This window comes from Faecalimonas hominis (assembly GCF_054660755.1).
The window spans coordinates 1-45289 of the sequence record NZ_BAAHSH010000050.1; the positions used below are offsets into that span (position 1 = coordinate 1).

31 protein-coding genes and 1 pseudogene are annotated in these 45289 nt (G+C 39.9%); 28 read left to right on the forward strand and 4 right to left on the reverse strand.

What is annotated here, in order from left to right; genetic code table 11:
* Positions 1-330: 330 nt before the first annotated feature.
* The 26 genes and pseudogenes from ACYQ35_RS09550 to ACYQ35_RS09675 all read left to right on the forward strand — a co-directional run.
* Positions 331-3676: pseudogene (locus ACYQ35_RS09550) on the forward strand (DEAD/DEAH box helicase family protein); the annotation flags it as partial.
* 81 nt (positions 3677-3757) lie between these two features.
* Complete coding sequence (locus tag ACYQ35_RS09555; RefSeq protein WP_118037241.1) at positions 3758-6517, forward strand: YodL domain-containing protein; 2760 nt, start codon at positions 3758-3760, stop codon at positions 6515-6517.
* Positions 6518-6544: 27 nt separating this feature from the next.
* Positions 6545-6751 carry a PIN domain-containing protein gene (locus ACYQ35_RS09560; RefSeq protein WP_024728263.1) on the forward strand — a complete coding sequence of 69 codons (207 nt, stop codon included), beginning with the start codon at positions 6545-6547 and terminating at the stop codon, positions 6749-6751.
* A 284-nt stretch (positions 6752-7035) separates the two neighbouring features.
* Positions 7036-7275 (forward strand): helix-turn-helix domain-containing protein, encoded by a 240-nt coding sequence (locus tag ACYQ35_RS09565; RefSeq protein WP_054337273.1) that lies wholly within the window; start codon positions 7036-7038, stop codon positions 7273-7275.
* An 87-nt stretch (positions 7276-7362) separates the two neighbouring features.
* A complete protein-coding gene (locus ACYQ35_RS09570; RefSeq protein WP_055059676.1) occupies positions 7363-8100 on the forward strand; it encodes a LytR/AlgR family response regulator transcription factor in 738 nt (245 codons plus the stop codon).
* Positions 8097-9392 carry a sensor histidine kinase gene (locus ACYQ35_RS09575; protein ID WP_118037242.1) on the forward strand — a complete coding sequence of 432 codons (1296 nt, stop codon included), beginning with the start codon at positions 8097-8099 and terminating at the stop codon, positions 9390-9392. Before ACYQ35_RS09570 ends, ACYQ35_RS09575 begins: the two co-directional genes overlap by 4 nt.
* 102 nt (positions 9393-9494) lie before the next feature.
* Positions 9495-9653 (forward strand): cyclic lactone autoinducer peptide, encoded by a 159-nt coding sequence (locus ACYQ35_RS09580; protein ID WP_459832830.1) that lies wholly within the window; start codon positions 9495-9497, stop codon positions 9651-9653.
* Positions 9653-10222: an accessory gene regulator B family protein gene (locus tag ACYQ35_RS09585; protein WP_199484343.1), complete on the forward strand. Its 570-nt coding sequence runs from the start codon at positions 9653-9655 to the stop codon at positions 10220-10222. The genes ACYQ35_RS09580 and ACYQ35_RS09585 overlap by 1 nt, the downstream gene beginning before the upstream one ends.
* A 114-nt stretch (positions 10223-10336) precedes the next feature.
* Positions 10337-11083: a thioesterase II family protein gene (locus tag ACYQ35_RS09590; protein WP_118037243.1), complete on the forward strand. Its 747-nt coding sequence runs from the start codon at positions 10337-10339 to the stop codon at positions 11081-11083.
* Complete coding sequence (locus tag ACYQ35_RS09595; protein ID WP_054335603.1) at positions 11073-11771, forward strand: 4'-phosphopantetheinyl transferase family protein; 699 nt, start codon at positions 11073-11075, stop codon at positions 11769-11771. Before ACYQ35_RS09590 ends, ACYQ35_RS09595 begins: the two co-directional genes overlap by 11 nt.
* Positions 11761-13350, forward strand: coding sequence for a (2,3-dihydroxybenzoyl)adenylate synthase (locus ACYQ35_RS09600; RefSeq protein WP_118037244.1), 1590 nt, complete (start codon positions 11761-11763; stop codon positions 13348-13350). The genes ACYQ35_RS09595 and ACYQ35_RS09600 overlap by 11 nt, the downstream gene beginning before the upstream one ends.
* Positions 13351-13364: 14 nt before the next feature.
* Entirely contained in the window at positions 13365-22196 is an 8832-nt protein-coding gene (locus tag ACYQ35_RS09605; RefSeq protein WP_459832837.1) for an amino acid adenylation domain-containing protein, read from the forward strand.
* Between the two features lie 20 nt (positions 22197-22216).
* On the forward strand, positions 22217-24358 hold the full coding sequence (locus tag ACYQ35_RS09610) for a bifunctional Gfo/Idh/MocA family oxidoreductase/class I SAM-dependent methyltransferase (RefSeq protein ID WP_118037246.1): 2142 nt from the start codon (positions 22217-22219) through the stop codon (positions 24356-24358).
* Entirely contained in the window at positions 24345-28568 is a 4224-nt protein-coding gene (locus ACYQ35_RS09615; protein ID WP_117579901.1) for a non-ribosomal peptide synthetase, read from the forward strand. The genes ACYQ35_RS09610 and ACYQ35_RS09615 overlap by 14 nt, the downstream gene beginning before the upstream one ends.
* Positions 28565-29662, forward strand: a complete 1098-nt coding sequence (locus ACYQ35_RS09620; protein WP_117484503.1) for a saccharopine dehydrogenase NADP-binding domain-containing protein — start codon at positions 28565-28567, stop codon at positions 29660-29662. Before ACYQ35_RS09615 ends, ACYQ35_RS09620 begins: the two co-directional genes overlap by 4 nt.
* 156 nt (positions 29663-29818) lie before the next feature.
* Positions 29819-30397, forward strand: a complete 579-nt coding sequence (locus ACYQ35_RS09625; protein ID WP_118037247.1) for an MptD family putative ECF transporter S component — start codon at positions 29819-29821, stop codon at positions 30395-30397.
* Positions 30397-31134 carry an energy-coupling factor transporter transmembrane component T gene (locus tag ACYQ35_RS09630; protein ID WP_118037248.1) on the forward strand — a complete coding sequence of 246 codons (738 nt, stop codon included), beginning with the start codon at positions 30397-30399 and terminating at the stop codon, positions 31132-31134. The genes ACYQ35_RS09625 and ACYQ35_RS09630 overlap by 1 nt, the downstream gene beginning before the upstream one ends.
* A 4-nt stretch (positions 31135-31138) precedes the next feature.
* The gene (locus ACYQ35_RS09635) at positions 31139-32674 is read left to right on the forward strand and encodes an ABC transporter ATP-binding protein (RefSeq protein WP_118037249.1); all 1536 of its coding nucleotides are present in this window, start codon (positions 31139-31141) and stop codon (positions 32672-32674) included.
* Positions 32675-32768: 94 nt separating this feature from the next.
* Positions 32769-33626 (forward strand): AraC family transcriptional regulator, encoded by an 858-nt coding sequence (locus ACYQ35_RS09640; RefSeq protein ID WP_015524564.1) that lies wholly within the window; start codon positions 32769-32771, stop codon positions 33624-33626.
* Positions 33627-33746: 120 nt separating this feature from the next.
* Positions 33747-35528: an ABC transporter ATP-binding protein gene (locus tag ACYQ35_RS09645; protein WP_118037250.1), complete on the forward strand. Its 1782-nt coding sequence runs from the start codon at positions 33747-33749 to the stop codon at positions 35526-35528.
* Positions 35521-37269, forward strand: coding sequence for an ABC transporter ATP-binding protein (locus ACYQ35_RS09650; protein ID WP_459832849.1), 1749 nt, complete (start codon positions 35521-35523; stop codon positions 37267-37269). The genes ACYQ35_RS09645 and ACYQ35_RS09650 overlap by 8 nt, the downstream gene beginning before the upstream one ends.
* A 340-nt stretch (positions 37270-37609) precedes the next feature.
* The gene (locus ACYQ35_RS09655) at positions 37610-38503 is read left to right on the forward strand and encodes an alpha/beta hydrolase family protein (protein ID WP_117484510.1); all 894 of its coding nucleotides are present in this window, start codon (positions 37610-37612) and stop codon (positions 38501-38503) included.
* A 305-nt stretch (positions 38504-38808) separates the two neighbouring features.
* A complete protein-coding gene (locus ACYQ35_RS09660; RefSeq protein ID WP_459832856.1) occupies positions 38809-39054 on the forward strand; it encodes a metal-dependent transcriptional regulator in 246 nt (81 codons plus the stop codon).
* Positions 39055-39688: 634 nt separating this feature from the next.
* Entirely contained in the window at positions 39689-39889 is a 201-nt protein-coding gene (locus tag ACYQ35_RS09665) for a hypothetical protein (RefSeq protein WP_118037253.1), read from the forward strand.
* 504 nt (positions 39890-40393) lie between these two features.
* Positions 40394-40699: a hypothetical protein gene (locus ACYQ35_RS09670; protein WP_147345279.1), complete on the forward strand. Its 306-nt coding sequence runs from the start codon at positions 40394-40396 to the stop codon at positions 40697-40699.
* A 236-nt stretch (positions 40700-40935) separates the two neighbouring features.
* On the forward strand, positions 40936-41328 hold the full coding sequence (locus tag ACYQ35_RS09675; protein WP_233511523.1) for a hypothetical protein: 393 nt from the start codon (positions 40936-40938) through the stop codon (positions 41326-41328).
* Positions 41329-41343: 15 nt separating this feature from the next.
* Here the strand turns inward: ACYQ35_RS09675 and ACYQ35_RS09680 are convergent, their stop codons facing one another.
* Together ACYQ35_RS09680 and ACYQ35_RS09685 are read right to left on the reverse strand one after the other, a co-directional pair.
* Entirely contained in the window at positions 41344-42723 is a 1380-nt protein-coding gene (locus ACYQ35_RS09680; RefSeq protein ID WP_118037256.1) for a relaxase/mobilization nuclease domain-containing protein, read from the reverse strand.
* Positions 42690-43013, reverse strand: a complete 324-nt coding sequence (locus ACYQ35_RS09685; RefSeq protein WP_118037257.1) for a MobC family plasmid mobilization relaxosome protein — start codon at positions 43011-43013, stop codon at positions 42690-42692. Before ACYQ35_RS09685 ends, ACYQ35_RS09680 begins: the two co-directional genes overlap by 34 nt.
* Before the next feature lie 249 nt (positions 43014-43262).
* Here ACYQ35_RS09685 and ACYQ35_RS09690 point away from each other — a divergent pair, with 249 nt between their 5' ends.
* The gene (locus ACYQ35_RS09690) at positions 43263-43649 is read left to right on the forward strand and encodes an MmcQ/YjbR family DNA-binding protein (protein ID WP_117484514.1); all 387 of its coding nucleotides are present in this window, start codon (positions 43263-43265) and stop codon (positions 43647-43649) included.
* On the forward strand, positions 43646-44068 hold the full coding sequence (locus ACYQ35_RS09695; protein ID WP_118037258.1) for a flavodoxin family protein: 423 nt from the start codon (positions 43646-43648) through the stop codon (positions 44066-44068). Before ACYQ35_RS09690 ends, ACYQ35_RS09695 begins: the two co-directional genes overlap by 4 nt.
* 58 nt (positions 44069-44126) lie before the next feature.
* Here ACYQ35_RS09695 and ACYQ35_RS09700 read toward each other — a convergent pair whose 3' ends face one another.
* Positions 44127-44327, reverse strand: coding sequence for a helix-turn-helix transcriptional regulator (locus ACYQ35_RS09700; RefSeq protein WP_005344265.1), 201 nt, complete (start codon positions 44325-44327; stop codon positions 44127-44129).
* 56 nt (positions 44328-44383) lie between these two features.
* The gene (locus ACYQ35_RS09705; RefSeq protein WP_118037259.1) at positions 44384-45115 is read right to left on the reverse strand and encodes a helix-turn-helix domain-containing protein; all 732 of its coding nucleotides are present in this window, start codon (positions 45113-45115) and stop codon (positions 44384-44386) included.
* Positions 45116-45289 lie beyond the last annotated feature (174 nt).

Sequence of the window (45289 nt, forward strand, 5' to 3'; positions counted from 1 at the left end):
GCCATAATTGAGTAAATAGAATTATCTGGAGAAGTTGAGGTATCGGAAGAAAAAGAATCTTTGGAAGAGATTAACGGAATATCAGAAACGATTCCAGCAACGAACTTCCGCATCACAGATGATGAGCTTGGACAGGGTACAGCAAAAGAAAAGTTCCGTGCCAATATCATGGCTATCCAGTTGTTAAAGAAATGTGAGGATGAGAATCGCAATGCAACACCGGAAGAACAGGAAATCTTATCCAGGTACGTTGGCTGGGGAGGTCTTGCAGTTGCATTTGATGAGACAAAATCTGCATGGGAGACAGAATATCTGGAATTAAAGACCGTCCTTACACCGGAAGAATATGCTGCAGCCAGAGCTTCCACATTAAATGCTCATTATACACAGCCGATTGTGATTGAAAGTATGTATCAGGTGTTGAAGAATCTGGGATTTACAAAGGGAAATATCCTGGAGCCATCTATGGGAGTCGGGAACTTCTTTGGAAAGCTTCCAGAGAATCTAAACCAGTCCAAACTCTATGGAGTGGAACTGGACAGCATCAGTGGCAGAATTGCTAAACTTCTCTATCCAGATGCCAATATCCAGATCAAAGGCTTTGAGAAGACGGATTATCCCAATGATTTCTTTGACGTGGCAATCGGAAATGTGCCATTCGGTGCATATAAGGTCAATGACCGTCAGTATGACCGCTACAATTTTATGATTCATGATTACTTTCTTGCCAAGACTATAGATCAGTTACGTCCAGGTGGTGTAGCTGCGTTGATCACAACAAAGGGAACTATGGACAAGGCATCACCGGAAGTCCGGAAATATTTGGCAGAGAGCAAATGCCTACCGGATTCTGGAAGATACCTTGAATCTAAAAGATGTTAGAATCTATGATAAAGTCGTAAATGACAATGGGGATGAAGTGCGAGTTTTGAATAAAAAAGAAACTATGTTGGCATCACAAAAGCAGGATGCTTTGAAGGCTGCATTCCAAGATTGGATTTTTAAGGATCAGCAGAGGAGAGAAAGACTGGTAAGCGTGTACAATGAACGTTTTAATAGTATCCGTCCCCGTGAATACGATGGAAGTCATCTGACTTTCCCAGGAATGAATCCGGAAATAGAACTTCGACCGCATCAGAAAAATGCAGTCGCACATCAGCTATACGGTGATAATGTGCTTCTGGCACATGTAGTAGGAGCTGGGAAGACTTACGAAATGGTAGCGGCGGCAATGGAGAGCAAACGTCTGGGATTATCTCAGAAAAACCTCTTTGTAGTTCCAAACCATTTGACGGAGCAGTGGGGAGCAGAATTCCTGCAGTTATATCCAGGGGCGAACATTCTGGTAGCAACGAAAAAGGATTTTGAACCGGCAAATCGAAAGAAGTTCTGTGCCAGAATCGCTATGGGAAATTACGATGCTGTTATTATTGGTCATTCCCAGTTTGAGCGTATTCCAATCTCTGATGAGAAACAGGAAGCCATGCTTCAGAGGCAGATTGATGATCTGGAAATGGCAATCCAGAGTGCAAGGTATGAACAGGATGGTGGACGTTATACCGTCAAACAGATTGAAAAGACAAGAAAAACATTGCAGACAAGGCTGGAGAAACTGAATCAGAAAGAGAAAAAAGATCAGGTAGTTACGTTTGAAGAACTGGGAGTGGATCATTTATATGTAGATGAAGCACACAGTTATAAAAACGCATTTCTTTATACAAAAATGAGAAATGTAGCCGGGATTGCACAGAATGAAGCACAGAAGTCGGCGGATATGTTTAATAAATGTCAGTATCTGGATGAGATTACCGGAGGAAAAGGCATTACCTTTGCTACGGGCACACCGATTAGCAACAGCATGACGGAATTATATGTTATGCAGAGGTATCTGCAGAACAGCAAATTACAAAATATGGGACTTGGACTGTTTGATTCCTGGGCCTCCACCTTTGGCGAGGTAGTCACGAGCATTGAGCTTGCACCAGAAGGAACAGGCTACCGTGCAAAGTCAAGATTTGCAAGATTTTATAATATTCCGGAACTGATGAATATGTTTAAGGAGATTGCAGATATCAAGACTTCCGATCAGTTAAAGCTTCCTGTGCCAGAGGCGGAATATGAAACAGTGGTGCTGAAACCAACGGAACAGCAGAAAGAAATCGTAGAAAGTCTGGGGGAACGTGCAGAAGTTGTCAGAAACGGAGGGGTAGATGCTTCGGTTGATAATATGCTGAAAATTACCAACGATGGAAGAAAATTGGCATTGGATCAGCGTTTGGTGAACGAATTATTGCCAGATAATCCAGAAAGCAAAATATCAGTCTGTGCAGAGAAAAGTTATGAGATCTGGAAAGGCACGGCAGCACAGAAATCTGCACAATTGATTTTCTGTGACTTGAGTACCCCGAAAGGCGATGGCAGCTTCAATGTTTATGATGACTTGAAGCAGAAATTGATGGAAAAAGGTGTACCGGAAAAAGAGATTGCTTTTATTCATGATGCAAATACAGAAGCAAAGAAGACGGAGCTGTTTGGAAAAGTGAAATCCGGGCAGGTTCGTTTTTTGATTGGCTCAACAGCAAAGATGGGTGCCGGGACCAATGTGCAGGATCGTCTGATTGCGTTGCATCATCTGGATATTGGTTGGAAACCATCTGACTTGGAACAGAGAGAAGGGCGTATTATCCGCCAGGGAAATCATAATAAAAATGTTCATATCTTCCGATATGTAACAGAATCCACATTTGACAGCTACATGTGGCAGTTGATTGAGAACAAGCAGAAATTCATTTCTCAGATTATGACCAGTAAAGCACCTGTGCGAAGCTGTGAAGATGTGGACGAAGCGGCACTTTCCTATGCAGAGGTCAAAGCTCTTGCAACCGGAAATCCAGCAGTAAAAGAGAAGATGGCATTGGATGTTGATGTGGCAAAATTAAAACTTTTAAAAGCCAACCACATGAATAACCAGTACCGCCTGGAAGATGATATTGCAAGGAATTTTCCACAACAGATTGCAAAACTGACAGAAATCATTGACAGCTACAAGGCAGACATCGCTCATTATTCTGAGCATAAAAGCACAGATCCAGAGCAGTTTACTATGGAGATTGGTGGCAAAGTGTTCACAGAAAAGAAAGAGGCAGGAGCGGCACTTCTGGCGGTATGTAAAGATATTAAAACTGTAGATGCTGCGATGGATATCGGAAACTATCAGGGATTCAATATGAGGATTCAGTTTGATGGATGGAGTAAAGAATTTATATTATCTGTCAAACATGAGGCTGTCTCGAAAGTTCATCTTGGAGCAGATGCACTTGGAAATATTACCCGTATCAACAATCTGTTGGACAGTTATCCAGAGAAGCTTTCAGAAGCACAACAAAGATTGGAAACAGTGTATGAACAGATGGCAAATGCGAAAGAAGAAGTGGGAAAGCCATTTCCAAAAGAAGAGGAGTTGAACCAGAAACTGGAGCGACTGTCAGAGCTAAATGCATTGCTCAATATGGATGAACGGGAAGATGCAGAAGCAGAGGTATCTGAATCAGATGAGAAAGAAGAAAGACCGGCACGTGGTTCTATCCATGAAAAACTGCAGATTTGTAAAGAAAAGAGTCAGCGGGAAAGTGAAACTGGCAAGGATAACAGAAAACGGGACTTTGGTCTGGAATAAGAAAACAAGGAAGATGGCATAATCTGACAGAAAATATGTTCTGTGGGTTATGCCATTTTTCAGAATACAGGAGGAACTTATATGGCAAGAAACAGGATAATAGGTAGAGAAACGCAGAAAATGCAGGAATATACGCAGGAACAGATCAATCAGGCAGAGAGTAGAGGTATAGAAATATCAACAGATGTAAAAGAACAGCTTTTTGAATATGCGAATCTGATCGGCGAGAAAGAGAAAGTTAGGGCTTTGGTAAGAAATCTGGCAGATGCAGTGAGCCAGGCAGATTCAGAAGGTGTAGAGGATTTGCTGGATGACGCAAGAATGGATATTCAGGAACTGCCAGATCCAACCATAGGTAAGCTGGAATTACGTGACTATGGATATATGGAAGAAGATATGGTGCCACTTAGAAAAGAAGCAGCTTTGGATTATCACAGAATGGGTTCTAAGATTTATTGTCTTGGCAGTGCTGGCAGTAAAGGTGAATATGCGAGTAAAGAAATGATACAGGCACATGACGGTTTGTTTGGAATGGAATCGCAGATGTGGGAACGGATAAAAGATAACAACCTAGATTATGCAGAAGAAAATTTAGGAGCATTTCAGGAGCCTATGAGTGTCATTGAGCAGGAAGAAGCACTGAAATTATACGATGCAGGAGCAGATATCTATCTGATCACTAATTTTTCATCACCTATGTATGTCACAGAACGCATGGAAATTGAACGAGGACCGGAGCATTATCAGATGTCTATGACAGAACTGGAGCGTTTCCGTAACCTGGAATGGGAAATGCAGAAATATCCACAGATTCAATCTTTGAAAGAAGCAAATCTGTTGTTAGGAACAAGAAGGACATTTGGAATTTATCAGATTCGGGATGATTTACCGGGAGAAAACTATGCATTTATGAATATGAGTTTTATTGAAAGTCATGGTATGCAGATAAAAAAAGAAGATTATAAGCTGGTCTATGTTGGTGAATTATCAGGAAATATGTCACTGGATGATATTTTTGAAAAGTTCAACATTGACAGACCGGAAGACTTCCGTGGGCATTCCCTGTCTGTCAGTGATATCATAGTTCTGAATGACGGGAAAAAGGTAACTGCTCATTTTGTAGACAGTATCAGTTTTGAACAGCTGGATTCTTTCCTGAATCTGGAAGAACAGGTTCTTAGTGAACTGGCATATGAGGTAGGAGAACGATATTTTGCTATTCAGAGAACAGAAGAAGGATATGATTATTCCTTTTACGATGAAGATTTCCGCTTGATGGATGGTGGCATTTATGAGAATGATGAAATTTCTATTGAAGAAGCGGCGGAGGAACTTTTGGAAGACGAAGGCTGGACGGGAGAACGCATCCGTGGGGATTATGATCAGTTGATGGAAAAAGTAGAAGAAATGGATGAAGCTGTAATGGCAGAGATTCAGAAAAGCCAGGGCGAATATAAGCCATTGGCAAAGGTGGAGGAACTGGAAGAGGCCAATTATAACATGATTGATAATGTACTCAATAATATGCCGCCTAAGAAAGAAGCTTATCTGGAATATTATGCTGCAGAATGTGATGAAATTCATGATATGGGAGCTTATGAGAAAAGCACAGATGTGAAAGAAATCGCAGCAATCTATGAGAAGTACAGAGAAGATCCGGAAAATGCTTATAAAGGCAGTGGAATGGGGATTATTTATCGTGATCCGGAGGATAGCTTGTTTGATGAAACAGAACTGTTGATTGTAATGGGAACAACGATACACGGCGACTTCTTGGATAATGTGCGGTTTTTAAAAGATCAGCCGGTGGTGCGTGAAGGTTTGGAGAAGATTCATAAAGCATTGCCTGATTATAAATATATCCCGATTCAGGATGTGCGTGAGGCAATGTATCCGAAAAAAATGACAACAGAAGAACTGGCAGCAGCATTGGATGAGATTGCGGAAGACTTCGATCCGTATGACTATCGGGACCATGTAGAGCCAGGGCAGGATACCATACAGGAAGTCATGCTGGATCTGCAAAGTGGAAATGTTGGTTCTTATATTTCCTTTCTGAAGGATGTGATTGAAGAAGACTGTGAGCAGTCCGTGTGGGCAGGTGTTTTGCTGGAACGGCTGAAATCCTACGAACCAGATATATCCAAAGAAACAGAGCCGATGGTGTATGTGAATTACTGTGAAAAGCGAGAGCTGATGGAACCACGCTGTCAGAAGCTCTCAGATCTGGATTCCCGTACTGCACAGAAGGATAAGGAATGGTACGCAGACCGTAATCCGAGGACGGATGAGCCGATGGTAACAGCCCAGATGTTTTTTACTATATATTATGCGGAAAAAGGCGATAAAATGCTGCAACATTTCAAAGGGAAAATAGATATTGGAACAGGAAATGGCGGTATTTTAAGTCAGCTGAAACTCCAAAATGAACTGAAACTTACGGATGAAAGCTGGATTGGTTATCTGAAAAACAAGGGAAATGAAGAGTTTCAGAAGTGTATGGAAGATCTGACCGATATGCAGAACCATGTGCTGCCATATTTGCAGAGCTTTTGCAGTCTGGAAGAAAAAAGTGTGCAGGAAAAGCAGGAACGGCAGGTTGCAGAAAAGCAGGACAGCAGAGTAGAAGCGTCAAGAGCAGCGAATGTGACAAAAGGGGATAATGACAAAGCTGTGAAAAAGGTAGTTTCGAGTATGCAAACAGAAAAGAATAAAGCAACTACGAAGGCAAAGAAGCCATCTATTCATGAACGACTGGAAATCAATAAGAGAAAAATCCAAGAAAAGCAGGGAAAAGATGAGCTGGAGAGAGGAGCTGATCGGGATGTAAGAACGGTATAAATTTATAGAAAGGCACTTGGCTCCGTTTTGGACATAGCAAAAGTGCTGACAGTGACGAACGAAGATGTGCTGCCTGCTTATTTGCAGAGAGTATCTGATTTTGAAGACTGCCTACTTGCAACTTGTACGAAGGAGAATCAGTGTGATGCGATTGTGACAAGGAATAAAAAGGATTTTCTTTCCTTTTGGATTACACTGCTTTCTCCGGAAGAACTGCTGAATATTTATTCGTAAAAATATGTTTTTACAATCGGCAGCAGAAGGAAAGTTGAATGATAACTCCGATCCAGCATACTGCAAAATATAAAAATTTTATAACAAAGTGGAAAACCCTGCGTAGGATCAGAAATGTTCTCACAGGGTTTCATGTATCTAATAAAATATAGAAATTTAGCGGATTTCTGCTAGAATAAGAAAAACTGTTAAAAAAATATCGTATATAGATCAAAAAGACTATATATGGGCGACCTTTTAAAGCCGATTTATATAAAATAGAAGAAAAAAAGGTGGTCGATACCGTGGATATAAAAACAGCGGTCATATATCGTTTAAACGATCTGATTAATCAGAAAGATATCACAGTGAATGAGGCGGCGGTATGTTCTGGCGTTCCTCCTTCAACATTAAAGAATATTTTGTATGGTCAGAGTAAGAATGCTGGCGTAGTTACAATAAAAAAGATATGCGATGGATTGGATGTCACAATACAGGAATTTTTTGCTGATCCCATCTTTGCAGATTTGGAACCCGAACTATAGGAAGAGTAAATGCTCATAGGATTCAGATTCTGCAGGATGGATTTTTTATGAAAGAGGGTTAGAGGAAACTAACTTAGGAGGACATAGATGTATAAAATAGCAATTTGCGATGATGATAAAAATTACAGGGAGAAAATAGAGAAGGTTATAGAAACGGAAGGGATTCTTCCTAAGAGCGAGATACGGTTTTATGAATACGAGTCAGGAAAGGAACTACTGAAAAATGCTGATATTTTGCATGATTTGGTCTTTATGGATATGCGTATGCCCGGATTGGATGGGAATAAATCGGTACTGAAGCTGAGGGAATACAATAGGGCAGCGATATTGGTGTTCTGCTCCGGATACTTTGAACCGACTTCAGACAGCATCAATATTGGGCAGCCGTTCCGGTATATTATGAAAGACTTGCATGACAGAAGTCTAAAAAGGGAAATCCCTGCAATTTTATCAAAAGTAAAATTGCACTGTGGAGATTCTTCCGTGACGGTTACATCAGCGGGAAGAGTAATTCGTATCTATACGGAAGACATTTTATATATCTGTCTGGCGAAAAGGGGTTGCTCTATATACGTTGCTAGGCAGGGGGAGATAGATGAGATGCATTGTAAGGAATCTTTAGGCGATTTATATGAACGTCTGGCCGGAAGGGGATTTGAGTATGCACATAACAGTTATATTGTAAATCTGGCGAAAGTGGAAGGATTGGAAAAGAATGTGGCGCTGCTACAGATGGGAATCCAATTGAATGTTTCAAGGTCGAGAAAAGGTCAGTTTGCTGACGCTCTGATCATGTTTCTTGGGGAAAGGAACGGCATGGTATGATAGTAAGAGATTTTTTGATCTGCCTTCTTCAGATGTATCTGTTGGAAGATCTGGAAAAGAACATGCTTCCATACAGAAGAGAAAACTTTTGGGGAAAATTTCTCATATATTTTGTCGTAGCACTGATAATGCTCGGAATCAACCACTTGGAATCCTCAGTATTTAATATGGTAATGATTCCGGTAACGTATATGATTGTGTCAATGGTTGTGTTCCGGGGAAATATATGGAAGAAGCTGGTTATAGTATGCTGCTATTATGTGCTGGCAATTATTCCTGAATTTCTCTTTGCAACGCTTACGAATGCGTATGGCGTGACTGGTGCATCTGAGGGTTTTGGGACGGAAATAGAAAAAACATTAGCGCTACTACTAATGAGTACCATGACATTTCTGTTTATTAAATGCATTAATCAGGTAACGAGAAAAAGGAATTATCTGACGATTGAGAATAAAACTTTTACTGTGCTGCTCATGCTGCCAACCGCTACGATCATTATATTAGGATGTGTGTTTTATTCAAATATTTCTTTTGAAGGAATGAACAGGGTTATGGTTCCGGTAGGAGCTTCGCTGCTGCTATTGACGAATATCTTCATTTTCTCAGTGTTTGACCGGTTTGTAGAGAAATCAGAAGAAGTGAAGAAGATGGACCGGCTTTACCAGAAAAGCAGGGCGGAGATTGCTAATTTACAGTATATGAATAAGGTCAATGAGGATAACAGGGCATTCTTACACGATATAAATAAATTTATTTGTACAGTAGCCGGTTTGATGGAAGAAGGAGAAAATCAAGAGGTTAAGGAGATTATGGAACATTTAGGTGTCCGGATTCAGAGCCTTCAAAAAGGTGTGTATTGCGAACACCCGATCTTGAACAGCATCCTGTGCGAAAGGAAATTCCTTGCGGAATCTAAGAATATTTCCTATAAGATTACGCTGGGTAATGATCTCAGGCTGGACTTTCTGGAAGAACTGGATATGATCTCAATCGTAGGTAATCTTTTGGATAACGCACTGGAAGCGGCAGAAAAGACAAAAGATGGCCGATATGTGGAATGCAGGATGTATATGGGAAATGAGGAACATTTCCTTGTTATGGAATTTTGCAACGGGTATGTTGTTCCACTGTTAAAGGACAAGGACCGGTACATAAGCACCAAAAGAGATGCAGACAGTCACGGGATCGGACTGCATACGGTTGGAAAACTGGTTAAAAAGTATGCTGGAATTATGAGAGTGGAGGTCGGAGAACAGGAGTTCTCTGTTAAGCTGATCTTTACAATAAAATAAAGATGTGCAAAAATCGCCCAAAAAGTTACCGTTTTTGCCACGGTAATTGAAAAAAGGGCGATTTTTGTGTAAACTATCGGAAAAAAATGGAGGCATGTAACTATGAAAAAAACAATCAGAAAAAGCTTGGGTATCAAAGTACTTGGAGTTGTAAACTGTCTTGCACTCTGCCTGACGGCATATACGGCAAATCTGGCGTGCAACTGGCTGTACTATCAGGAAGAAGAGTCGGAAGAAGTTAAGAAAATGAGGAAATTCTAGTGTGGAAAAAAACTACCGGCTGGCTTTTTGAAGTGCAAAACAGGAACGGGATTCTTGAAGAGAAAGACCGCAGGCTGTATGAATATGCTTACGGCGTACTGCTGGGCAGGGTGGCGATATACCTTATCATTGTCATACTTGGCATTGTAACGGGGAATTGGCTGGAGATGCTAGTCTTTTTATTGCCCTTTACTGTTCTAAGGCAGTATGCCGGAGGGATTCATTTAGAAAAAGCAGGGAGCTGCATGGTTGTTTCCAGTATCCTTGTCCTTCTGTGCGGTCAGTATCTGGCGTCTGGTTCGGCTGTGATGTGGCAAATACGGATCATATGGCTTGCTGCAGTTGGAGTCATATTTGTTATGGCACCGGTGGATGCCAGCAGTAAGAAACTGGATGAGAAAGAAAAGAAAGTTTATGGTATGCGCGCGAGGGCAATTTTAATTATTGAATGCGCGATAGCAGGTGTTTTTTCTGTAACCGGATATTTCCTGGTCGTAAACGGGATTATGGTAGCGCATATTGTTTTGGCGTCCGGTTTAATATTGGGATGGATCAAAAATTTTTTTTGACAAAGAGTTAGAGTCAACTAATCCTGGATAGGAATAAGAAATGCTTGGGAAAAGCATATCACAAAATGATAATAAACAGAATAAAAAAGAACATGATGCAAGAGGAACATAAAAGTGAATTTGAAGTTGATAAAAAATACAGAAAATATTAACAAAGAGAAAATAACTTTGTTTTGTCTGCCGTTTGCGGGGGGCGGCGCTTCTGCTTATAACCAGTGGGCGAAAAAGATGCAGGGAAAAGTAACGGTATGTCTGGTTCAGCTTCCGGGAAGGGAAGAACGGATCATGGAGAAGCCGTATATAGATATGCCGGTTATGTTAGATGATCTGGAAGAGGCAGTAAGAGAGGTTGTGGATGGACCGTATGCCTTATGGGGGCACAGTATGGGCGGTAAGATTGCCTATGAGCTGGAAAAGAGATTGGAAGCGGTCGGATATACAGCGAGCTGTCTGTTTATTTCCGGTAGCCGGATTCCCAGTATTCCGGAGCCGAATCCGATCTATCATCTTCCGGATGAAGAGTTTAAGAGGGAACTGGGAAGATTTGAGGGGACGCCAAAAGAGATACTGGAGAATCAGGAATTATTGGATTTCTTTCTGCCTATGCTACGGGCAGATTTTACCATGGATGAAACATATTATGACAAGACGGGAATAGTACTGCATGCGCCTATCGCTGCATTTGGCGGAGAAAAGGATGGCGAAGCGGATGAGAGCGCAATCTGCGAATGGGGAAAGTATACGGATAATGATTTTAGCTACCGGATATTTCCGGGAGGACATTTTTATTTGCGGGATTACGAAGACGAAGTAATAAGTGAAGTTATAAGGCGCCTGCCGGGAATAAAAGATGGAGATTAAACGGTATGGAGCGAAGGAATTTCTGGCGGCAGGCAAACTTTGTATCCGTGAAAATGAGATACATATATGGTGCATCTGCTGGCCGGAAATGACAGATTTCTGGGTGAACCATGAATATATCCTGAGTGGGCAGGAATCGGAGCAGGTCGGAAGATTCCGCTTTTCGGAAGACAGGATGCGTTATATAGCCGGGAAGGTTGTCGTGCGGCTTCTCTTGAAAAGATATTTAGATGTGGAAACGATTGATTTTTCTGTCAGTGAACGGGGCAAGCCTTATCATAAAAAGATTGCAGGAAAGCAGACCGTAGATTTTAATATTTCGCATTCGGGAGAATTCATACTAGCGGGATTCGCTGTTGGAATGGACATCGGAGTGGATGTGCAGGAAATGGCGGGATGTCCGGATTACTGGGAGATAGCCGGGAATTTTTATACGGAAGAAGAAGCGGAAGATGTAATAAAGGAAGGATCGGCTTTGTTTTTCCAGTACTGGGCGGCCAAAGAAGCGTATGTAAAAGCACTCGGTATTGGATTAGGAAGAGGAATGGATTTCTTCTCTGTCAGAAACGGGGAAATTATAGAAAAAGGCAGGAATGATCAGGGCTGGTTCCTGTATCCGGTCAGGATCAAAGGATATGCTGCGTATGTGGCGGTGCATAAGAAAGGAGATAAATCAAATGGGTTATAAGAAAGATATGAGCAAATATGAGTATCTGGAAGGTTGGGAGAGATGTAGTTTTGGAGAACAGCTTGATAAGTGGGCGGAAAAATATGGAGAAAGAACTGCGGTCACGGACAGCGAAGACGAGATCAGTTATATGGAATTAAAGCAAAAAGCAGATTGTCTTGCGACAGCTTTTCTGCGTAAAGGGATTTTAAAGGGAGACAAAGTGCTTGTACAGCTTCCGAACAGGATTTCTTTTGTGGTCGTGTTTTTTGCGCTTTCCAAGATAGGGGCGGTGCCGATCATGATGCTGCCGGCCCACAGGGAGGCGGAACTGGAAGGAATTATTGAACTGGCAAAGCCGGCCGCTTATATTGTGGTGGAGAAATATCTGGGATTTTCATATGTGCCGATGGCAAATGCGATGAAAGAGAAATATTCATGTATCCGGCATATATTTGTAGATAGCGAATCCGGGGATATCAGTGGAATGATTGCGGAAACGTGTGGAGAAAATGGAGCATTTCCGGCTGTGGATGGGTATGAAACGGCGGTGCTTTTGCTGTCCGGCGGGACGACAGGGGTTCCGAAACTGATTCCGCGCACCCATACGGATTATATGTATAATGCCCGCATGTCCGCGAAGAGATGCCGCCTGGATAGCAGTGACGTTTATCTGGCGTCTCTTCCGGTAGCTCATAATTTCCCATTATGCTGCCCGGGGCTTTTAGGCACGCTGGACGTGGGAGGAAAAGTTGTGCTTGCGTCTGCGACCAGCCCGGATGATATCCTTGACGCAATTACAGAGGAAGGTGTCACGATAACGGCATTGGTTCCTGCTATGGTTACTGTGTGCATGGAAATGCTGGAATGGGATGAAGATTTTGATATATCCAGCCTGCGGATTTTGCAGGTAGGCGGCGCAATGCTGGAAGATTCCCTTGCGGATAAGATCATTGAAGAATGGCCGTGTAAACTGATGCAGGTATTTGGTACGGCGGAGGGGCTACTGTCCTTTACTAGCCCGGAGGATGAAGGTTCCCTGATTGCAAGATGCCAGGGAACTCCGGTGTCTCCTGCGGATGAAGTGAAGATTGTGGATGAAGAAGATAAGGCCGTACCGGAAGGAGTTTTTGGGGAATTATTATCCAGAGGCCCGTATACGATTGATGGTTATTATATGGCGGAGGAAGCGAATAAAAAGAGCTTTACGCCGGACGGATTTTACCGGACGGGCGATAAAGCTATGTGGACGAAAGACGGAAGGTTACGTTTGGGCGGGAGGATCAAAGAGCAGATTAACCGCGCCGGAGAAAAGATCATGCCTTCAGAGATTGAAGCTTACCTTTGCAGGCATTCGAAAATCAAAGAGGCAGCCGTTGTCGGCGTTCCGGATGAAACCCTTGGAAACCGGATATCTGCATTCCTTGTGACCGATGATGAAGCCGGGATCGATTTACAGGAAATCCACAGGTTCCTGCGGGAAATAGGCGTTGCGGCGTATAAAATGCCGGATCAGATAGAACGGGTAGAGACATGGCCACTGACCAGCGTAGGAAAAATAGATAAGAAAGCATTAGAACGGATGGCACAGGAAAAATAGAAGGAGACAGAATCATGGAATATATAGAGATAAAGGAACAGATCAAACAAAAGCTGCCGGTAGCCAGAGATTTGGGGGATTCCGAAAATCTGCTGGAGCTTGGGCTTTCGTCCCTGACGATCATGCGTCTGGTAAACCAGTGGAGAAAACAGGGGGTTAAGGTTTCATTCGGTTCATTGATGGAAAATCCTACCCTTGAAGGCTGGTGGGCGCTGATCCAGCGCAGCATGAAGAAAAAAGCGGGCAAAAAACGGGCGCAAGAATCTAAGATAACGCCGGAAAAGGATATGAAACAGCCGTTTCCTTTAACAGACGTACAGTATGCATATTGGGTTGGCAGGGATGAAGAACAGGCTCTTGGAGGAATAGACTGTCATGCGTATTTAGAGTTTGATGGGGGAAATATAGATCCGGAGCGTCTGGAAAAAGCATGGAATGTGCTGCAGTATCATCATCCCATGCTGCGTGCCTGCTTTCTGGAAGACGGGACACAGAAAATCCTGGATAAGCCGTATTGCGAAAAAATAAAGGTTCATGATTTTTCACGGATGTCATCTGAGGAAGCAGAGGCAATGGCAGTATCTGTCAGAGAACGTTTATCCCATCGGAAGTTAAAGATTGAGGAAGGTGAAGTAGCAGGAATAGAGCTTACGCTTTTTCCTGAAAATAAGGCACGCCTTCATGTGGACATGGCGCTTCTGGTTGCTGATGTACAGAGTCTGCAGATATTATTGAGGGATTTGGCATCTGCTTACCGAGGGGAAAACCTGCCGAAAGAATCAAAAGGGTGGAATTTTGCTTCCTATCTGGAACGGCAGAAACAGGAAGAAGGGGAGGAACGGAAAAACGCAGAAAAATACTGGAAGAATCGTTTAGAGCATTTGCCAAAAGGCCCTGACCTTCCATTGGCAAAACGTCCGCAAGAAGTGGAAAAAACGGTGTTCAACCGCAGGATTGTGAGAATCGAAAAGGAAGAATGGGATCATTTGCAAATGCGGGCAAAAAAATACCAGACAACTCCGGCAATGGTTCTTCTTACTGCATATGCGACGGTTTTGGAACGGTGGAGCAGGAATCATCGTTTCCTTATTAATATTCCATTTTTTAACCGGAAAACAGAGCAGCAGGGATTGGAAGACGTGATAGCAGATTTCACTACACTGTTATTGCTGGAGATTGACTGCGAAGGGGATCCGACGTTTGCAGAATTGCTAGACAGAATCCAGAAGCAGCTTCATGAGGATATGAAGTATACGGCATATTCCGGCGTGCAAGTCCAGAGAGACCTTGCACAGATGTATGGAGACGCATGGGCAGTGGCGCCGGTTGTTTTTGCCTGCAATCTGGGAACGCCGTTGGTAAATGATACGTTCCGGAAAGAACTGGGACAGTTTTCCTATATGATTTCCCAAACGCCGCAGGTGTGGAATGACTTCCAGAGTTATGAAGATGAAAATGGCGTACAGCTTACATGGGACAGCGTGGATAAGTTATTCCCGGAGAATATGATCCCGGATATGCTGGAGTGTTTTGAGAATCTTCTGCATGAATTGGGAAAGAAGGACTGGAATCAGCGATTTGATGTGCTTCCTGAAAAAAGAAAAAGAGAAATTGAAGATACAGCGCGTACAGGAGTGCCGGAGCGTGTGGAATGCCTGCATTGGGCTGTTATGAACCATGCGGAAGTTTGCCCGGAAGATATTGCGCTTATTGATGCGGGAAGCGGAAGGTCGGTATCCTATGGGGAATTAAAAACACGGGCAACAGCAGTGGCGGCAGGAATTTCAGAAAAGGATATTAAGGGAGTCCCGGTTGCACTTACCCTGCCGCGCGGGATAGAACAGATCGAGGCGGCATTAGGAATTTTGCTTTCCGGGAATTCATACCTTCCGGTCAGCTTAAGCCAGCCTAAAGATCGGAGAGCGTTAATCCATGAGAAGACGGGAGTCCGCTATGTGGTCACGAATCGGGAATTATCCGAAAAACTGGACTGGCCGGAAGGTACGGAAATCCTTGTGATGGAGGGTATGGAAGAGGGACAGGAAAATGTGAGACTGCCAGAGGTGTCGCCGAAGGACAGCGCCTATATCATCATGACGTCAGGCTCTACAGGTGTTCCGAAGGGTGTAGAGATTGCGCATGAAAGCGCATGGAATACGGTTCAGGATATTAATGAAAAGTACCATGTGACAAGTGCAGATCGGGCGCTGGCTGTATCAGCTATGGATTTTGACCTGTCGGTATATGATGTTTTTGGAATTTTAGGCGCAGGAGGAACATTGGTATTGCTTCCAGAGCAGGAGAGAAGGAATGCGGATTACTGGCTGGAACAAGTGTTGAAATATCAGATTACCGTTTGGAATTCAGTGCCGGTGCTTCTGGATATGCTTTTGATACGGGCGGAATCCATGAAACAGAAACTGCCGATCAGGGCGGTTATGCTTTCTGGAGATTGGATTGGGATGGATCTCCCGCAGAGGGTTGCGGCATGGACAGAGGATTGCCAGTTTGTCGCTATGGGAGGAGCTACAGAGGCAAGTATCTGGTCCAATTATCAGAATGTTACCCTGCCGATGCCGAAAAACTGGAAATCTATTCCTTATGGAAAGCCACTCAGATATCAGGCATATCGTGTTGTGGATGAGTATGGAAGGGATTGCCCTTACTGGGCAGAAGGCGAACTCTGGATTGGCGGTTTTGGTGTAGCAAAAGGATATAGGGGAGATTCTGCGCTTACGGGGCAGAAATTTATCACAGATCAGTATGGAAGATGGTATCGGACCGGCGATCTCGGAAGAATCTGGGATGATGAGACAATTGAATTTTTGGGAAGAAAAGACCATCAGGTAAAGATTCGCGGACACAGGATTGAATTGGGAGAAATTGAACATGCGATTCAGGAGTTTCCGGGTGTGGCTCATGCAGTTGTTGATACAGTTAGTGATGGTCATGGCAATAAAACGCTGGCTGCTTATATCGGAGCGCCGATACAGGAAGATTCTAAAGTTACAACGTATTTGTACGGCACAGATATCTTTGGTGGGGGCTGGAAAGAACTGAAGGATGATGTCAGCAATTGGCAGATGCAGCAGGAACGGAAGACAGCATACAAAAATTTCCTTGCCTATGCAGACCAGAGATGTGTACAGCTTATGCTGGAGACACTCATAGAGTTAGGCATTTTTGTATCAGAGAAGGAAGTTCTTTCGCAGAAGGAAATTTTTGAAAAAGGGAGCATTACGGAAACACAGAAGAATACTGTGGCAAGATGGTTGGAAGTTTTAAAGAAGGAAGGAATCCTGAGAGAAGAGGACGGCAGACTATCGCGTACCGGGAAGGAAGTGGCTGTACCGGAAAAAGCTGGAGATACGGAAACGTATTTTAATAAACTGAAGCCGTATCTGAAGCATATGGTTACTGGGAATGAAGTTCCGCTGGACGTATTCTACCAGAAAGAGCCGGCTTTGGCTCCGAATATGCTGCTTCGGAGGATTCCGGGCTGCGAGGAAACAGTGGAAAGACTGGTGCAGGGATTAAGGCTTCTGGCAGAAGAACGCAGAAAAGAGCCACTCCAGATTATAGAAATTGGTACAAGGGACACTGCAATTACAAGACAGTTTTTGAATGCACTGGAAGATGTAAGCGCGGCTTATACATATGCGGATTCTTCAAAATATTTTCTGCAGGAAGCAGAGAAAGAACTTGCGGGATATGAGAGAGTCGAGTTTGAGATGCTGAATCTGGAAGAAGGCATGGATAAGCAGCAGATGTCCTTGCATAGTTATGACGTTGTGATATCGGTAAATGCTTTACATAGAAATATTGATGCTGCGGATGCGGTAAAGAAAGTAGCGGAATTACTGAAGCCAAACGGAATATTGCTGATGACTGACCTTGTGGTAAGGACATACCTTCAGGAACTTACAGCGGCTTTTTTGGAAAATGGTTTTGCGGATATTCGGGACAAGAGAAAAGAAGCAGGGCTGGTTACCCCGGATTGCCTGCTGTGGAGAGAATGTTTATCAGAGGCAGGATTGGGCGAAGACTGTGCTGTGACAGAGAGATATGGAAGATGTATATGCTGCAGCAGACAGCAGGCGTCTGTCCTGTCCTATCATAATGGAGCACTAAGGGAATATCTGTCAGAAAAACTGCCGGAGTATATGGTTCCACAGAACTATCATTTCATGGAGCAGCTCCCAACATTGTCCAATGGGAAGATTAACAGGAAGCAATTGCGGGAAGATTTTAAAGAAGAAACTGCGGTTATCCGATTTTCAAAGGCAACGACAGAAACAGAAGAAAAGCTTTTAGATATCTGGAAACAATTATTTGGATATGAAAATATTGGAATTGAAGATAATTATTTTAGCCTTGGGGGAGACTCGCTGATTGCCACAAGGTTGATCTCGGAAGTACAGAAAACCTTCGGCTGCAAAATAACGATCAGTACGATTTTTGAAAATCTGACCGTAAAATCTCTGGCAAAAGCTATTGAACAGTCCGAACGGAAAGAAGAAGATACACTGCAGATCAAACCGAATCTGGAGGAAGCATATCATTCGTTCCCATTAACCGATGTGCAGTATGCTTACTGGCTTGGCAGAAGCGGATTGTATGAATTGGGAAATGTTGCAACACACTGTTATTTTGAACTGGATGCAGACGGCCTTGATACTGAGTGCGCAGAGACGGCATGGAATCTGTTGATACAGAGGCATGGGATGATGCGTGTTATTATCCAGCCGGATGGTATGCAGCGCATACTGGAGAATACTCCCCAGTATCATATTGACGTGACGGATATCCGACAATTGGAAGTGACAGAAAAAGAAAAGGCATTGGATGAAAAACGGGCAGAGATGTCTCATCAGGTAATTCAGACAGATGAATGGCCTCTGTTTGATGTGCGAATCACTAAAATAGAGGACCAGAAGCATAGAATCCATATCAGTTTTGACAATATTATCTTTGACGGCTGGAGTATGTTCCATCTCTTAGATGAGTGGGCAGAAGTATATCGAAATGGAAAAGCGGAAATGTCGATTACTTTGTCTTTCCGGGATTACGTGCTGGGACTGGAGCAGATAAAGTCTACCTCTGCTTATGAGAAAGATAAAAAATATTGGGAAGACCGGGTGGAGACTTTTGCGGACGCACCGGATCTGCCGCTTGCAAAGAACGAAAGCCAGATTACAGAGCAGCGTTTCTGTCGCCGGAGCGCAAAACTGTCACAGAAAGAATGGCAGTCTGTAAAAGACGCGGCGGGAAGACTGGAGGTAACGCCTTCTGTTCTTTTGATAAGTGCTTATGCGGAGACTCTCCGCTTGTGGAGCAGTAATAAGGATTTTACACTTAATCTGACGCAGTTTGACCGGAAACAATTGCATCCGGAAGTGAACAATCTGGTTGGAGATTTTACAACACTGACATTGCTGGAGATAAAGAATGCAGGGAATAATTTTGCGGAAAGGACAAAGGCAATTCAGAAGCAGCTTACAGAAGATCTGGAGCATACAGCTTATGGCGCGGTTGAACTGGAGCGCGAATTAAAGAAAAAGACTGGAAATATGCGGGGCGCTATTATGCCGGTAGTGTTTACCAGTGGTCTTGGCGTGGAGCAGTGGCATGAAGGAAAGTGGCTTGGAAAACTGAACTATAACATTTCACAGACGCCGCAGGTGTGGCTGGATCATCAGGTGGTTGAAATGGATGGCTGTTTATGCCTGTTTTGGGATTCCGTGGACGAATTATTTTATCCAGGAATGTTGGATGAGATGTTCCGGGCATATACCGGCCTGCTTCATACGCTAGCAGTTCATCCGGAGATCATGCAGGAAAAAACGGCAAGTCTGGTAATAGCGGAAATTTCAGAAAAACGGCGTCAGGCGAATGAAACGGCGGCTGAATTTGAAGAGAAAACGTTGGATGGATTATTCTTGGAGGCGGCAGACAAATTTCCGGATAAGGAGGCGCTGGTAACGTGCAGCAGGCGGATGACATATCGGGAGATAAAAGAAGAAGCGTTTTACATTTCCGGGCAGTTGCAGAGCATGGGAATAAAAAAAGAAGAGACGGTAGCTGTATTTATGGAAAAAGGGTGGGAGCAGGTAGTTGCTGTTTATGGAATCATGTTTGCCGGAGCCGCATATCTTCCGATAGATATCCATAATCCGAGAGAACGAGTTGAAAAGATTCTCCGTGATAGTGGAACAAGAATCATTCTTGTGCAGAATCAGGCGTATGATCAGGATACCGAATGGCTGCACGAGTGGGATTGTATTTCTGTGTCTGAATTAAAAACCGATTCTGAATACAAAGCACAGGAGAATAAGGCGGGAGACCTTGCGTATGTAATCTATACGTCGGGAACAACCGGGATGCCGAAAGGAGTAATGATTACTCACCATAATGCAGTGAATACGATACTGGATATCAATGCACGCTATCAGATTACAGAACAGGATACGGCGTTTGGAATCTCCAATCTTCATTTTGACCTGTCTGTTTATGATGTTTTTGGCATTTTAGGCGCAGGTGGGAAATTGGTTCTTCCGGATCCGGAATATGGAAAAGATCCAGCGCATTGGATTCACTGGTTGAATCATGAGAATATTACCGTATGGAACAGCGTGCCAGCTTTTGTAGAAATGCTGGCAGAATATGAGGAATATCAAAGGCAGGTAACTTCACAATCGCTGCGGTTAGTAATGATGAGTGGTGACTGGGTTCCTGTTTCACTTCTGGGGAGAATCCGTAATCTGTTCCAGAATGTTGAGATTGTTGCTCTTGGAGGAGCAACAGAAGGCAGTATCTGGTCTAATCATTTCGAGATTCCAGAGGTTGTGCCGGAAGATTGGAAGAGTATTCCGTATGGGAAACCGCTTGCAAACCAGAAGTATTATGTTCTGGATCAGAATATGGAAGATTGCCCTGACTGGGTACCGGGAACACTTTATATTGCCGGAGATGGCATTGCACAGGGATATTTAAACGATAAAGAAAAAACAAAGGAAAAATTTGTTGTCTTAGATAGAACTGGAGAACGGCTGTATTGTACCGGAGATATGGGACGGTATTGGAATGATGGTAATATTGAATTTCTTGGGAGATTGGATAATCAGGTGAAAATAGGTGGACATCGTATTGAATTAGGAGAACTTGAAAATGCGTTGAATAGTATTCCCCAAATCAAAGAGTCAATAGTAGAGGTAATAAACAAAAAATACTTAATAGCCTTTATTTGTTTCGATAAAATGAAATATGTCAAAATTGATGAGGATATATTTTGGGAAAATGGAATAAATGAACTAAAAAAAGAAGTTGTAAAGAATGAGGAAGAGATATTTATAAATTCTTATGGAAAATCCTTAGAAAAAATATCCGCAATGATAATATTTCAAACATTTATAGAAATGGGTGTAAAGGAAAACTGCGAATATACATCAAGAGAATTTGCAGAACTTCTCAACGTTAATCTTGAATTCCAAAATCTTGTAAAGAAATGGATAGATATTTTAATAGATGAAGGAATGATGGTTAAGACAAATTTAGGCGTTATAATTTGTCGAAGAGATGAATTCGAGTATGATTTATACAGGGAAATGCAAGAATGCCAAGAAAAGGAAAGGGTATTAAAACTTTATAAGGAATTGAAAGAGAATATACCAGCAACAATTACCATTTTACGCAACAAATATGCTGACGTAGAAATAATAAGCAAGGGGGAATTTAAAGCATTACCAGTAGTTTTGGAAGAAATTAGCCCACTCGATAAAACGATGAAAGATGTGTTGTTTTCATTATATAAAATGAGTTTACAGATTACGGGAACTGACTCTTCTGTTTTGGAAATTGGGAGTAGGATGAGAAGTAATACCAAAAGATATATGGATGTGCTAGGAAATGGTGGAGAATTCTATTACTTGGATGAATCAAGCGAGTATATAGATAAGGCATTAGAGATAGCTGGAGATGTGAACAGACTGAAAAGTATAACTTATGATTTTAAGGAACCTTATCTTTATATTGGAGAACTTCGCCATAAAATGGACATAATAGTAGCAGACAATACACTTCATAGAAGCTATGATATTGAATTGACATTATCCAATTTCAAAGAAATGCTAAAATCTGGTGGCATTCTTTTATTTAAGGAATATACCATTCCTAATAGATTGATTCTAAATTCAGTAGCGTTATTAGAAAAAGGATTCTCAATGATACAAGATCTTCGCAAGGGTACATGTATGCCGCTTTTGTCAGTTGATAAGTGGAAGGAGTTGTTGAAAAATGCTGGATTCGATAACATTATGAGTTTTAGATTAACCGCCGAAAATGCGAAATGTGGAACTGGAGAAACGATATTTATAGCAAGGAATCATGAAGAAGTGAATTTTATAAGTGAAGCAGAGATTATTGAGAGGCTAAAAAATATTGTTCCAGAATATATGATTCCTAAGAGAATATATGAAGTTGTCAAAATTCCGTTGTCTGCCAATGGAAAAGTAAATAGAAATAAATTACTCAATTCTATAAAGCAAACGGATTTTGATGAAAAAGATGAGAAACAAGCAGATATAAATATGACAAATTTTGAAAAAAGTGTTGCTTCAGTGTGGCAAACTATACTTGAAAAAGATATTTTGGATAAGGATTCAAATTTTTTCCAAAACGGAGGAGACTCTTTAAAAGCTATCAGACTTGTAAACGCTTTAAAGGAAGAGTTAGGTATAGAGCCTAAAATTAGTTGGCTTTTTGAAGCACCAACTATTTCAGAATTTGCAGCACGAATTCAGCAGGAGATGGACTCAAACAATTATATGGAGGATGATGGCGAAATATAATAGGAGGGCGTAAAAACTATATGAAGAATATTATTGTTTATGGTAGTCGGTTTGGACAATTTTATCTTGAAGCGCTAAAGCGAATGAAAGGAATAAAGATAGTAGGTTTATTAGCCAAAGGAAGTGATAGGAGTTATGAATGCGCAAGATATTATAATATTCCTCTATATACTTCATTAGATGAAGTAGAAGAAAGGGTAGATGTTGCTTGTGTTGCTGTGAAAACAGGGGCACTAGGAGGCGAAGGCGCTAATATAGCAAAACAATTATTGAGAAAAGGAATAAATGTTCTGTTGGAGCAGCCAGTTCATTATAAAGAATTGGGGGAATGCTATAAGATTGCGCAAAATCAAAAAGTGTATTTTGGGGTTGGTAACTTGTATTTGAACCTACCTGCAGTTCAAAATTTTATACGTAATGTCCATATAGTTAGTAAGACAGAAAAAATAGCATATATTAATGTTGATTTAGCGACTCAGGTTTCCTATCCAGTAATTAGTATTTTGGGCGAAGTGCTTCAGACACTTCGCCCATGGGAGAATGTGGGAAGTATATGCGGTCATGTGCCCTTTCAGACGGAAACTGTAAAGATTGGAGATATTCCAATAAGTTTCAGAGCACATAATGAAATCGAAAAAGAAAATATAGATGGATTTTTACATATGCTGTTTCGGATTAGTGTTGGATTTGCAGGTGGACAATTGACATTGTTTGATCCTGATGGTCCTGTTATTTGGAATCCTAGAATTCATTTCCCGGATGAAAATATTATACCAGGGCGATTAGAATTCCATTCACCTTTAAATATGGATGAACAGAATTCATTTATATTATATAGTAGCGAGAAGAAACAAAAAATGATTTTTAAGGATGAATGGCCTTGTGCAATTGCAAAGGATATAGAAAAAACTGTAGTGGAACCGACAGAACCAACTATTCAATATATACAAAGGATTTTGAATAATAGTCATGCTTGGCAACTTTTAATGAAAGGACTGGGATATCCTGAGATTGTTTCGGGGAGTTTTTATAGTTACTATCCGTCAGAAAAACTTTTGAGAGAAAGTACCTCTTTGTTTGAAAAAAGCAGTGCCTTGCTTGGTGGTATGGCAGTATTTAATAATATGTGTCTAAAAACAATGTATTATTATTTGCAGCAGAATATCAAAGAAGTAAATAAAGGATATACGAGTGATGAACTGATAGAACGAATAGGAGTGAAAGCTGATTTTGTTCCCATAATACATCGTTGGCTTCATGTGCTTAACTCTAATAGCTATATAAGAAATGAAGAAAAAGAATATTATTTTGAGAAAAAAATGCATTATTCAGAACTTGAAAAAATTTGGGTGGATGGTAAAAACGTTTGGGAAAATGCAAATTTAGGAACTATATCCACATATGAATATTTTAAGAATAATGCTTTAAAACTTAACTATATCATGAAAGGGGAATTAAATCCTACATTACTATTGTTTCCGGAAGGTCAGATGTATGTAGCGGATGATTTGTATTCAAAGACACCAATTTCAAGTTATTATAATCAAATGATTTCGGATTATGTTAAAAGTGAATGTGAACTGCGTGAAGGATGTAGACTGTTGGAATTAGGAGGAGGAACGGCTTCAACAGCCAAGCCTATTATCGAAAAAATAAAATTTCTTAGTGTAGAAGAATATTTTTTTTCTGATATTTCAGATTTTTTTGTAAATCGTGCTAAAGAGTTATTCTCAGGAATTCGGTTTATTGAATATTTAAAAATAGATATTAATAATGATTTTGTTAGCGATAAAATAAAGGAGGATAGCGTAGATATAGTAATTGCAGTAGGTGTGCTGAATAACGCAAAAAATATAGAAGTTACTTTAAAAAACATCAAAAAAGTTTTAAAAAAAGATGGAAAGGTAATTATCGTAGAAGCAATTGGTGAATCTGTTCAAATGTTAATATCCCAAGCTTTTATGATGCAAGAGCCAGATGATGCAAGAGCCGAAAAAAATGAAACTTTTTTAAAATTATATCAATGGCACGAACTGTTTCAGAAAGTTGGATTTGCTGTCGAAAAAAGTTTGCCAACTATTGATTCTGAACTGTGCGTGTATAATCAAAAGGTATTTGTATTAAGTTGCCAGTTGGAGGATAAATATAGTGGAAGTAAGTAAATTGATTCAAAATATGCGGGAACAAGGAATTGGTATTTGGACTGAAGGTGGGAAAATACGTTATTTAAAAAAGGATGGGAAATTAGATGATGATATAAAAAATATTTTGATTTATAACAAAAAGGAAATTATAAGTTATTTTGAAGAAGAAAGGGAGCGTTTCGATAAATTTCCACTGACGGATATTCAAATGGCTTATTTGTTAGGGCGAAAAAATTCTTTCGAGTATGGGGATGTGGCAAGTCATCTATATTTAGAACTGGATTATCCGGCCTTGGATTCTGTAAAAGTACAAAAGATTTGGAATCAGTTAATTGATAAGCATGATATGTTGAGAGCTATTGTTTTAGAAGATGGGACTCAAGAAGTATTAAGAGATGTGGCAGAATATCCCATATATATATCTACAAAATGTGAAGAAATACGCAGCAAATGGTCTGATAAATACTATAATACTGAAACGTGGCCTATGTTTGATATTGGTGTAACCGAAGACAAAGAAAAAACTACATTGCATTTATCGTTTGATTTTTTGATTGCAGACTGGGCAAGTATTTGGACATTATTAATAGAATTTGAGACAATATACTACAATAAGGGTAACGGGGATGAAAAGTGTGCTATTTCATTTCGAAATTATGTACTTAATGAGATGGGAATGAAAAACAGTAGTCGATATCGTAGAGATAAAGAGTATTGGAAAAATAGACTGGATATAATTCCTGAAGCGCCAGTTCTCCCGATGCGATCGAATGCTGAAAAAAGTAATAAATTTATTCGTATGGCAAGGAAATTATCGGCTGAAGACTGGGAAAAAATAAAGTTTTTTTCAAGTCAAAATAGTGTGACGCCTACAGCGACTGTGCTTTCTATATTTGCTTTGTGTATTGAACGCTGGAGTGTAAACAAAAAATTTTCATTAAATCTAACTACACTCATAAGAAATAACAAATATACGGGTATTTACAATACTATTGGAGACTTTACTAGTGTAGATGTTTTAGAAATTGATTTAAGTGAGAAAATAATATTTGCTGATTTTGTAAAAAATGTAAATAAACAAATTTTTGAAGATTTGGATCATAGTTCATATTCTGGGATCGAAGTGATTCGCGATTTGCGAAAGAGAAGAAAGAATCCGATGCTTTTCTTTCCTATTATTTTTACAAGTTCTATTGGATTGATAAAAAACGATGGGATGGTTGGGAAAGTTAATAATAATGGAATCAGTCAGACGCCGCAGGCTTTCTTAGATTGTCAAGTTATGGATAATGAAGAAGGTTTATTTATTAATTGGGATATCCGAAACGGTATTTTTGAAGAAGGAGTTATTCAAGATATATTTTGTACCTTTTTAACATATTTGAAAAAAATTTCGGAATCCGTTGAATTTTGGAATCAACAAGCAAATGTAGAATTACCTGAAAAGCAAATGGATCAAAGAAAGAATGTAAATAGTACTTTTAAAGAGATAAAGATGGATACTCTGCAGAACCTATTTCTGAAGAGTGCTTTAGAAATGCCGAAAAAAACAGCAGTCGTGGATGAATGTGGAGAACATACATATGAAGAACTATTGTGGACTGCATATGGAATAGCAGATGAATTGCAGAAATGCAGTTGTAAAGCAGGTGACTATGTTGGAATCAAATTGAATAAGAGTTTTTTTCAGATTGCGAGTGTTTTGGGAACTTTGTTGATTGGAGCAGCATTTGTTCCGATAGACAATGACCAACCAGAAATTCGTGCAGATAAAATACTGGAGATAGCAAAAATCAAATGCTTAATTGGAGAAAAAGAAGAAACTCATAAATATAGAGAAAAATATAAATGGATTGACAAAGACAGTGTCATTTTAAAAAAGAGTTATGATGAGATTGTTAATGACAACTTTGATGATGTGGCATATGTGATTTTTACGTCTGGATCCACAGGTGAACCTAAAGGGGTAGTTATCGAGCAGCAAGCTGTTGTAAATACGATTATAGATATAAATGAAAGATTTCAGGTAAAAGATAAAGACAGTATTCTGGCGCTCTCACAATTACATTTTGATCTTTCTGTTTATGATATTTTTGGAATGTTAGCTACAGGTGGAACAATAGTAATACCAGAAAAAGTTAGATATAAAGATCCGTCTTATTGGCTTATGTTGGTAGAGAAGTGGAATATCACAGTTTGGAATTCTGTGCCCGCCTTTATGGAAATGTTTGTAGACTATCTTGAACGATTCTATAAAGGAGAAAAATTGTCAATTAACAAAATATTGTTGTCAGGTGATTGGATACCAGTAAAGTTGCCAGAAAAAATTTGCAGATTCTTAAAAGATGTTCGAATATATTCACTAGGAGGGGCTACGGAAGCTAGCATATGGTCTATTTATCACGAGTGCAAAATGGGTGAATCATATAATAGTAGCATACCGTACGGTGTTCCTTTAAGTAACCAAGGTTTTGAAGTGCTGGATGCAAATATGAAACCATGCCCAGATATGGTACAAGGAGAACTATATATAACAGGAAAAGGGTTAGCAAAAGAGTATTTGGGAGATGTTTCTAAAACACAAAGTAGCTTTTTTTGGTTAAATAATAAACGAATATACAAAACCGGGGATTTCGGCAGATATTTAAGGAACGGAGAGATTGAGTTTTTAGGACGCAAAGATTCCCAAATAAAAATTTCGGGGCATAGAATTGATACCGGGGAAATAGAAAATGCAATTATGGATTGCTGCTCGGGGAAAAACTGTTGTGTAACAACAGTAGATTGGAATAATGAACCAAAGTTGGTTGCGGTAATTGTTCCAAAAGAAGATGAAAAAAAAGATGAAAAGAGTGTACGGGAAGCATTGAAGCGATACTTACCTCAGTATATGATACCGTTTTTTTTGCAATTTATTGATGAAATACCATGTACTTCAAATGGTAAAGTCGATAGACAGGCAATTCGGAAACTCTTTATTGATAAAAGGGATGATAAGATTCAACATAAAAGATGGGAATTAGAAAATTTAATAGACAAAGAAATTTATTCGATTTTAATCAGTGTCTTAAAGGTTGATGCATTATATCCAGATGATAATCTATTTGAATTAGGGGCAGATTCCTTATTAATGGCACAGATTGCGGGCAGAGTAAAAGAAATTATAGAGCAAACTAAAACATCCGTCACTTTTGATGAGATTCTACGCCAAATATTGAATAATCCTACGGGGGAAGCAATAACAACCTTTGTAAAGAGCAAGCAGAACATTCTAACATCTGAGAATGTACGAACTGATGATTTTAGAATTATAGAGAAAACTGCGAAGGATACAGTATATATTTTTTTCCATACGGCATTAGGAACAACTAATTGTTATCGCTTTGTAGAAAAGGAATTACGAAAAGAGGATTTGGGAGATTTTCTATTTATAAATGTAGAAGATGTAGAATGGTATTATTCAATACAATATCATGAATTAGTTGATAGAATTACAGACGAGTATGTTCGGAAAATAGAGCAACTTCACTATAAAAATATTAATCTTATTGGATATTGTCTTGGAGGTATTCTTGCATTAAATGTAGCTGTAAAATTGCTGGAGAAAGGAATCGAAGTAAATAATCTGTTTGTTATAGATAGTTATCCTGTTTCCGGGAAGGTAGAGGATGAATTTATAGATGAAGTGATCTTTTTGCCTAACTATCAATTAATGCTTTCGGAGGTTCTGGAAGATGTCGATGACTTTAAGGTAATGGAATTTATTACAGAAGTGAGGAAAAGAAATAATGGTAATATCCCTCAAAATACTTTCTTTAACATTATAGAGAAAGATAGCAAAATGAAAAACAATAGTGGTCTTTGGGAATTTGTTAATAGTACAAAAGAAAAAAGATTTGAAGCCTACGCAAAAGCCATTGAGAAAAAAACTTGCATTAACGTGAGTGCTGAACTGCTAGAAGCAACATTTGAAATTTATCAGCATGGATTTAAAGGTGCAAATGTAGAATTACCTTTTTATAGTGGGGATATTTGTTATTTATCAGCATGTGAAGAACAAAAATATTTTTTTGCAGATAAAAACCAAAATTTAGAAATGTGGAACGATATATGTCTTGGGGAATTTGAAGTGATAAATGTTCCGGGAAATCATGTTACATGCATTCATAGTGAGGAAAATGCCACATTGCTAGCACAAATAATTATAGAGAGGAATATAAGAGGATGAAGAAGAATATAGGAATTCTTGGAGCAACAGGTTTGGTAGGATCATCTGTGTTATCTGCGTTACAAGGGAAAGGGTATGCTTTACTTATAGGGGCACGTAATCAATATAAACTTCAGTGTTTGAAAGAAGAATTTTCAACAGAGAATATAGAAATTATACAGATGGATGTATTTATTCCGAAACAAGTTGAAATGTTCTGTTCGCAATGCGATGTAGTCATTAATTGTACATCTCCCGCATCTATAGTTGGGACAAGGATAGTTCGAGAGTGTATTAAGCAAGGGAATGATTATATTGATCCATTTGGAGAAGGAGATGTCGAGAAATATATTGTTGATAATAAAAGTATGATAGGGGATAAAAAAACTAGAATTATACTATCATCAGGTACATATCCAGGATTATCAGAAGCTCTATTTAAGTATGTGGCAGAAATACATAAAGGAGCTGAGGTATCTATCAAAGAATACTTTTATGGAAATAGTTATTTTTCGCATGGAGCTACACAAGATGTAATATCAAGTATGATTAATAATAAATCTAAAAGCATGAGTTTTTTTTATAAAGACGAAATTATTCCATGCAAAATGAGGATAGGGGAAAGTATATGTATAGATGAGAAAGTAGGAACAATGTATCTGTATCCTATTATTAGTAAAGATTTTCGAAGAGTGTGCAAGGAAACAGGAGTCAAGGAAGGTTGTTTTTTTAACACATTTTCTGATCTGTCTTCCATGGCTAGTTTTTTTGAAATTGGAAGCAAAATATATCATTCGAATAGTATGGATACTTTTGGATATACAGAGCAATTGGAAAAAATGTATAGGAACAAAAGTACAGAAAATGAAAAGACTATATTTTGGTTTGGTATAGAACTTGTAAATGGAAATGATGTAGAAAAAAAACTTATGTCTTTTGAATATGCGTGTAACTGGAATTCCCTATCGGGGTATGTTTGTGCGTTGGTGGCAGAATGGTGCCTAAACGATGAAATTTCAAAAGGAAAGGCATATAATTTAGATGAAATAGAAGGTATTCAAAAATTTATAGAGAGTCTTCCGGGAGAAATAAAACAGAATATAGTTAAACTTTAATCAAAAGAATTCTATTTCAAAAATAATATTCAAATGAATCAAAAAAAATCTATTTGGATTTAAAATGCCTTTTTGGAGTAGAAAAATATTATCATATCTGTTATATTACGTTGAAGAAGGTTAGAACTGGCTAACCAAAAGAAGGAGGATGTTATAATGAAGAAACTACAAGGAAAAGACCTTATTAACGTTGGAATCTTTACTGCAATTTATTTCGTGGTATTTATGGCCGTTGCTATGTTGGGTTTTATCCCTATTTTTTTGCCACTGCTGATTGCGATTGCGCCGCTTATTGCCGGCATTGTTATGATGCTGTACTATTCTAAAATCCAAAAGTTTGGAATGGTGTCTCTGACCGGTTTGATCTGTGGTATTTTGATGCTGCTCACAGGTATGGGATATTGGAGTATTATTACCGGTTTTGTTTTTGGTGTTCTGGCTGATCTAATCTTGAAGTCCGGCGATTATAAGAGCGCAAAGAAAGGGATCATTTCTCATGGGGTTTTCTCGATGTGGATTATTGGTAATTATATTCCTATTGTTGTAACAAGGGACAGCTATTACCAAGATTTGATTACCGGCTATAGTCAGGAATATGCCGATGCGATTATGGGGTATATCAGTGCATATACACTTCCGCTTCTTTTGATTGCCGGTTTTGTCTGCGGCGTGATTGGCGCTATCATCGGACAGAAGATTTTTAAGAAACACTTCAAAAGGGCAGGTATTGCATAATGCGTCAGGAGTTATTAGCAAGTCAGAAAAGCGGCAGAGGAATACTGTTAGACCCCCGGACGAAACTCGCTTTGCTTATCACAATTTCCGTATTTGTTTTAAGTGGAGGCATTGGTGTAAATTCCAGACAGTTCGCTCCTGTTTTGTCGGCAGTTCCTCTGATATTGATGCTGACCGAAGGGGCATGGAAGGGGTCATGTATCTATTTTGCCTTGTACGGTGGCAGCTATCTACTGCAAATACTGTCACTCCCGTACTTGTCAGGACTGCCAAGTTTTTTTGTTGTTGCAGTTTGTGGCTTTTTAATGAGGTTTGTTCCGGGAATTATGATGGGATACATTACAGTCAAAACAACCACCGTCAGTGAATTTGTTGCTGCCATGAAGAAGCTGCATTTGCCGGAGCAAATTATTATTCCAATGTCTGTTATATTCCGCTTTTTCCCAACAGTTGTTGAGGAATATAATGCGATAGGCGATGCTATGAAAATGCGAGGGATTCGCTTCGGCGGAGGCAAAGCAGGTGCAATGTTGGAATATAGGCTTGTTCCTGTAATTATGTGTTCTGTTAAGATTGGGGAAGAATTAAGTGCTGCAGCCCTGACGAGAGGATTGGGCGGACCGGTTAAGAGAACAAATATCTGCGAAATCGGTTTTCATGTGCAGGATATTCTTTTCTTGTTATTGTGTGCAGTGGCTTTTGCTATTCCGATTGCAACAATGATTGCAGGGAGGTAGGATTATGATTGAATGTAAAAAAGTTTCTTTTTCCTACCCTTCAAATGAAAGTATCGACGGAGAACGTGAAGTACATGGAACGCTGAAAAATATAGACCTGTCTATTAATGATGGAGATTTCGTGTTGCTCTGCGGAACATCAGGATGCGGCAAAACTACATTAACTCGTTTGTTTAATGGCCTGATTCCGCACTATTACGATGGCAAGCTGGAAGGTAGAGTCATACTCGATGGCAAAGATATGAGTAGCCTGTCGTTATTTGATATATCAAAAAAAGTGGGTTCTGTTTTTCAGAATCCACGTTCTCAGTTTTTTAATGTGGACACGACCAGTGAAATTGCTTTTGGATGTGAAAATCATGGGCTAGCCGAGGAAGATATACTGGAACGGGTGGAGCGCGTTTCCAAGCAGTTAAATCTTATAAACCTGTTGGATAGAAGTGTTTTTTCCCTGTCGGGCGGAGAAAAGCAAAAAATCGCTTGTGGTTCTGCCGCTGCTGTGGAACCGGATATTTTTGTTTTGGACGAACCATCTTCCAATCTTGATGCCTATTCCATAGCTGACTTTCAGGAATTGTTGAAAATACTAAAAGCACAGGGAAAAACTATCATCATTGCGGAGCATCGGCTTTATTATCTTTATGATTTAGCTGACAGGATTATCTATTTAAGCAATGGAGAAATACAAGGGGACTATAATTTGTCGGAATTTCAGTTGATTCCGGCATCAGAAAAGGCTAAAATGGGATTAAGGCCACTGGGTTTGTGTGACTTTGCAGACATTGATCCTGTCGGTCTGCATCAAGGACGGGGAATGTGGAAACTTAACCATTTCCGTTTTGCGTACAAAAATCAGCCGGAAACGCTTCGTTTGGAAGAAGTTGAGATTCCTGCTGGAAATGTAACGGCGGTCATCGGGCATAATGGAGCGGGAAAAACAACACTATCCCGTTGCTTGTGTGGATTGGAAAAACGCTGTAAAGGAATTCTTGAAAAAGACGGCATATCCTATGCAGGTAAAAAGCGTCTGAAAATATGCTATATGGTTATGCAGGATGTGAACCACCAGCTTTTTACTGAGAGTGTTTTAGAAGAAGTTTTACTGAGTATGCCGGAAAAGGATTCGGACGATTCTCCTGAAAATATAGCAAGGGCAGAAGCCATTCTGAATGAAATGGATTTACTCCCGTACAAGAACTGTCATCCGATGGGACTGTCAGGAGGACAAAAACAACGTGTAGCTATTGCATCAGCGATTGCTTCTGAACGTCCGCTGATTTTATTTGATGAACCTACCAGCGGGCTTGATCTTTTTCATATGAGACAGGTAGCCGATTCGGTCAAAGAGCTTGCTAATTCAGGAAAAACAGTTATGATTGTGACCCACGACCCGGAATTTATACTTAGATGCTGCAATCATGTGATTCATCTGGAAAACGGAATGCTGGAAGAAAGCTATTCCCTCTGGGATATGGAAGGACGAGAACGGCTATTAAACTTCTTTATACTGGAAGGGGGCGGCGGAAATCAAACTGTTTGATGGTAAAATAAATTGCGGATCAAATGTAAAAAATGTCATTGAAACTGAGGATTGTGTTGTCCTGCAAATTTTTGACGAAAGCGGCGAAGGGACAATGACAGCTCACAAAATTTTTGATGGCGCTTTTGTGATGTATAGTGATATGCACCTAAAAGAATGCGTTTCTCATTTTCAGAGTAGTACAGGCAGTTCGCTTCTCTATATCGACCATTGCCGGGAGGGACGAATCGAAAACGAAATTGGCAATCATGCTTATGGCTATTTACAGGAGCATGAAATGCGAGTTGATAACAGGCGTTTCCATTCGGGACGAGTTTGCTTTCCGCTTTGCCATTACCACGGGATGACGCTCGGGTTTGATTTGGAAATTGCTGTGCCAGCCCTCAGAGATTTTTTTGGCGGGTTTTCGGTTGATTTATATGAACTTCAAAAGAAGTATTGTAACGACAAGAAACCGTTTGTTATTCATAATGAGCCGGGAATTGAACATATTTTTTCAGAACTTTACTTTGTCCCGCAGCAAATCAAAGGAGACTACTATAAAGTAAAGGCACTGGAACTACTTTTGTATCTGGACGCTTTGCAAATTTCCGAGTCCAAAGAGGAACGTCCTTATTTTTATAAAGGGCAGGTAGAGAAAATAAAAGCAATCCACGACCTGATTACAACGGATTTGCAAGAGCATTATACAATGGATGAATTGGCTGAACGGTTCCAGATTTCATTGACGGGCATGAAAAACTGTTTCAAAGAGGTTTACGGAGATTCCATGTATTCTTATCTTCGCCGTTATCGAATGAATATCGCTGCTACAATGCTCAGGCAGGATTCCAAAAAGGGGATTGCAGAAATTGCCGGAGCTGTCGGATATGAAAGTCCCAGTAAATTTGCAACGGCCTTTCGTCAGGTGATGGGACAAACGCCTATGGAGTACCGAAAATCTTTTTTCTAAATGGTGCATAAATGCCGTTTTGGAGAGGAAAGAAGAATCGAATACTGTTACAATGAGGATGGTTAGCAAGGACTACCCATCCTTTTTCTTTGCTAGCTAAAAAGAAGGAAGGTGATTGTAATGGAACAACAAAAAGATAACTGGGTTAAAATTCTGTTTTCCTTTGCCGAGCCATGCAAAGGGAAAATGACCCTCTCAGTGTTATGTGCTATCTTGAGTGTTGCCGGAGGGTTTATTCCTTTTTGGGCTGTATATGAAATCCTGCTGGCATTTATCAACCGAACTGTAACATTAAATTGTATTCTGATTTGGTGCATGGTTGGGTCGGCAGGCTATTTGATACGGGTTTTCTGCTATGGAACTTCTACGATCCTGGCGCATATTTCAGCCTATACTATTTTGGAAGGAATCCGTCTGAAAATTGCGGATCGACTGATGAAAGCTCCTCTTGGCGAGGTGATGGGGCGGCGAATCGGCTATCTGAAAAACATAATCATGGATAAAGTTGAGGATTTAGAGCCGCCTTTGGCGCACATGATCCCAGAATTGACCTCTAACCTTCTGCTCCCTATTGCAATTTTTATCTGGATGCTGGTCATCGACTGGCGCATGGGATTGGCGGTATTGATTGCTCCGATACTGGCTATGATTCCTATGTTTTTCCTGATGAGGAATTATAATAGCCAGTATGCCGCTTATATGGAGGCAAATAACCATGTCAACAGTATCATTATCGAGTATGTGGAAGGTATCGAGGTTGTAAAGGCTTTTAACCAAAGCACAAGCTCTTATGAAAAATTTGTTGGTGCTGTCCAGTCATTCAAGGACTTTACTCTGGCATGGTTTAAGAGTACATGGAAAACCATGAACTTGATGATGGCAATTATGCCGACAACGCTCCTAGGGGTTCTTCCTGTCGGCCTTTTGCTGGTGCAGAATGGAAGTATCTCCCCTGCGGAGCTTGCAATGGGGATTATCCTTTCCCTCAGCATTGTTGGACCGTTGATGAAAGCAACCACTTTCATTAACGAAGCAAAGTCTATGGAATATGCAGTAGAGGCGGCAAATGAACTTTTGAACCTGCCTGTACTGCCGGATTCAGGGAAAATCGTATCTATTCCTCACAATGATATTGCGTTGAAGCATGTAACCTTTTCCTATGACGGTTCCGAGCAAAATGAAGTGTTGCATGATGTGAACCTGGAATTGCCAGAGGGAAGTTTTACGGCACTTGTAGGACCGTCTGGCGGCGGTAAATCAACGATTGCCCGTCTGATTGCAAGGTTTTGGGACGTGACAGGCGGCAACATTACCATTGGGGGGAAGAATATCAAAGAGTTGTCTATACGCCAGCTTTCCGAACTGGTCAGTTTTGTGACGCAGGATAACTTCCTGTTTAATTGCTCCCTGAAAGAAAACATCCGTCTTGGAAATCCAAACGCCACAGATGAAGAAGTATATGCGGCGGCGAAAGCGGCCTGCTGTGATGAATTTATTGTGCGTTTGGACAAAGGATATGATACCCCTGCCGGTGATGCCGGAAAGAGGCTGTCCGGCGGCGAAAAACAGCGAATTGCGATTGCGAGGGCGATCCTCAAAAATGCCCCGATTGTTATTTTGGATGAAGCGACAGCATTTACTGACCCGCAGAACGAAGATAAAATTCAGAAATCTATCATGGCGTTATCAAAGGGTAAAACTCTTCTTGTGATCGCCCACCGCCTTTCCACCATTCAGAACGCAGATCAGATTGTCGTGTTGAAAAAAGGCCGGATTGTGGATTGCGGAAAGCAGAAAGAATTGTTGAAGCGGTGTCCGCTTTATGCGGATATGTGGAAAGCCCACATCGGGGCGAAGAATTGGTCTGTGAGTGAAAAGAAGGAGGTGGCCGCTCATGTTTAAGTCTATGAAACGGATCATTAAATGGGCGGGGAAATATAAGGGACGCCTCTATCTTGGCTCTGTTTTTTCCTTTTTCAGCAGCCTGTCTACGGCGATCCCTACAATGGCTGCCGCTTATGCCCTTGATAAAGCAATCGCAGCTTATTGGGCAGGCAACACAATAGAATCCTCCCTGATCTGGCAGACGCTTTGGATTATTGTTGGCTCGATTGCGCTTAACTTTCTACTCTCTTATTTGCGGGCGGTGTTGCAGGAAAGCATTGGTTATGAAGTAGCCGCAGGGCAGCGAATCCATTTAGGCGATGTGCTGAAAAGGGTTCCTCTGGGATATTTTTCTAAAAACAGCGTGGGCGATATTCTGACAGGTGTTACCACGGAGCTATCCACACTTGAATTGCAGGGAATGAAGATGGTTGACATCATCATCAACGGATATGCAAAGTTTATTGCAATTCTCCTGTGTTTCCTTTTCCTGAGTCCAGCCGCAGCAGTGATTTCTGTTGTCGGCGTTGCCTTTTCCTCATTGGCCTTACATGGTATCAGCAGGCATAGTGAAAAGACCGCTGCTATCACGCACCAGGCCATGGAGGATATGTCTGGCTCTGCGATTGAATATATCCGCGGGCTGTCCATCGTTAAATCGTTCGGACAGGAAGGCGCTTCTATTGAGAGTTTCCGCAACGCAAATAAAGATTTGAAAGATATTCATATCAGAGTAGAAAAAGGCTATACGCCATTTAATTGTTTGCATCTGTTTGCCTTGAAACTGGCATCGATGGGAATTGTATTCATCTGTGCATGGCAGGCTCTTGAAGGGCAAATGAGCCTTGCCTATTTCCTGATGTTTGTCCTGTTTTCTTTCGTGGTTTTTGGAAGTGTGGAAAACGTTAACGATGCGGCGCACATGTTGGGGCTTATAGATTCAGCTATGAACAAGCTGGAATCTCTGGAAAATGCAGATTATATTGACCAGAACGGAAAAGATATTACGCCGACTTCTTATGACATCGCCTTTCAGGATGTGTCCTTTGGTTATGATAAAAGGATTGTGCTGCATGATGTAAATTTCAGGATTCCTCAGAATACCACAACAGCGATTGTAGGCCCCTCTGGAAGCGGAAAATCTACCATATGTAGTCTGATCGCCCGCTTTTATGATGTTAATGCCGGAACAATTACTTTGGGTGGAACAGATATTCGTGAATTTACCTGCGATAGTCTGTTAAAGAACATCAGTATGGTGTTCCAGAATGTGTATCTGTTTCGGGATACGATTCGCAACAATATTAAATTCGGCAGCCCAGATGCTACGGAGGAACAGATCATTGCTGCCGCAAAAAAAGCGCGCTGCCATGATTTTATCATGGCCCTGCCAAATGGGTATGATACCGTAATTGGTGAGGGTGGTTCGTCCCTCTCTGGCGGTGAAAAGCAGCGGATTTCGATTGCAAGAGCCATGTTAAAAGATGCTTCAATTGTTATTTTGGATGAGGCAACAGCCAGTATTGATCCAGAGAACGAGCATTTGATTCAGGAAGCTATTTCTGCTCTAACACATGGTAAAACAATCATAACGATTGCCCATAGGTTAGCAACGATTGAAAATGCGGATCAGATTCTCGTTATTGATGGAGGAACGGTAGTGCAGAAAGGAACTCATAAAGAATTACTGAAACAAAAAGGAACCTATCGAGATTTTATTAGTATTCGTGAGCAGGCTGAAGGTTGGAGAATTCAGTAGATTACGAAAAGAAGTTGCAGGAAAACGCAATATTCAGAAAATACCATTGGTTAATATTTGATAGGAGTGATTTGAGGTTTTGTGTGTTTTCTGGCATAATGTATTGAGATTAAAAAAAGTCATTTATAAACATTGTTGTGCAATTTGTGTTCTTGAGATGCAAGGAGTATTCTGCACATTGTTTGTTTATGGATTATGACTGCTTGCAGAGTGCGGTGTTAAGTTTGGATTAATTTAATATGTCGTTGGTATTTTAGGAAAGCAAAAAATTATAATTATAATAATGAAAAATTTGCTTTCCTAATGAAACGGCATACCTAAATATTAGTAAGAGGTTATCATGAAAATAATAATTATTATTATCTTATTGGCATTTATTATTCTTGCTTTGAGTTTTTTGCTTACGTTCATAATGTATCGTATGCAGTTTGGAAAGAGAATAGATATTTGTGAAGCGGATAAAAAATCAGATATTCCCAGAAGAAAAAAAATAGAATTTTATTCGGGAAAAAATAAATTAACAGGATATTTCTATGGAATTAATCAAAATAAAGTTAATAATAAGGTTGTTTTGCTTGTGAATGGGTATGGAGTTACGTATAATGCTTATATGCCAGAAATATGTGAACTGATAAACTGTGGATACCTTGTATTTTCTTATGATATGACAGGATGTGGTGAAAGTGAAGGAGAAAATATAAAGGGATTTGCACAGTTTATTATAGATGCCCAAAATGCTGTACTATATTTAAAAAAACAAGGACTAGATAAAATTATCGCATTTGGGCATAGTACAGGTGCATATGCTGTGGCGGCATTGTTGAATATACAGAAAGAAAATTTGAATAAGGCAATTATAATATCGGCCTTTGATGTTCCAAATAAATTTGTGAGAATGTGTATGCAAAAAAACATGAAATGTTTTGCATATTTATTACAGTTTTGGATAGCTGTATTTGAAAAGATTCAATTTGGTAAGTATGCATTACTTAGTGGAAAAGATGGCGTTAATAAATATCAAAAACCTGTGTTAATTATACAGGGGGCTAAAGATGATCAAGTCGAAGTAAATAATTCGTTATATAGTTTACGGAAAGATATTATCAATAATCAGGCTGAATTTTTGTTGGAAAAGAATAGAGGTCATTATCCTACAAGGATTGAAAACGAAAAGGATATAGTAATAAACAAAGAGATATTTGAAGTGATAAAAGAATACATTAAAGACACTTAAATGAATTAATGTATTAATTGCATACAAAAAAATAAGGGATAATAATAGTTTTTCACTGCATTTTGCTGTTGCAACAAAATAAGAGATATTGTGTTCCGGCGCAGTAAGATAGTTTTTCAAAGGAAATTTATCAAAAAAATTAGTCAGGCAAAAGATAGGAGGTGCTTAATGGCATTACATGAATCAGCAGAAGATTACTTAGAAGCTTTATATCTATTACAAAAAAGTTATCAGAGGTACGTTCAATCAATCTTGCAGATTTTCTCGGATACAGTAAACCAAGTATTACGAATATGGTAAAAATTTTGATTGATGAGAAAATGGTTCAAAAAGATGACAAGGGTATTCTTAGTCTGACTCAAAAAGGAAGTGAATGTGCGAAAGAAATTTATGAAAAACATTGCTTCTCTTATGAGTTATTGGTTTCAGCCGGAATTGATGATAAACTGGCGCAAAAGGAGGTTTGTAAGATGGAACATGATTTATCTGAAGAGAGCTTTCAAAAATTAAAAGAATTGTTCAAAAATATGAATGCACCCCGGAACCGTTAGCAATGCTGGATATTAAGCTATTGCTGCTATATCTTTTGTAGTACTATGAATACCATTTAGTGCAAAAGTATCAATATATTGTACTTGAAAATGTTGACGAAAACAAAATCTAGTGCCATGATAAATGCGTAAACAGTTTCATTCGGGGAATATCCTGAATAAGAAATTTCATCTCGAAATGATCCGGGATTTGAAAGCAGATTGTGCGAAACGCACCGAAGAAGTCTGTTCGGGCTTCTGTAATATTGGTTCAGGCATTAGCCTGAAAAGACAGAAATGACATCAAAAAGCAAAGAATTGTTTTTTGGTGTTTTTTTTATGTTCAGGCTGGCGGAAGGAGGGAAGACAAGAACAACCTTTGATTGATTATAAACGAGCAGGAATGCGGGAAACAAAATGAAAACTAAAAAACAAAGAAAATGATGTGGAGCGAGAAAGGAGTGTTTACGTTCCTTTTTTGTGCTTTTGGAAAATGATCAAAGAAGGACAGTGGAGAAAGGAGTGAAAACGTGCATATCCATGAATTTGCCGACTGCTGAGAATTTGCTCAGGAGAGGCAATTGAAGGAACAATTCCGGCAACGCAGGAATACAGGGATTTTGTGAAGAACCTGCATTCAAAGCAGATATTAAATATGCAGGTCATTATCCCGTTTTATGAAGTCCGGTTCCAGTATGAAACAATCCGAAAGAACCTTCGGACTGGGAAAAAGTATTTTTTTGCGAGCAATGGCGAGCATGAAGATATTGATCTGGAGATTGGGATGAAGCTGGAGAATTCAGTAGATTACGAAAAGAAATTGCAGGAAAACGCAATATTCAGAAAATACTATTAGTTAATATTTGATAGGGGTAATTTGAGTGTTCCAAGGCCTAATGGATAGAGATTAAAAAAAGCCATTCATACAATTGTGAATTCTTCGTGTACTTCGCATTAAAGCAAAAACGAAGCAGGAAAAACTTGCCAAATTCCTTGATTTTACGCACTTTCTGATTGAATTTTTTCTTGGGAATGTGGGCCTCCTTAGTGTAATATCATACTAAAGGAGGTCCACATGTACTACAGTTTTACGGTGCCGATTCCAAAGCACAGGGAAAAATTACCCGGATGAAAAAAGGAAATCTCACATACATTCAGTTCGAAACTGGTCGCACGTATTACCCGGAAAAGAAATACACGATCCCTGTGCGGGTCAGCATCGGAAAACTTGATCCAAACCATCCGGAAATGATGTACCCAAATAAAAAGTTTTCTGACTGACATCTTTTCCGACTCTCCTATGCCGGAGGAACGCCCTGAAGCTTATCGGAGCTGCGTCCTCCGGATCGGAACATATATTGTGATCCAAAATGTATTGAAAGAGCACAAGCTTCCCGGAATGCTCGAAAAACATCTCAGTCAAGACTATGGGACACGGAGGTCGGATTATTACATAGAAGCTCTGGACAGAAAAATTGAAAGACTTCAGGAAAAAGATAAGGAATACAGTGTTCTTGCTGAGGAGCTTTACACACTGTTGGATGAACGACATCCGGAACGGAAAATCGAGAGGGCAAAGCAGGCGTTGTATAATGCATACGTGGAAAGCGAGCGTTCATTGGATGAAATCATTGACTTGATTCGGAATGTCGATGAATGGATATAGGTTGGATTTAGTTGTAAAATTTCTGGAAGTTCACAATGAAAGATTCGCTCAGTCTTTTGAAAAAATGCTTTTGATGGCACGGGAGAAAGAAGGCAGATGAGGAAGTATAGATGTAGAGGAATAACAGAAGCTATAAAAATCTAAAACAAAAACAGAAGAGTACAATAGCAGATAAAACATACAAGATGTACTTGAAGTTCTATCTTGAAAATCAGCGAATGCCGGATGTTGCTGAAATGAATGATATTTGCAAAAGCTTATTTGTAGCAGTTAAAGCAATCGCTCCCAAAACAGAATATGAAGAGTTTTATAGAATTGTTGAGAAACGTGAAACAGGGTATGAAACTCGTATACTAAAAGACATTCAGAGTGGAATTACACTAGAAACATTTATGGCAAAAGGACATAGGAAAACGCCGGAAGAAAAAGCAGCTGTTGCGAAACAAAAGAGGAAACAGAGGCGAGCAAAACGGAAAAAAGAAGCAAGAGATAATCTGACCAAAGAAGAGATCTTGCAAGATGACCGATTTTTCTGTATTGCTGGTTATACCTCCGGAGGTGCACCGTATGGTGTCACCTGGGAGGAAAAGGATTTGAAACCTTGGGAAGATTTGGAAGAAAATGAGTGAGTTGCCAGTGCAATCTTATTTTTCTCTTGTGACAGAAACAGGTTCCTTTTTTGCCGGAAGTAAGTCTGAACTGATCTCAGGAGCATCGAGCAGTGCAGTGAAATTCTGCTGAATGATATCCAGTGTCTTTTGTTTTTTCTGTAATTCTTGTTTTTCCCGGACAGCGGCAGACTGTTCCGATTCAAGATTTTCAATCTGCTTTTGGATTTTTTCAGAGCTTGGGATTCTGGTAACGCCCAGATCCTGAAGCTCTTTTTTTAATGAATCGTGAAGTTGGTATTCTGCCTGATGCCTGGTGCGGTATGCTTTTGGATTTTTGACAGATTTGCAATCTTCAATAACTTTACGGCAGAGTCGGTAAGAATCACAATGCTTTTGAATAAGTTTTTTGGTCCCAAGTTCAGTGTTGATTTCTTCAATCCGCTGATCTGTTGCTTTAATAGAATTTTCAATATCGAAAACGTGCTGCTTGAAATCTTCATAATTCAGCAGGTTATTTTCGGAAAGATAGTTGAAGGTGCGGGCTGCCTCTTTTAGATTACTTAATTTTGCCCATCGTTCAAATCCTTCTCGATTGCCAGTTGTAACATACGTGGAGATATTGACATACAGGCGAGCTTCTCTGGACAGATGCCTTGGAGCTTTTACTTTGTTACGATTTTTTGACAGACGGATGCGGACATTTTCTTCTGAATAATAGCTTCCAAGAGATTTCATATAAGTGAAGTTTTTCTGTTCCGGTGCACGGAAGGACAGGTGTTTTCCCTGTCGGACTTCATATCCGGCTAACTGCATTTTTTGTAAAAATTCCTCATAGTTGATGGAAGTCCAGATTGCTTTATCAACTGCAACACGTAGCTTGGCTTTCCAACTGGTGCCACGATGATATTCCATGTTCTCCTTATAACCTTTGCCTTTTTCTCCGGTTGGCATACTGGTGGCAAGTCCATTTTCATGACAGATACGATTGCTGATTCTGCAGAGCTTATGGTAGCTCCGCTTATTAGAAACATATTTGTGGTAATCAACAAAGCTTGCAGCGTTGAAGATGATATGGTTATGAATATGATTTTTATCAACATGGGTGCTGATCACGTATTCATATTTTCCTTTTAGTACTTCATCTGCGAATTGCTGCCCTAAGCGATGGGCGGTTTCGGCATCAACTTCTCCAGGTTTAAATGACTGGATTAGATGAAATGCCAGGTTATCGCCTTTGTCCATTCCATTCTTTTTTGCCATTTCTCTTGTCATGGAAAATTCAAGATCTGCAGTTTCTGGGGAACAGCCAAAACTGGAAACTAACAGTTTTTCATCTGTCTTATCTGGATTTGTAATATAGTTCAGAGCTTTCTTGTCTGTTACTTTAATGGGGAAGATCTTAAGATACGCCATAATTCTTTCACCATCTCTTTCAATTCTTGCATTTCTTCCGGATACAGATCTCCAGTAGTATTCACCTTCTTTGCAATCTGATTGATGTTTATGCCAATCTTGTGCATTTCCTCATACTGTTTCTTTAGTGGAGTGGTATCGGTGTTGACGATGTAACCGTCGATTGCCATTTTACGCAGATAAGCTCCCATGTTTTTTGTTTTGGATTCTATCATCTTTCTGCGGATAAGCTTCCTTTCTTCTTCAGTGACATAAAAATGGATTTCTTTGTTTCTCTTTCTTTCAGCCATTGGCGGGCTCTCCTTTCTGAGAGGGCAGTAGTATCGTTGCTTTCAGCATTTTTCAATTTAGGGCAGGGTTCCCTAAATTGGGATTTTTCGGAAGTGTATCCTCACTTCCTGTCCTTGCTGTTTTACCCCTCTATTAGTTAAAGTCAGGAGAACCGGAAAAATGCAAAAGAATTTGGCAGGTAGTATGGGATACGAAAATGTGGTATGATTATGGGCAGGATATCAGAAAAATCAGGAGTTGAATAGATTGTGAAGAAAGAAGAAATTTTTGAATATGTGCAGAAACAGTATGGCACAATGCCGGAATATTTATGGAGTAAACTATCGGACAGTGCAGTACTTCGACATAAAAATGGGAAATGGTATGCAGTGATCATGACGGTTGAAAAATCGAAACTGGGATTAGAGGGAAATGATCTGGTTGAAATCATGGATGTAAAGTGCGATCCAGAAATGACCAGTATGATTATTCAGACTTATGGATTTTTACCAGGATACCATATGAATAAACAGCACTGGATCACGATTTTACTGGATGGTTCAGTCAGTGAAGCGAAGATATTGGACTTTTTGGATATGAGCTATGACCTGATTGACGGAGCAGACAGAAAGGAAGAAAAATGTGAACAGCGATAGTATACGCATCTGTGCATCATGGAAATACAGAAAAATTAGTAAAGAGGATCGCAGAAGAATGTCAGGTGGATTTGATTGATGCTGTGAAACAGCAAGATGCAGACCTGAGCAGTTATGATATGATTGGGTTTGCATCAGGAATCTATTTTTCAAAGTTTCATCAGTCGATATTGGAATTTGCAGAGAAGAATCTACCGGACGACAAAAAGATATTTCTGATCTGTACTTATGGCGGGAGTGCGAATTATAAAACCATAGAGCAGATTTTGGATAAAAGACATGCCAGTGTGGTTGGAAAATTTGGCTGTAAAGGGTATGACACATTCGGACCATTTAAACTGGTTGGAGGTATTGCTAAAGACCATCCGAATGAAGAAGATATGAAAAACGCAGCGGACTTCGTAAAAGGATTACACTGATTTTTGAGTAAAAGGAAAACCGGGGATTTTACTCCTCGGTTTTCTGGCAGTTGTGTTTCTAGTCTTCAACCTGAAAAATATCTTCTACAGGCACTTTCAGGTAATGTGCCAGCCGGATTGCAATCTCAAGAGAGGGATTACGTTCTCCACGTTCGATGCGGCCTATAGTCTGGCTGCAGGAACCTATGGCTTCAGCCAAATCTGCTTGAATGAGATTCCGTTCTTCACGAATATCTTTTAGTGTATTATTGATTGCCATTCAATCACTTCCTTTGCTTATTGTTATCAGCAGGATCATGAACCTGCTGTTGAAATCTAATGAAATCCCGGAATTTCTGCACCTTTGCATTTCCCGATTACTTTTCCAAAAATCTTAAAAGAGTCAGATTCCAAAACCTGGATAGGACGATATTTTTGATTTAAAGAAATCAGATAAACACCATCTGGCTCATCGTGTAATTCCTTGATGTAAGTATTGCCGTTGAGATAGAAGATTCCAATTTCACCATTAGCAAGAAAATCTTTTTTCTGAATCCATGCAACATCGTCTGTATGATAAAGTGGCTCCATACTGTCACCGGAAATCCGTACACCAAAGTCAGTCTGCTCAGGAGCAAGGTGTCCTACATCATAGGTTTCTTTTACAGAATCCTCCAGGTAATTTCCAGTACCAGCAGAAACTGGTTCCCAGGTAATTTCTACAGGATGATGGAATGGGATAATTTTTGCAGACAGTGGAGAAAACTTTTTAGAAGCTTTCAAAATATCAGCAAATTCAATCAATTTATTTCTGCCTTCTTCATTCAATCCACTCATAATGTTATATGGGTTTTCTCCAAAGAAGGATTCATATATATCTTCGATATCAAGTAACTGGCAAAGTGTCAGGAAAACATGTAAAGCTGGTTCTCGTGCATTGGTCTCCCATTTGGAGATTGCTTTTGTAGTGACCTGAATACCTTCCTGAGAAAGCAGGTCTACAAGATCTGATTGAGAGTATCCTTTCTTTTTTCTATTTTCTGCTAATATTTCCCCGAAATCGCGCATTTGTTCGCCTCATTTCTATTTGAATTTTCTATATGCATTATACCGTATGTCAGAAATAAAATCAACAATAATCTCCAAAATGGAGAAAATACAACCAATATGTTACTTGACTATCTCCGGAATGTCGATATATACTAAACATACAAAAATTGATAAGATGAATTGTAAACCGAG

Bases quoted from the DNA above. Each gene is read 5' to 3' on its own strand.
- ACYQ35_RS09685 (WP_118037257.1), bottom strand. From the start codon at position 43,013: ATGGCTGAAAGAAAGAGAAACAAAGAAATCCATTTTTATGTCACTGAA.
- ACYQ35_RS09600 (WP_118037244.1), top strand. From the start codon at position 11,761: ATGGGTTATAAGAAAGATATGAGCAAATATGAGTATCTGGAAGGTTGG.
- ACYQ35_RS09675 (WP_233511523.1), top strand. From the start codon at position 40,936: ATGAATGATATTTGCAAAAGCTTATTTGTAGCAGTTAAAGCAATCGCT.
- ACYQ35_RS09665 (WP_118037253.1), top strand. From the start codon at position 39,689: ATGCAGGTCATTATCCCGTTTTATGAAGTCCGGTTCCAGTATGAAACA.
- ACYQ35_RS09595 (WP_054335603.1), top strand. From the start codon at position 11,073: ATGGAGATTAAACGGTATGGAGCGAAGGAATTTCTGGCGGCAGGCAAA.
- ACYQ35_RS09575 (WP_118037242.1), top strand. From the start codon at position 8,097: ATGATAGTAAGAGATTTTTTGATCTGCCTTCTTCAGATGTATCTGTTG.
- ACYQ35_RS09610 (WP_118037246.1), top strand. From the start codon at position 22,217: ATGAAGAATATTATTGTTTATGGTAGTCGGTTTGGACAATTTTATCTT.
- ACYQ35_RS09605 (WP_459832837.1), top strand. From the start codon at position 13,365: ATGGAATATATAGAGATAAAGGAACAGATCAAACAAAAGCTGCCGGTA.
- ACYQ35_RS09635 (WP_118037249.1), top strand. From the start codon at position 31,139: ATGATTGAATGTAAAAAAGTTTCTTTTTCCTACCCTTCAAATGAAAGT.
- ACYQ35_RS09645 (WP_118037250.1), top strand. From the start codon at position 33,747: ATGGAACAACAAAAAGATAACTGGGTTAAAATTCTGTTTTCCTTTGCC.
- ACYQ35_RS09655 (WP_117484510.1), top strand. From the start codon at position 37,610: ATGAAAATAATAATTATTATTATCTTATTGGCATTTATTATTCTTGCT.
- ACYQ35_RS09630 (WP_118037248.1), top strand. From the start codon at position 30,397: ATGCGTCAGGAGTTATTAGCAAGTCAGAAAAGCGGCAGAGGAATACTG.
- ACYQ35_RS09625 (WP_118037247.1), top strand. From the start codon at position 29,819: ATGAAGAAACTACAAGGAAAAGACCTTATTAACGTTGGAATCTTTACT.
- ACYQ35_RS09580 (WP_459832830.1), top strand. From the start codon at position 9,495: ATGAAAAAAACAATCAGAAAAAGCTTGGGTATCAAAGTACTTGGAGTT.
- ACYQ35_RS09620 (WP_117484503.1), top strand. From the start codon at position 28,565: ATGAAGAAGAATATAGGAATTCTTGGAGCAACAGGTTTGGTAGGATCA.
- ACYQ35_RS09700 (WP_005344265.1), bottom strand. From the start codon at position 44,327: ATGGCAATCAATAATACACTAAAAGATATTCGTGAAGAACGGAATCTC.
- ACYQ35_RS09640 (WP_015524564.1), top strand. From the start codon at position 32,769: ATGACAGCTCACAAAATTTTTGATGGCGCTTTTGTGATGTATAGTGAT.
- ACYQ35_RS09570 (WP_055059676.1), top strand. From the start codon at position 7,363: ATGTATAAAATAGCAATTTGCGATGATGATAAAAATTACAGGGAGAAA.
- ACYQ35_RS09705 (WP_118037259.1), bottom strand. From the start codon at position 45,115: ATGCGCGATTTCGGGGAAATATTAGCAGAAAATAGAAAAAAGAAAGGA.
- ACYQ35_RS09680 (WP_118037256.1), bottom strand. From the start codon at position 42,723: ATGGCGTATCTTAAGATCTTCCCCATTAAAGTAACAGACAAGAAAGCT.
- ACYQ35_RS09555 (WP_118037241.1), top strand. From the start codon at position 3,758: ATGGCAAGAAACAGGATAATAGGTAGAGAAACGCAGAAAATGCAGGAA.
- ACYQ35_RS09650 (WP_459832849.1), top strand. From the start codon at position 35,521: ATGTTTAAGTCTATGAAACGGATCATTAAATGGGCGGGGAAATATAAG.